Origin of the sequence: Rosenbergiella collisarenosi, assembly GCF_018494085.1 — a bacterium.
Taxonomy (GTDB): Bacteria; Pseudomonadota; Gammaproteobacteria; order Enterobacterales; family Enterobacteriaceae; genus Rosenbergiella; species Rosenbergiella collisarenosi.
In genome coordinates this window covers 396,678-454,348 of record NZ_JABBFP010000002.1, presented here as the reverse complement: position 1 = coordinate 454,348, position 57,671 = coordinate 396,678, and the positions used below count along the sequence as shown (strand labels likewise).

Below are 57,671 nucleotides of genomic sequence, written 5' to 3'. Positions count from 1 at the left end.
CGGTTTAATTTCGAAGGGGATCGTGCAGCCTGAGGCTTGCTCGAACGCCTTAATCATCTCTAAGACCGAATAGCCCTTCCCGGCACCTAAGTTATACGCGCGGTAGCCTTCAGTACCCTTGAGATGGTCTAGCGCTTTCAAATGTCCTTCGGCTAAGTCCATCACATGGATATAGTCACGCTGGCAGGTTCCATCGGGGGTAGGATAATCTCCACCGAACACCCCGAGCTGCGGGAGTTTACCGATGGCAACCTGAGCAATATAAGGTAACAAATTATTCGGTATTCCCGATGGGTCTTCGCCGATCTCACCCGACTCATGCGCCCCTACTGGATTAAAATAACGCAGTGCAATGGTATTAAATTGCGGCTCGGACTTAGCGAAATCTTGTAATACTAATTCAGTCATCAACTTCGACGTGCCGTAGGGACTTGTCGTTCCACCGATCGCCGTCGTTTCGACATAAGGCACTGGCGCATCCGCACCATAAACCGTCGCCGAAGAGCTAAAAATAAAGTTCCAGATCCCAGCGCGACGCATCTCGTCTAACAGTACTAAAGTACCCGAAACATTATTTTCATAGTATTCGAGTGGCATCCGCGTCGACTCACCCACCGCTTTGAGCGCGGCAAAGTGAATAACGTCGGTGATAGTATGGTCTGCAAAGAGTGCACGCAGACAGTCTCTATCGCGAATATCCCCTTCTACAAAAACGGCACGTCGGCCGGCGAGCTTCGCTACACGCTCTAAAGCCTCTTGCGAGGCATTACACAAATTATCTAACACGACGACATCGTCGCCGCGTTCAAGCAGAGCCAGTACCGTATGAGAACCGATATAGCCTGCACCACCTGTTACTAAGATCGCCATAATGCTTTAGCCTACGCTTGTGATGTCAAAAGTTGTTTAATGGAATCTCTAAATGCCTGACCCGTTTGCGGATTGCGTAAGCCATACGCGACGAAGGCTTGCATATAGCCGAGCTTACGTCCGCAGTTATAGCTAATCCCGTGCAGCTCGCTGGCTTCAACGATATCTGTCTTGTTTAAGGCGGCAATCGCATCGGTTAATTGGATACGGCCCCAAGCACCGGGCTGTGTCGACTCTAGATGCGCCCAGACTTTTTCGGATAATACGTAACGGCCAACGGCAGCCAGCTGTGCATCGTCGGGCAGTGTCTCCACTTGATCAGGCTTTTCGATAAAATCGACGATACGGCAGGTATCCCCTGGTGCGGCGAGAGGCTGTTCGGTTGTAATCACCGAATACTCTGCAAGCTCCTCACGAGGGAGCGTCTGGCAAAGTACCTGCGACCGGCCAGTTTCGGCGAAACGAGAGATCATGGCGGCCAGGTTGTAACGTAGTGGATCGGCGCTCTGGTTATCGAGAATCACATCTGGAAGCACGACAACAAAAGGGTTATCGCCAACAAGAGGCTTAGCACAAAGAATAGCGTGGCCTAGGCCGAGAGGTTGCGGTTGGCGCACATTCATGATGGTCACGCCCGGCGGGCAAATGCTTTTCACTTCACTGAGTAGCTGGCGTTTGACACGCTGTTCGAGTAGCGCTTCAAGCTCATAGGTGGTATCGAAGTGGTTTTCGACTGCGTTCTTAGACGCATGAGTGACTAATACGATCTCTTTAATGCCTGCGGTGACACATTCATCAATAATATATTGGATCATCGGCTTATCGACGACCGGCAACATCTCTTTTGGAATTGCCTTTGTGGCGGGTAACATATGCATGCCGAGACCGGCAACAGGAATAACCGCTTTCAAATTTTTCATCTATTTTCCACTCGTTAGGTTGCATGCAAAACAGTATCGGCGAGCCTCTGTGCATAGAGCATAGGGCGAGTCTGAAACTCGCCCTTCACCGCGTCACGGGGTATGTTTACTCTTATCGTTATCCTTCAGCCACTGCTGTAATCGGCTCTTAAGGTTACTTCTTAATAATTTATCGACGGATAGCGAATATTGCAGATGATCCCAAGGCCCATAGAAGCGCAGCGGGATAGGTTGATTCGCCAGGAGCGCCAGCATCTCAGGGTCGCCTTTCCATCCTCGAGTGAGTAGATTGAAGGTAATATCAAGACCCCGCTGCGCGAAGTTAATATTACCTAATGCATTCAGAGAAACCTGCGCATTCTCGCCCTGTAACCGCGTAAGCTGTAAGGCCCCGTTAGCCAAGGTAAATTCACCGCGCATATCAGGGATAACCGGATGCAGCTTAGGATCAGAATTGACGCGGTTGCTCGCCCGGGTGACGGCATCGATAACCATTTGTTGAACGTTCATCCGTGGGATATCCAAGCTGAGTAATTCGACCTGAGATTGCCCTTGCCACTGCGTCAGTATCTCTTTGCCCTGTAAGCCTCGCCCTGAAAACTGCCCCAAGAGTGAAATATCGCCATGGAGAACGGGCGGAATTTGTAATAGAGGCTGGACAATCTGCAAGGGGATACGTTGCAAGTCAGTATGGATCTGAACGTCGGCGAGTTCTGGGCGGAAATCGACACTACCGTTTAGAGCAAAATGCCCGTTACCGACCTGTCCTGATAACGTTTTTAACGCCATCATTCCCTGTGAATTTTGTGCAGATAACGCCAACTTGCTGACCGTGACACCGTGCCAAGTGGCTTGATCCGCGGTCAACTCACTCGATATCTCGCTATGGTTCAACCAGTCGATAAATCCGCGATTATTTTCTTCTACCACCACCGGCGAGCGGCGATGCGCCGATGTCACGGTATTGTCTGTCGAAGTCGAGTCATCAGCGTTTGTTTGCTGAGTCACTGAGTGCCGCGTTAACAGCAACTGATCAAAGTTGGCCTTTTTGGCGTGTAACGTTAGGGCTAACTGCAGCGAGGGCGCTAACCGCCCGCGGGCCTCCCCACTGAAATCACTGTCGTTGGCCTGTAAGGTAAAATTAGTCAGATCAAACGCATTGTTACGTGGCGACCATTGGGCAGTAAAAGAGGTCTGGCCCTTTACCCCTTGCTCTGGCAGTGAGACGCCCTGCAGCTGATAGTCGCCTCGGTCAACCGAGAAGGCCAGCTTAAAAGGATAATGGCGCGCATCCATCTGCCCCTCGACATCTAGGGAAAAAGTTTGCTGATTACGCGTCAACGCGGTACTTAAACGATAGTGCCCTACACGGCTCTCATCTTGATGAAGGTCGAGATTTAATTCACGGAAATTCAGCTGTTCGCCCTGCGGATCTTGCCAGATAAGCAAGCTATTCACGATGGAAACGTGGGCGATATCCAGCGACCAGTGGCCGAGGGAGGGTGAAAAAGAAGAGGGTTCATCGGGGGCAATCGGGCCAGTATCGGTGCTTTTCGCCGCCGCATCGGGGAGAGCTTGCAGTACGGCGCGCGTGACCAACACCTTACTCACGCGCAACTGATGAGAAAGCAGCGGCAGTAATTCCACATCCAAGCGCATATTATCGGCGGTAACTGCAGGCTGGGAAGCTCCTGGCGCCGTCAACGATATGGGACCGCTCAAAATGCTGAGTTTAGGCCAAACATGCCAGCGCAAATCCCCTTTCAGCATCAATTGATAACCACTGCGTTTCTCGACTTGCTGCACCATATAGTGCTTAAAGTCATTGGGATTCACTAACAATACTAACGTGCACATTCCTGCGACGAGTACCGCAATGAGAATGGCGAAGGTGGTTATCAGCTTTCTCATGCCATCTCCCTTTGAGCGAAATTAGTCTTTATCGATTCGGCTAGCTACGGCACTTTGCTGATCGCGATATTTAGCATCTAGGCGGCTGTTATAAGGCCGCGCGGCAGGTCCCGATAAGGGTTCGAAACTCAACGCCCCGATTAACATGCCTGGACGTAGCGCTAACGGGAGTTTCCCAGAGTTAAAGAATTCTAACACGATCCGTCCTTTCCAACCTGGGTCGATGCGGTGTGCAGTGACGTGTACCATTAGCCCTAGGCGCGCTAGCGACGAGCGACCATCGAGCCAGCCTACCAAATCATTAGGTAACGTGACCGACTCATAGGTTACGGCGAGTGCCAACTCACCGGGATGCAAGAAAAAGGCTTCGTCCTCTTTAAGTACAATCTCTTCGCTCATCACTCGTTCTAAGGAGGCACTCACCTCGTCCTTAGGGCCACTCAGATCGATAAACGCCGCGGTATGCCCGCGGAAAGTACGAAAGCCATTCCCTAAGCGTACGTCAACCGTGGCACCATTTATCCGCTCGACGGGCGGGCGAGGCTCGATACCGAGTTTACCTTCGTCCATCCAAGCCTCAATGTCTCGGTCGCATAATCTCATAGTGGTTCCCTAATAAAATACTGCCAGTAAAATTTACTCAAAGAATTGATTAATCTTAGCTTTTAAAATATCGATCGCAATGCGATTTTTTCCGCCGCGAGGGACAATAATGTCAGCATACTGTTTTGAGGGTTCGATAAACTGTAAGAACATCGGACGGACGGTTTTCTGATACTGAGTCATCACCGAGTCCATTGAGCGACCACGCTCGTTGACATCGCGTTTCATTCTGCGCATCAGGCAAATGTCTAATGGGGTATCTACAAAGATCGAGAAGTTTAGTTCGTTACGCAGGCGAGCGTCGGTAAGGAGTAAGATCCCTTCCAAAATAATGACTTTCTTAGGCTTAAGCGTCTGCGTTTTTGCCATGCGGGTGTGTTCGGAATAACTGTACATCGGCAATTCAATCGACTGACCTGACTTAATTGCTTGCAGCTGGTTGAGTAATAAATCGTGATCCATCGCATTGGGATGGTCATAGTTCGTCTTGATTCGCTCTTCCATCGTGAGGTGGCTCTGGTCACGATAATAGCAATCTTCAGGGATAACACCGATATGTTCATCACCCACTTGGTCACGAATTTCACGATAAAGCGTACTAGCAATTAAACTTTTTCCGGATGCGGACGCGCCCGCAATTCCGATAATCACACACTGATGGGACTGGTCAGTCATTATTTTACAACCTGAAACTGAAGCCGAAACACCTACGATATTAAGCAAGTACTCAAGCTAAATGGGAGGATAAACGCCGATGATTATAAGGGTTTCATACCTGTGATGCTAGCGAAAAGCACTAGCATTTAAGAGTTTAGCGCTGTTTTTTTACCACCGGTTCGCTACACTAGCGCGCGGTATTGGCTGACGGACGGCCAATCATTCAAGACTTTTGGGGATTTATGCACTGGCAAACCTTGACCTTTTTTGGCGACAGCATGCTGCTGCTGCCCAGCGCAGTAGTCATGGCTTTCGCGCTGTTCTACAACACGTCGCGCTTCGCCACCGTCATCGCTTGGTTAGGCAGCTTCGGGGTCGCAGGCTTAGTCGTGAGTATTTCTAAGGTCTTATTTCTTGGATTTTTGATTGGTAGCGCGCGCTATAACTTTACCGGTTTTAGTGGCCATACCACGATGTCGACCACCTTCTGGCCGATCTTCTTTTGGTTTATCGCCCGCGGCTTTGCCCTTAAGCGTCCGCTTACGCTGGTATTTATCGGCTACCTTTTCGCTTTGGCAATTGCCTACTCTCGTCTGGTACTCCATGCACACTCGCCAAGCGAAGTTATTAGCGGCTTTCTCCTCGGTGCGTGTTGTAGCCTAGCCTTTCTGGCCTTACAACGAAAGGTTGCGTTCAAGCCGATCAATGCGGTTGAGTTAATCATTATCATCGCCCTTCCGCTCACGCTATTCTTACAGGGAAAGCCTGCGACCACCCAACATTTTTTAGGCACGCTCGCCGCAAAAATCGCCGGAATGGAACATCCTCATACGCGTCAACAGCTCTTATCTTTAGACCAGTAATAGTTAGCGATTGACTTTACTTGGTAACCCGTTAAAGTGCGCCCCTTTTATTAAGGGGGGTATAACATGGTAATTGGTTTCGATTATGGGACAGCAAACTGCTCAGTTGCGATAGAACGCGAAGGTCAGTTTCGACAACTGCCTCTAGCAGGTAGCGACAAATTACTCCCCTCGATGATCAGCGCGCCGATCCGTTCGGTCGTCAGCGAATGGCTCTACCGCCAACACGGCGTTAGCTATCAAACCGCCGCCGAAACGGCTCTATTACAGCAGGCACTACGTACCAACCGTGATGAAGACCTGCCGGTGGCTGCGCATAGCGTTCAGTTTGGCTTGGATGCCCTCAACCAATATATTGCAGACCCTCAAGACGTGTGGTTTGTGAAATCGCCCAAATCCTTCCTCGGCGCTAAAGGGCTTAAACCTCAACAGATTGCCTTTTTCGACGATGTCGTCTGCGCCATGATGCTGCACATCCGTCAGCAAGCGGAGTTACAGACGCAAAGCCCCATCGAACAAGCGGTGATTGGCCGCCCGGTGAATTTCCAAGGAACGGGGGGAGAGGATGCTAACCAACAGGCTGTCGGTATCCTGCGTCGTGCCGCCCTACGTGCAGGCTTTCGCGATGTCGAGTTTCAATTCGAGCCCGTCGCCGCAGGCTTAGAGTATGAAGCACAACTGACTCGCGAAACGCGAGTACTGGTCGTCGATATTGGCGGCGGAACAACCGACTGCTCATTACTACTAATGGGCCCCCAGTGGCGTGATAAGGCGGAGCGAAACGAGAGTCTTCTCGCCCATAGCGGCTGTCGCGTCGGCGGGAACGACCTCGATATTATGCTGGCCTATAAGCAGTTTATGCCGCTATTGGGGGCAGGTAGCCCTTCTCGCTCGGGTAAAGCCTTGCCGCTGTTACCTTGGTGGAATGCGGTGGCGATTAACGATGTGATGGCGCAAGGCGATTTCTATAGCGCCGCGGGCGGTCAACAGTTACAGCAAATGGTCAAAGATGCCCAGCATCCCGAGTCGGTCGCACGACTGCTCACGCTGTGGCGAGAGAAGCAGAGTTATCAGCTCGTACGTAGCGCGGAGCAAGCGAAAATTGACCTTTCAGCGCAATCGTCGACCACCATTGATCTCGCCTACCTTGAGGCGGGGCTAGACCACGGCTTATCTGCAGACGCGTTACGCGAGGCGATCGATTCTCCTCTACAAAAAATGCTACAACAGGTCGTCGAGGTCATGGAGCAATCGACACTGACCCCCGAGGTCATCTATCTGACGGGGGGTAGCGCGCGCTCTCCTCTCCTGCGCCACGCATTAGAACAGCTGCTACCGAACACCCCTATCATTCAAGGGGATGATTTCGGCTCAGTCACTCTAGGGCTGACCCGCTGGGCGAATACCCTTTTTAGGTAGTCAGATCAAGACATCTGCGGTTAGTCATTGTCGAGCTACCACTCGCCCCCTAGAATCCCCAACTTTTGCAGGGAAATAGACAGCTCTGCTTAAGTTTGGGATAGGACGATGACAACCGAATTACTCTCTCCAGCCGGTTCGCTAAAAAATATGCGCTATGCGTTCGCCTATGGGGCAGATGCCGTCTATGCGGGGCAACCCCGCTATAGCCTGCGCGTAAGAAACAATGAATTTACGTTAGAAAATCTAGCGCTTGGCATTCAAGAAGCGCATCAATTGGGCAAGAAATTTTATGTGGTGAGCAATATTGCGCCGCATAACGCAAAACTTAAGACCTTTATCCGCGATCTAACGCCGGTCGTCGCGATGCAACCCGACGCACTAATTATGTCTGACCCCGGGTTAATCATGCTGGTGCGCGAACACTTCCCCACCCTCCCCATCCATCTGTCAGTACAGGCAAATGCGGTCAATTGGGCCACCGTCGCATTTTGGCAAACTCAGGGCATCAGCCGAGTCATTCTCTCTCGTGAGCTATCGTTAGAAGAAATTGCCGAGATCCGCCAACGCGTCCCCGAGATGGAACTCGAAGTGTTCGTACATGGCGCGCTCTGTATGGCCTACTCCGGCCGTTGTTTACTCTCGGGCTATTTAAATAAACGTGATCCTAACCAAGGGACCTGTACTAACGCCTGTCGCTGGGACTATAAAGTCACCGCAGCCCGTGAAAATGAGTGTGGTGATATCGTAGAGCGCGTCTCGCCAGCCCCAACCCTTGGCATAGGGCCGACCACCCAGCAGGCTCTGCTCTTAACGGATAAAATGCGTCCCGATGAACCGATGAGTGCGACGGAAGATGAGCATGGGACCTATATCATGAATTCGAAAGATTTACGTGCGGTAGAACATGTGCCGCGCCTTAGCGAACTCGGCGTGCACTCTTTGAAAATCGAAGGCCGCACTAAGTCCTTCTACTACTGTGCGCGCACTGCGCAGGTGTATCGTAAAGCTATCGATGATGCGCAAGCCGGCAAGCCTTTTGACCGCTCGCTCCTGACCACATTGGAAGGCTTAGCCCACCGCGGCTATACCGAAGGTTTTTTACGCCGCCATACCCACGATAGCTATCAGAATATTCAACAGGGCTATTCCGTGTCCGACCGCCAGCAATTTGTGGGTGAGTTTAGCCAAGCGCGCGATCAAGGTTTCGCCGAGGTGATCGTTAAAAATAAGTTTCAGTGCGGTGACCAGTTGGAAGTGATGACGCCCAAGGGGAACTTCTCGTTTACCCTTACGACTCTCAGAGATAAAAATCATCGAGATATCATCGTGGCCCCCGGTGATGGTTATCGTGTATGGCTCCCCATCCCTGCCGACACAACACTTGAGTTCGCACTGTTAGTGCGCCATTTGGAAATGGGACAGACAACACAAGCGCCGCATCGTCAAGATATGGTATAAAGAAGCCCATTTGATTAAGCGAAGGTAATGAGCATGGCCCCAGCGTTTCTGATTTTAAACGGCAAAAAAGCCAGTGAGCCCACCATCCGTGACGCGGTCACTCAATTGCGCGATGAGGGGATCAACCTACAAGTCAGAGTGACCTGGGAGTTTGGTGACTGCCATCGCTTCATTAAAGAAGCTATTGCTGCACGCTGTTCAACCCTTATCGTCGGCGGCGGTGATGGTAGCCTAAACGAGGCAGTAAATAGCTTAATGCAATTCTCCGCGGATCAACGTCCCCCCCTCGCCGTACTACCTTTAGGAACGGCGAATGACTTCGCTACCAGTGTGGGGATACCCCAAGAACCTGAGGCGGCGCTGCGGTTAGCCCTGACTGCGACGGCTCATCCCATCGACCTGGCGTGTGTCAACCAACAGCACTACTTTATCAACATGGCAACGGGTGGCTTTGGAACGCGGATCACCACTGAGACGCCAGAGAAGCTAAAATCAGCGTTGGGTGGCGCGTCCTATATCCTGCACGGACTTCTACGGATGGACCGATTGAAGCCCGATAGTTGCACGATTACTAGCGAACAGTGGCAATGGCAAGGCGACGCCTTAGTCATTGCGGTCGGCAATGGCCGTATCGCCGGGGGCGGACAACGATTATGCCCAACCGCCTTGATCAATGATCAGCAGCTGGCCTTAACCATTATCACCGCCCAAGAGGTTCTCCCCTCCCTGCTCCATGCCTTAACGCGTGATGATGAAAATCCGAATATCATCAATCAGCGCGCCAGTGAATTTACCCTCACTAGCGAACATACCATGACTTTTAATCTAGATGGCGAACCCTACAGCGGCACTCGCTTTCACTTCAACGTATTAGGCGAAGCGATCCGCTTTCGTCTACCCAGCCCTTGTACCCTATTGGGGTAGTGTCACCGGCCAATGTTGATAAAAGTGGTGGACGGGGCCATGACCCTGTCCAACATCTAGCTCATCAGCATGTGCAATCGCCCCTTGTAACCAGCGTTTCGCTAGCCACGTCGTCTGCGACCAGTCAGTACAGTGTGGTCGAAGGGCTGCTAGGGCTGCCGATAAGCTGCATCCCGTTCCATGAGTGTTACGCGTGGCGATTCTCGGCTGAGTAAAACGTTGATGTCCGGCTGAGGTAATCAACCAATCAGGACTCTCTACCGCTTGGAGATGCCCTCCTTTCATCAATACCGCCTCACAGCCTAGTGCTAAGAGTCGCTCGCCCTGATCGCGCATCTGCTGTTCACTCTGTGCAGGACGGCAATCGAGTAGCGCCGCGGCTTCTGGAATATTAGGCGTGATGATAGAAACGGTTGGGATCAAGACCTCACACAAGCAACGTATCGCATCAGGATCTAACAGAGGATCGCCACTTTTTGCGAGCATTACCGTATCCACTATGCGCCAAGGGATCATTGAGCCTTGTAAGGCTGTGGCCACCGTTTCAATAATCTCTTGGCGATGCAACATCCCCATCTTCACACTGGTAATATTAACATCGGACAGCACCGAGTCTAATTGCTGACCGACAAACTCTGCCGAAACCGGAAATACCCCCTGTACTCCACAGGTGTTTTGGGCCACCAGCGCCGTAATAACACTTGCGCCATAGCCACCGAGCGCACTAAAGGTTTTCAGATCGGCTTGGATCCCCGCCCCCCCGGACGGGTCTGTGCCGGCAATGCTGAGGAGATTATAAGGGCTCATGGCGCCGCCCTCAGCTGCGCAAATCCGTCGAGTAGATGCATCGCAAATGTCCCAGGGCCAACGGCGTGTTGTGCCGCGTACTCAGCAGCCCGTGACATCATCCAACAGCCACTGGCAACGTTGATCAGGCGATCGCCACCTAGCGTCGCGAAGGCGGCACATAGCGCAGAGAGCGCACAGCCTGCGCCGGTCACGCGGGTCGCCAGCGCGCTACCGCCTGAAACCTTATACGTTCGCTGACCGTCGGTAATGAGATCGTATTCGCCGGTAATCACTACAATGCTCTCGGCATGGGTGGCCAATTGCTGAGCAGCCGCGAGTGCCTGCTCAGTACTCATTTGCGTCTCTGGCCCACGTCCAGTCGCCGCTTCTCCTGCCAATACACTTATCTCCGAGGCATTACCGCGAATAATGCTGGGACGCAACGCAAGTAGCTTACGGCAAAATTCGGTACGCAGTGTTAAACCGCCCACCGCAACCGGATCGAGCACCCAAGGCTTCGCGAATCGGTGAGCATTTTCCGCCGCATGGTAGTAGGTAGGACAATGTTCATGATGCAAGGTACCGACGTTCAGCAGTAGTCCGTCGGCGACCGCTGCGAACTCTTGGCATTCGCTCGGGTCGATAATCATCGCGGGAATCGCCCCGGCGGCAAGCAGCATATTGGCGGTAAAATTCTGTACGACAGTGTTGGTGATGCAGTGAATGAGTGGCGAACGAACGGCGAGCTGAGCGATCGCCTGTTCGGCAGTCAGGCTCTCAAGCTCTAGTATGGCAGTATCTGTGGGCATGGTGTCTCCCACCGGCGGCAGAAAGACAGCCCCTGTTGAGGCGAGTGACTTTCCTACGCTGGCATTATCCAGTTCAGGTAGTACGGGTATTTCTCAGCCTTAACATCAGGCACCCCGAGTCATGTAGAGTAAATCTCTAAACTTTTTTCAGCTTAAGGGAAGTTGCTCGCTGAAGCAAGCTCGCCTACCCTATACTCACTCTAGACTATTACCGGTGCAATTATCACCTTAAATGCCACCCGCCTCATGTCATCGCCGTGTACGGGATCTCTACACACCCTTCATTATACTTAACCACACACTTACGTTTGAGTGAACCAGCGCCGATCGCCCCTTATTCTTTAGGATAAGAAAATTCAGCAATAACTAAATGCGGCGCTGACTGATTCGATTGGACACCATAAGCGACGTTATAGCGCTCACCAAAAATAAACCTAAAACCGAACACAGGCAGGCACTCACCCTTTGGAACATAAATAGGCTTGTCATCGAAAATCTTGTGAAGAGAGTCGTTCGTATCAGTGTTGATTTGAATAGCCGTGATCCGTTGCTGTGGCTTTAGTGGTGAAATCACACAAACTTGCTTATCATTGATAGATACGGTTGTAGATTCACGATCTATCATTCGATCACCCGGTCCAGGACATCCGGTTAGGAGAAAAATGATGGGCAGCCATATCCTATTTTTCATGATTAATATCCTTTCCCGGTTACGATTTTTTGGTAGAGCGTGGAGACATCCTGCAACGTATCAACACCCCTATATCTCCCCATTTTTCCAGGCTTCTGGTAGTAAGACCATGTCTCGGTCCCATAAACTAGCAGTAACCAATAATCAGCTAGAATCGAGGCTTGCTGTTCAAGTGAATAATCAGTGAGTTTTACTTTATCCAGTCTATAACTATATTCAGCAGCCCAACTGAATGCCCCCCGCATTCTTACCCATTGACCATGTTGGTATTGCCAGACATGAGCTAGCTCATGAATGAAAACATATCTATCTTCGATAAAAACCGAGTTTGCGGAAAAATCATCCCTATACATCGACTTCCTATACCATAACTCCCCGTTAGGAGTCATCGCGTAGCGCTGATGTTGCAGTCCGAAAGGTAGATAACTGTCACAATGAATCCAGACTCGGCTATAAACTATCGACTCACCGAACACCATTCGAGCCATTACTATCTCGCCCAACGTCATCCGGCGTACTATTCCTTCCACAGCCTGAGCGCTCATAACCCACTCTCCTTGTAAGGTTTATTTCAGAGTACAGCAAAATATATAACTAATAGATTATGCACGGTAAAGCCTTACTGCTCATCAATGATCCCTTGCAGATTATCCACCGGTCACCTAAGAAACTGATGTAGAGTTTGAGATGCTTATCGATAAGGCCAATCGCCACCTCACCGTGATCTAGGCGAGTAAAAGTTGTAGCCCGAGTTCTCGATGACTGATGGTACTGGGCGTTAAACAGCGTTAACAATCGAATATTTCTCAACCATCAATACAAAAACCTGTAAACACTTGAGGACTATTCAGAGTGTCACCCATCCTATTTTTGTGGAATAAAAATCAGTTTTGCGTGCTGAGTCTATCTCTTCAGGCTTAGCTGAACAGCGATCACTTGTCAGTCGGTCTATGACCGCAGTATTCTGGCTAGCGCTTCACCATGACTCGTCATCCTGTCACCTACCGCTATTTTTGTAATAAGTGAATAAGATTATGACTGCTAAATTTGCTCAGCTGCATAGATTGGAAATCGTACAACAACTCGCTGCCCAGACTCCTGTGCTGTGGAATAATCCGCAACAACTGCCTGTTTCCGAAGGATTAATACAGGTAGGGTTAACGTTAGAAGACGTCCAAGAGGCCGCGGCGCGCTTACAACGATTTGCCCCATTGATCGCTGAAGCCTTCCCAGAGAGTCGCTCACGAGGAGGGATCATTGAATCGGAGGTGGTGGCACTCCCTGCTATGCAACAGGCGCTCATGCAACAAGGGCCTTTGGCGGGGAAACTCTGGTTGAAGAAAGATAGCCATCTGCCGATTTCAGGCTCGATCAAAGCGCGTGGTGGGATCTACGAAGTGCTGGTTCTGGCGGAAAAACTCGCCCTCGATGCGGGGTTAATCCGCGAACAGGACGATTACCGCCGCCTCTTAGCCCCCCAGTGCCGTGAATTTTTCGGGCGCTATAAAATTGCGGTAGGATCGACCGGCAACCTTGGGTTATCGATTGGGATTATGGGGGCAACATTAGGCTTCCAAGTTATCGTTCATATGTCAGCGGATGCCCGGGAGTGGAAAAAACAGCGGCTGAGAGACCACCAGGTTACCGTGGTCGAGCACGAAGATGACTACAGCGTTGCCGTCGAGCAAGGCCGACAAACAGCGGCTGACGACCCCTACTGTTTCTTTATCGATGACGAACACTCGCACACACTATTCCTAGGCTATGCCGTCGCTGGCTTACGCCTCCCGGAGCAATTAGCAGCATTAGGCATTAACGTTGATCGCGAACATCCGCTTTATGTCTACTTACCCTGTGGTGTAGGTGGTGGACCGGGGGGCGTGGCGTTTGGACTCAAGCTTGCCTTTGGCGATGCCGTACACTGCTTCTTCGCCGAACCGACACACTCCCCCTGTATGCTACTTGGCATGAGCACGGGTTATCACGACGCCATCTCTGTTCAAGATATTGGCCTAGATAATCAAACCATCGCCGATGGCTTAGCCGTGGGTCGTGCCTCAGGATTCGTAGGACGTGCCATGCAATCGCTGATCGACGGCTGTTACACCCTAAGCGACCAACGACTTGCGGACTTACAGCTTTTACTCCATCGCACGGAAAATATTCAACTGGAGCCTTCGGCATTGGCCGGTATGCAAGGTCCATTGTGGGTATGCAGCGAACCGACGTTGCAGCTTGAGAAGGCCACGCATCTGGTCTGGGCAACCGGTGGCAGTATGGTGCCAGAAGAGGAAATGCAACGTTATCTTGCGATGGGTAAACCTCAATAGTCGTCTTGCGCCGTGCTATCGCGAGGAAGAAAGCGAGCCTAGCGCACGCTTTGCGTATCATCGATTTGTAAAATAGAAAAACAGTGATATAGATCACATTAACAGCAGCGCTAATTTCGCTAAATAAGCCTCGATTGATTTTACTTGATGATGAATAAGGAAAACTTGCATGAGCCAACTCTTCTCACTGGCAACTAAACGCGCGCTCATTACCGGATCAGGACGGGGAATTGGGTTTCTGATGGCGAAGGGATTAGCCGAGGCAGGGGCTGAAGTTATTATCAACGCCACGCAACAGGCCGGTGCACAGAGCGCTGCCGAGAAGCTTCGCGCACTGGGTCATAACGCCCATGCGGTCGCTTTCGATGTGACTGATTCTCATCAGGTAAATCAAGCTATCGATGATATCGAGGCGAAAATAGGTCCTATCGATATCCTGATCAATAACGCAGGTATACAGCGCCGCCGTCCGTTTCTTGAGTTTGCAGAGCAAGATTGGAACGACGTCATCGCCGTAAACCAAACGGCTGTATTCCTCGTATCGCAAACCGTCGCGCGCCATATGGCTAAACGTCAGGCGGGTAAGATAATTAATATTGGCTCGATGCAGAGCGAGTTAGGTCGTGACACGATTACGCCTTATGCTGCCTCAAAAGGCGCAGTCACCATGCTAACCCGTGGGATGTGCGTCGAATTAGCACGCTATAATATTCAAGTTAACGGCATTGCCCCCGGCTACTTCGCTACCGAAATGACGCAAGCATTGGTCGACGACCAGGCCTTTACCGATTGGCTAACCAAACGCACACCTGCGGCGCGCTGGGGAAACCCTGAAGAGCTAATCGGCGCCGCCGTCTTCCTATCATCGAAAGCCTCCGACTTCGTTAACGGCCATCTACTGTTTGTCGATGGCGGCATGCGGGTCGCGGTCTAACGCATCATTTTACACTCGCTGGCGAGCGGGCGGAGAGCGATTGGGTATCTTGTGCCTCAGCCTGCTGCGCCAACCGCGGGAAATCGTCGCGTGTCAGGCTTCCCGAAAACGCAGGCAGTGACGAAGAGGAACGAGTGGGCAGTAGCTCCAGCATCGCGACCTTGTCCAACGTCACCCCCGCCACCTCTTGCGGCAAGGCTAATAGATGATCTGCCGAGGGTTCCCCCGGGATCGGCGTGGGTCGACGTGTGCTACCGGTGAAATAATTACGATGTAACACTAACCATTTATTGGGTACTCGCTGCTGGCTATCCCACCATTGACCGTCTAACCTGTCAAATTGTCGCGCAGTCTCTTGCCGAGACACTGCGCCCAGTTGGTCCAGCGCTTGGGTTAAGACTTGCGTCGCCTGCTGGTTATACTGCTTCAGTTCAGCCCCCTCCCCGGTCAACAATAGCGCGGCGGCAAGGCGTACCCCGACCAAGTTGGAATATAGATCCTCGGGAGAGAAAGCCGATACACCCTCTGAGAAACCTGGCACTGATTCAAAGCCATACCACTGGGCAATTTCATGCCACGCGGCAAGGTCGAACGCAACCCGTGCAGCAGTCCACACTGCCACGCTGAACGCTGCTTGCGGGTCGCTAGGTACCCGGTAAGGATGCACAACTATCTCCCGATGAGCGAGTTCATCACCGAGTCTAACCCGCAATGCGCTTCCCGGATGCTGAAGCAATTGACTCGCCACCCAATAGGTCATATCCATACTGTCTCGCACATGCGCGGTATCGATAAACCCACCGTGTTGGGTATACACAATACCGTTTTTCTCGCTACCGCCGCCGACCATACTGGTTAATCCACGCACGAAACTATCGTTATAACGATGCTTACCTAAGTCATGGCTTTCCACGATGTTATTGAGACGATAGAAAGGGACGGGAGCGCCTTTTAACTCCGCCTGCAGATCATGACCAAAAGCACAACAAGGCCGCAGACCTTCCGGTTTTTTTAATTCCGGTAGTGTCGTCACGTGCGAGCCTAATGGGGCGGGCTCTGCCGCCAAATCCGGTATAGCGGCGTTCGACTGACTACTAACAAGAAAGAAAAGGGCTGTAGCCAATGTAAGGGGGGAACTACCACGCCAGATGGGTATCATCATTTTGTCCTAGTAACGAGAATAGGCATAGTTAAGAGGAAAATTCATGATCTGTCATCGTGGACATCTCTTAAAATAGTAGCGCTTGGGTATGAGCAAGGAGGAAAGGAGTGTCCCTACCCCACTACACTCTGCCTTGCACTGCCGGGGGGAGTACGAGAAGGAATATACTTGATATTCTACAGCTTATGTACCACTCGGTGCGTCTACAATACAATTCCTCTCAGAGCGACAGCCCACACTTAGGGTAAGCTCCAGTGTTAATTCAATCAGCACTCCAAATTGTTCACTGATACTAACTTTTACGTGTAACCCACCAACAGAGTACCGATCCAAGACTTACCATCAAAGCCCCTATCCAGAAAGTATAGCCGAGAGACTCGCCTAATAGTAATGCCGCAAATAGGGCCGAAAACACAGGTGTAAAATACGATGCAGTTGCCAAAACAGTCACATTACCGTGCAGAATACCCGTATTCCATGCTGCATACCCCAGCCCCATTGAGCAAGCAACGAGTAACAGGTTTATGATCACAGTAGGAGTAAAATCCATATTAACGTTATCAGACAGACTGAATTTCAACCATAGAACAGCAGCTGTGAGCATAAAAAATAGAGTAATGCCATTGCAGCCTTCAGCTATTTTTTTGGTCAAGACACAGTAGAAACTCCATATGATTGCGCCTGAAAAAGCAAGACCGTAGCTAATAGGATTGGAAGCAAGATTATCGATCATGCCAGGTATTGAAAGTCCGTTTGCACCACCAATAACTTTACCTACGCCAGCAAGGCATACAAACATTCCAATTAGCATGAGAGGACGCAATTTTTTTCCATCAGCTATACATGCCAGCAACAACGTCATGCTTGGCCAGAGATAGTTCACCATGCTCACTTCGATAGCTTGTGAATCGGATTTCGCTAATCCAACAGAAAGAGAAAGACATAATTCGTAAACTACAAAAAGAAGGCCTCCCCAAATAACATACTTACGTGGAAACTTAGAAAGTTTAGGAAAGCCTACGGTCAATAATAGGATCAATGAACTAAGCGTATAGATCATCGCAGCCCCGCCTACAGCGCCGAGTGCTCCGGTAACACTTCTCATAAGACCTACAATGGTGCTCCAAAGTAAAATAGCTACTAAGCCTATGGCTGTCGCCTTATTAAAAGTCATAAAGAGAACATTATCCTTCAAATTTGATTAGAGAAACGGCGTGAATGAGTGGAAGAAAATGTATCGAGCGTCAGAAGCGATTAACCCAGGTCTCACAAACTAACAGATCGATTTTTATGATTAAAGGTATTCCTAGAACCCTAACAAAGCCACTTATCAATTTGGGATTATCTTCCCTTTTATCCGAAACAATCACACTCTTCCCTGGCGAGCCCCACCCAACCGTCAAAGACTCAATTATACCGTTCCATCTCATCTCTCAATGATCTAAAGCCGACGTAGATGCTGGAATTATAAATATGAGCGAATATTGAATAGACAAAAGACATCGCGATCATTTCGTTAAGAAAATCGCTGATGAGTGGGGGGTAAAAACTATTTCGGAGGGGTATAAGAAAATACTTCTGCCGCAACAAGCGTTTCGTTATCTGCGCAGTGATGGGAGTTCGATTTACACAGTGAAAGTATAGTGCCCGATAAGAATAGCAAACGTCGATTTTTTATCGGGCGATTAAATTTTCTATACTACTACGCTGTTAGTGGTTACTCGGTGCGAATCAGGTAATCGAACGCGCTGAGTGCCGCCTTCGCCCCTTCACCACTGGCGATAATAATCTGCTTATAAGGTACGGTGGTGCAGTCGCCCGCAGCAAATATGCCGGGCTGATTAGTTTCGCCACGGCTATCGACGATAATCTCACCCATCTTATTACGTGCGATCTGCTCGCCTAACCAAGTCGTATTCGGCAATAGGCCAATTTGGACGAAAATCCCTGCGAGGGGGAGCGTATGCAGAGTGTCGGTGAGCCTGTCTTTCCAAACCAGGCCGCTCACCTGCTGACCATCGCCCAGCACTTCTTGAGTATGGGCATTCACAATCACCTCAACATTCGGCAGGCTACGTAGCTTCGTTTGCAGCACCTGATCGGCCTTCAACACATCGGCGAACTCCAATAGCGTCACATGCTCGACTAAACCTGCAAGATCGATTGCCGCTTCTACTCCGGAGTTTCCGCCGCCGACGACCGCAACTCGCTTACCTTTAAATAAAGGGCCGTCACAGTGCGGGCAATAGGTCACGCCACGCGTACGGTACTCTTCTTCGCCCGGTACCCCCATATTTCGCCAACGGGCCCCGGTCGCGAGAATAATGCTCTTGGCGCTGAGTATTGCACCACTCGCGGTATGCAGCTGATGTAGCCCTCCTCGCTCCTGCGCAGGCGTAAGCTGCACGGCTTGTTGAGCATCGATCACATCGACCTGATAGTCCTCAACATGCGTCCGAAGCGCTGTGGCTAAGCGGCTACCCTCGGTTTTCGGGACTGAGATATAGTTTTCGATATCTACCGTATCAAGAACCTGACCACCGAAACGCTCTCCGAGTAACCCTGTACGGATCCCTTTACGGGCGGTATAGACTGCCGCCGCTGCGCCCGCCGGGCCACTGCCGATAATTAAGACATCAAACGGCGCTTGTTCACTTAAAGACTGCGCTTGACGAGCCGCCGCACCGCTGTCGACCTTATTAACGATCTCCGCTAAGGTCATTCGCCCGTGGCCGAAGCTCTCTCCGTTTAAGAACACCGCAGGAACACCCATGATATTGCGATCGCTGATCTCTTGTTGGAATTTACCGCCATCGATCGCGGTATGGTGAATACGCGGATTAAGGATGGCTAATAGATTCAGGGCTTGTACCACATCTGGGCAGTTATGGCAGGAGAGCGAATAATAGGTCTCAAAATGTAACTCGTCCGGTAACTGTTTGATCTGCTCTAAAAGCGCTTGGCTCTCTTTAGAAGGATGCCCCCCTGTTTGTAACAAGGCGAGGACCAAAGAGGTAAATTCGTGTCCAAGGGGGGAACCTGCGAAACGCGGTCCGTGCCGCTCGCCTTGTGGCGTAATCAGAAATGAAGGCTGACGGAAATCCGCACGTTTTTCTTCGACAACACTCACCTTATCCGATAATGCCGCGATCTGCCCAAGCAGTTGACGGACCTCATTGGAGGCTGACGAATCGTCAAGATTAGCCACCAGCTCGATAGGTTTGGTGAGCTTCTCTAAATAAGCGCTTAATTGTGTTTGTAATTGAGTGTCTAACATGTTCCCTCCCCGGATATAAAAACGGGCGCCATAGCGCCCGTAATACGATAACGATGCAAACGTCGTTTAGATTTTACCGACTAGGTCGAGAGAAGGAGACAGAGTCGCTTCGCCTTCCTTCCATTTTGCTGGGCAGACTTCGCCAGGATGGCTCGCCACATACTGAGCGGCTTTCACCTTACGCAGCAGGTCTGACGCATCACGGCCAATACCCTCTGCCGTAATTTCGACGGCTTGAATGATCCCTTCTGGATCGACGATAAAGGTACCGCGATCAGCAAGCCCCTGTGCTTCACGCATGATGTCGAAATTACGCGTTAAGGCACCTGTCGGGTCACCGATCATCGCATAATTGATTTTACCGATCGTTTCGGAGCTGCCGTGCCACGCTTTGTGGGTGAAGTGGGTATCGGTTGATACAGAGTAGATATCAACGCCCAGCTTTTGGAATTCGTCGTAATGGTCGGCTACGTCGCCCAGCTCAGTCGGACATACGAAGGTGAAGTCTGCAGGATAGAAGAAGAACACGCTCCATTTACCGAGAACGTCTTTTTCGGTCAGGTCGATAAATTGGCCTGATTTAAAGGCAGTATTCGCAAACGGTTTAATCTTAGTATTGATAATCGCCATGGTGGGCCTCCGTAGTTATGTTGGGGACTACCTTAAAGCACCCACCCCACAGAGGCCAATCACTGCTGCATATCAGTCTAATCAGTCATACCTATCAAAGCGTTCTGATGGCGATATCTTCCGGGATCACCTCGCCTTGCCAGTAAAGCTCGGTGGCGATATTGTCGGCAATTTCGCGATAGAGATCGCTGAATGCTCCACTAGGGTCGCGTACCACCGTCGGGATCCCCGCATCTAAATCTTCGCGCAATTGGATATGCAGGGGTATCTTACCCAACACCGGGATACCATAGTCGGTACTTAGCCCCTGCGCCCCCTCGTGACCGAAGATAGCTTCTTGATGACCACAGTTTTGGCAGATATGAATACTCATATTTTCGACAATTCCCAACACGGGGACATCCACCTTATTGAACATCACCACCCCTTTCCGTGCATCGAGTAGTGCCACATCTTGCGGCGTGGTGACGACGACCGCACCGGTGACGGGGATGTTCTGCGCGAGCGTTAACTGGATGTCACCCGTGCCGGGTGGCATGTCGACCACGAGATAATCGAGATCCGGCCATAGGGTCTCATTGAGTAGCTGCAATAACGCCTTACTGGCCATCGGTCCACGCCAAATCATCGCGTTGTCGTCGGTGACAAGGTAACCAATCGAGTTAGTCGCCAGTCCATAGCTGAGGATCGGCGCCATATGTTTACCATCCGGCGAGGAAGGACGTTGTTCCGCGGTACCCAACATCTGTGGAATCGACGGGCCATAGATGTCCGCATCGAGCACACCCACTTTAACCCCTGGCGTCGCCAAGGCTAACGCTACGTTTAGCGCGGTACTAGACTTGCCGACGCCGCCTTTACCGGAGCTGACCGCGATAATATTTTTCACCCCCCGGCAGCCGGGCAGCTTTTTGACCCGTTGCAACGTCGCGATTGCATAGTCAAAGTGCCAGTCCACCGCCGTCGCGCCTGTCGCCTCACAAAGTTGCGGCGATGCCCAAGCCTTGAGAACCTGCGAACCTTGTGGCCAAGCAAAGGGCAGCGTCAGTTCGATATGCAGGACCTGGTCGAGAAGCACAGCATGGCGTATCGCCCCTAGCTCGACGAGATTTTTACGTAAGGTAGGGTGAGAAAACTCCGCCAGCAGCGGATTAACGATGTTACGCAGATCATGCGAGTGTGAAGGGTCAAAAGACATAGCGTCGCTCCTCGGGGCGTCAATGACGGTTCCATAAATCCCAATAATGGGTGCAATATTAACAGATTCTCCTTGTCCATGCTGTTAGTTGACGTTAACCGTTTACCTTGTCGGGGCCATCAGTTACCATTCATTATTCCTTTTTTTCCTCTACAGAAAGCTACGCTAACTATGACTCAAGCCACAAAAAAACTACTGGTCACCTGCGCCCTGCCTTACGCCAACGGCTCAATTCACCTTGGACATATGCTCGAGCATATCCAAGCTGATATCTGGGTACGGTATCAGCGGATGCGTGGCAATACCGCTTGGTTTATCTGTGCGGACGATGCACACGGTACGCCAATCATGTTGAAAGCCCAGCAATTAGGGGTTACGCCAGAAGCGATGATCGCCGAAATGAGTGCGGAGCATCAGCGTGATTTTGCGGGCTTCAATATTAGCTACGATAACTATCACTCGACGCACTGCGAAGAGAACCGTCAGCTTTCTGCATTGATCTATGGCCGCCTAAAAGCGAACGGGCTGATCAAGAACCGTACTATCTCCCAACTGTACGATCCAGAAAAAGGGATGTTCTTACCCGATCGCTTCGTCAAAGGCACCTGTCCAAAATGTAAGGCCGTCGACCAATATGGCGATAACTGCGAAGTCTGTAGCGCCACATACAGCCCAACCGAACTCATCGAACCGAAGTCCGTCGTCTCCGGTGCGACCCCGGTAATGCGCGACTCGGAGCACTTCTTCTTCGACCTACCGTCTTTCTCTGAAATGCTGAAAGCATGGACGCGCTCTGGTGCGTTGCAAGAACAAGTCGCTAATAAAATGCAGGAGTGGTTTGAAACTGGCTTGCAACAGTGGGATATTTCTCGCGATGCGCCGTACTTCGGTTTCGAAATTCCCGATGCGCCAGGCAAATATTTCTACGTCTGGCTCGATGCCCCTATCGGCTACATGGGCTCGTTCCGTAATCTCTGTAACAAACGCAGCGATATCGATTTCGATGAGTATTGGAAAAAAGACTCGACGACCGAGCTTTACCACTTTATTGGCAAAGATATTGTCTACTTCCACAGCCTATTCTGGCCAGCGATGTTGGAAGGCAGCGACCATCGTAAGCCCACGAATCTATTCGTTCATGGTTATGTCACGGTCAACGGCGCGAAGATGTCTAAATCACGCGGCACCTTTATTAAAGCGAGCACTTGGCTGGAACATCTTGATGCCGATAGCTTACGTTACTACTATGCGGCGAAGCTCTCCTCGCGTATCGACGATATCGATCTCAATCTTGAGGATTACGTACAGCGCGTTAACGCCGATGTGGTCAATAAAGTCGTCAACCTTGCGTCGCGCAATGCTGGGTTTATCACCAAGCGTTTTGACGGGCAGCTAGCGGCAGAATTAGATGATCCTGTCCTGTACCAACGCTTTATCGACGCATCAGCGTCAATTGGCGATGCATGGGAGAGTCGTGAATTCAGCCGCGCTATCCGCGAGATTATGGCCTTAGCCGATGATGCTAACCGCTATGTGGATGAGCAAGCGCCATGGGTTGTCGCGAAACAAGAAGGCAGCGATGCGAAACTACAGGCTATCTGCTCAATGGGTATTCATCTGTTCCGAGTATTGATGACTTGGTTAAAACCTGTGCTGCCTGCGTTAAGCGAACGTGCAGAGGCATTCTTGCAAAGCACGCTAACTTGGGATGCGATCGCTCAACCGCTGCTCAACCATCGTGTGGCGCCGTTCAAAGCGTTGTATCAACGTATCGAGATGGCAAAAGTCGAGGGACTGATCAATGCCTCGAAACAGGATGCCAATGCCGCGGCCCCTGCACCAACGCCTGCTAAAAAAGTAGAGAAGAAAGCGGCGGCTCCCGTTGTCACTGAGGACGCGCCGGCTGGTCCAATCACTATCGACGATTTTGCTAAGGTCGATATGCGTGTTGCGCTAATCGAAGTGGCCGAACTGGTCGAGGGGTCAGATAAATTACTCCGCTTGATGCTGGATGTTGGCGGGGAGAAGCGTCAGATTTTCTCCGGGATCCGTGCCGCTTACCCGGATCCGTCGGTCTTAGTGGGCCGCTTGACAATTATTGTCGCTAACCTCGCTCCTCGTAAAATGCGCTTCGGCGTATCGGAAGGGATGGTGCTTTCTGCCGGTAACGGTGGGGCCGACTTATTCATCTTGTCGGCAGATAGCGGCGCGACACCGGGTATGCCGGTACGATAACCGTTTAACTATTCTGAGCCGGGCATTGCCCGGTTTTTTTTTCCATTGAATAATGAGAAAAGCGCGATGAACGAGAACTTACTCCATGCATTAAATGACTGCCCACCTCGCCTAGCCCAAGCCTTACTCCCTTATCTTAGCGGTGAGCAATTTTCCGCCAGCTTCAGCGCTGAAGAGGTCACCGCCTTACAACAGGCGAGTGGGCTGTCAGCGCCAGAGATGGCCATCGCCTTGCTTCCTATCGCGGCGAGCTACGCGGTAGCACCCCTCTCACACTTTAACGTCGGGGCCATCGCCCACGGCGAGAGCGGTCGCTGGTATCTCGGCGCCAATATGGAGTTTGCCGCCGCACCGCTGCAACAGACAGTCCATGCTGAACAGAGCGCCATCACCCACGCCTGGTTAAGCGACGAGAGCCGCCTGACCGCCGTCACGGTTAACTACACACCTTGCGGGCATTGTCGACAATTTATGAACGAGTTAAATTGCGCCGAGCAGCTGACAATCGCGCTTCCTGGCTGTGCGACACAATCGTTGCATTATTACCTCCCCAATGCCTTCGGTCCTCAAGACTTGGGGGTAACGCAGAAGCTGTTCGACCCGCAGACCCAACGCCTGAGTGAGCATGATGATCCGCTGGTTCAGGCCGCTATCGACGCGGCTAGCCAGAGCTATGCCCCTTATACCAGGGCATATAGCGGCATTGCCTTACAACTTGCTAGCGGGCACTGGATCACCGGACGCTATGCAGAAAATGCGGCATTTAACCCAAGCTTACCCCCTCTGCAAAGTGCACTGATCCTCATGCAGTTACATGGACATCCTGTCAGCGCCCTACGCCGTGCCGTATTGGTTGAAGTCGCGCAGGCCAGCCTGTCTCAGCGTGAAGCCACCGCCGTCACGTTGTCCGCGTTAGGCTACCACCCGTTAGAAACGGTGACCGTTACCGTAAAGTGATATCGTTCGGTTAAATTTGGTAAGAAAGTGACTCAATGCGCGGAAAAGCTCAGCGTAGCGGGCTATAGTTACTCCACATCACGCCCCTCACCTCCCTCATTATGGAGTTAAGCATGGAACTGGAGTACGAAAGCGAACGTCCCCTCTATATCCCTTACGCTGGGCCAATCTTACTGGAGTTTCCGTTATTGAATAAAGGGAGCGCTTTTAGCCAAGAAGAACGCGCTGCCTTTAATCTTAATGGCCTCCTACCGGATACCGTTGAAACGATCGATGAACAAGCCGAGCGTGCGTGGCAACAATTCAATGCGTTTCGTAACGATAATGATAAACATGTCTTCTTACGTAATATCCAAGATACCAACGAAACGCTATTTTACCGCTTAATCGATGACCATCTTGAAGAGATGATGCCGATCATTTATACCCCGACCGTCGGCAGTGCGTGTGAACACTTCTCCGAAATCTATCGCCGTGCGCGCGGGGTTTTCATCTCCTATCCGCAACGCGATCATATTGAAGACATGCTACAGAATGCGACCAAGCAGAATGTCAAAGTCATAGTCGTAACAGATGGCGAGCGGATCTTAGGTCTCGGCGATCTCGGTATCGGCGGGATGGGGATCCCTATCGGTAAGTTAGCGCTGTACACAGCTTGTGGCGGTATCAGCCCGGCCTATACGCTCCCTATCGTCCTCGACGTCGGAACTAATAATCAACAGCTGCTTAATGACCCGCTCTATATGGGATGGCGTCACCCGCGGATCACGGGCGAAGAGTACGATAGCTTCGTTGCCTCCTTTATTAGCGCGGTCAAGCGACGTTGGCCTAACGTACTGTTGCAGTTTGAAGACTTCGCCCAGAAGAATGCCATGCCATTGCTGGAGCGTTACCAAGATGAACTCTGCTGTTTCAATGACGATATTCAAGGAACTGCAGCCGTCGCCGTCGGGACGTTAGTCGCCGCCAGCCGCGCCGCAGGGACTAAGCTCTCCGACCAGCGTGTTGCGTTCTTAGGGGCAGGCTCAGCCGGTTGTGGGATTGCCGAGCAGATCGTTAAAGAGATGCAACATGAGGGGCTATCTGAGAAAGAGGCGCGAGCGCGCGTGTTTATGGTCGACCGCTATGGGTTGTTAACGGATAAATTAACCAATTTACTCGACTTCCAACAGCGCCTAAGCCAGTCTTCCTCCTCGCTCAGCGATTGGCAGAGCGATAACGATGACTACTCATTGTTTGATGTCGTACGTAATGCGCACCCCTCGATTTTAATCGGGGTCTCGGGTCAGCCGGGGCTATTTACCGAAGAGATCATCCGCGAAATGGTAAAACACTGTGATACACCAATTGTAATGCCGCTCTCTAACCCAACGTCTCGCGCCGAAGCCACGCCGACAGATATCCTGAGTTGGACCGAGGGTAAAGCCTTGGTCGCCACAGGAAGCCCGTTTGGCACCGTCACCTGGCAAGGCAACGACTACGCCATCGCACAGTGTAATAACGCCTATATTTTCCCTGGGATTGGCCTTGGCGTCATTGCGAGTGGCGCGCGCCGAGTCACTGAGAATATGTTACTGAGCGCCTGCCGCGCATTAGCCGACTGCTCGCCGCAGGCTACGCAAGGTGAAGGGCCTATTCTGCCGCCTATTACCGATATTCAGTCTGTCTCTAAGCATATCGCCGTGCAAGTCGCGTTGGCAGCACAGCAGGATGGCATCGCAGCTCAGAGTAGTGAAGCGCAGATCAAAAAGGCGGTCAACGCTAATTTCTGGAAACCGCATTATCGTCATTATCGCCGAGCCTCTATCTAATCTCCTCAGAAAAAAGGTAAGTGCCAGCACCGGCTTACCTTGAACTCCTTGCCTGATATCGCTCGCTCAAGTACCCTACCCTTAGTTTCGATGAAAGGATTGTTCACGGTATGATAAAGCGACTGTTCATAGGTCTATTTGCCCTCGTAATGCTGCTTGGTAGCATAGCGATCGGGCTTGATCAGTGGATTAGCTGGAAAACAGCGCCTTATATCTACGATACCGTCTCGCAACTGCCTAAACGACAAGTGGGTGTTGTACTCGGCACGTCAAAATATTATCGTGGCGGCGAGCCGAACGAATATTATCTCTATCGTATTCAAGGCGCGTTGAATGCGTATAACAGCGGTAAGATCTCCTACTTGCTGCTCAGCGGCGATAACGCTATGCAGAGTTATAACGAGCCTCGAACAATGCGTCGGGACTTAATTAAAAATGGCGTGCGTCCGAACGATATTGTTCTCGATTACGCGGGGTTTCGTACCCTCGACTCTATCGTACGAACGCGTAAGGTATTCGATACCAACGACTTTATCATCATCACTCAACGCTTCCATTGCGAGCGAGCCTTATTTATCGCCTTGCAACAAGGGATCCAGGCGCAATGCTTCGCCGTGCCCTCACCCAAGAATATCTTGAGTATTCGCATCCGAGAAGTGGGGGCGAGGCTAGCTGCGCTGGCCGATCTCTATTTATTCGATAGCGAACCCCACTTTTTAGGTCCAATGGTTCCCATCCCCAGTCAATCTACTTTCCCTAAACACGGCCCGACATACCCTGCCGTCACCCCCGAGCAACTGCTTGAGCTGGAAAAGCAGTAACGTTGCTACAGCTCTACTTGTTTAACACATCCTGTAAGGCTGGTTTTAACTCTTGATAACGAAACACATATCCAGCCTCATGAAGTCGTTTGGGCACTGCCCGTTGACCGCCCAAAACTAGGGTTGCTGACTCGCCCATTAGTAGCCGTATGACGCTTGCGGGTACCCGAAATAGCGTTGGGCGATGGAGAACCTCTCCCAGTACTCGACTAAATTGTGCATTACGTACCGGAGTCGGTGCGACCATATTAAATGCGCCCTTAGCGTCAGGGTGGTTCAGTAGAAAAATAATCCCCCTGACCATATCCTCAATATGGATCCACGGCATAAACTGCTGGCCATTACCCAGCGGGCCGCCCAGTCCGACGCGAAAAGGAAACACCATTTTCGCAAGGGCGCCGCCGGTCGAGGAAAGCACCACGCCCGTACGTAGTAAGCAAACACGTGTTGCCTCGCTTGCCGCCGCCAATGCTAAGGCTTCCCATTGCGCGCATAACTGCCAGCTAAATTCTTTATTCGCAGGATGGTCCTCGTCTACCTCCTCTTCTCCCTGATCACCGTAATAGCCAACCGCAGAGCCCGAGATAAATACCGCAGGAGGCTTAAGACTCGTCGTGATCAGTGAAGCGAGTTTCTCTGTTAGCTGCCAGCGGCTATCACAGAGCTTTTTTTTCTGTTCTGGCGTCCAGCGCTTATCAGCAATCGGCTCTCCCGCCAGATTGATCACGCCGTCGAAACCGTCTAAGGAGGTTTGGTCGGCGAGCGTCTCCCATAGCGTGACCTGATCGCCAAAATATTCAGCCGCGCGGCGCGGTGAACGTGTCAAAATAGTCAGCTGATGAGACTGGCTTTGCAGCTCCTCGACCAATCGACGGCCAATTAATCCCGTCGCGCCAGTCATTAAAATATTCATATATAACCCCTCATTGACTCACCTCACTCTTGGCTCAGTACCCTGCTAATCAGCATAGTCTATATTGCTGTATCGAGCCGTTGTGCGAGGCAGCAGATTAATTTCCTCGCTCATCATTGGCTAAGTTGGGGTTTCGACCAAACCGTAAAACTAATCACTTTTTCGAGAAATTCAGCATCCCTATGCTCGGGATGCACAGCCCCCCGTAAAAAGTACTGTATCTCAGGGGGAGGCGGGATATTGACGGATCAATCGGCTAGCGAAAACAGTTAATCTACCCGACCAACCCTGCTCGTCGTTGCCGCGTAGCATGTTCAAGGCACGAATCACCTTTCGTCTTTTTCTCGTAGCACCAGAGTCAGCGAACGAAGTCTTTATTGACCGCTGTAGCAAGCGAGAGAAAGTTTAAAGCGCGGGATCTCCCTGCTAAAACCATCCCTATTTCAGCCGGAGATTCTCGTTACGATAGTGAAGTTTCAAGTCATAGAAAAAAGACAGCGTCAGTCTCAAAATCGAGACTTTAGCCTATATTTTTAAATGGAAATAGGGGCTCAATGGGGTACTATGTAACCCATAAAGAGAAAGCTATATGAGTCACGCTATCGAATTTATTGAGACATCGCTCTTCACTCAGCAAATTCAAACAATTGCCACGGATAGTGAGCTTAAAGATTTACAGAGCGAGCTTATCGAATCACCGGATAAAGGTGACTTAATAACAGGAACCGGTGGCCTGCGAAAAATCAGAATGGCGACCGGTAACCAAGGTAAAAGTGGCAGCGCGAGAGTGGTCTATTTTCTGGCGACAAAGGAAGTTATCTATCTGGTCATGGCTTACCCGAAAAGCGCGAAAGAAAGCCTAACCGAGGCTGAAAAAGCAGAGCTAAAAAAACTGACCAAACGACTCAACGATGAGGTGTAGCATGAGTATTTTTAACGAACTGAAAGCATCCCTTGAAGAAGCCGTCGCTATCAAGAATGGCTCAGTCTTGCCGTCACGCGTTACTCGCTATGATGTAGCAGATGTGAAAGCTATCCGTGAAAAACTGAATGTTTCACAGGCTGAAATGGCCAAAGCATTGGGTACCAGCCTCGATACCATCAAAAGCTGGGAACAAAAACGGCGTAATCCGACCGGGCTGGCGGCAAAGGTGCTGGCGACGATACAGGACGACCCCGAGTTTTTCAACGCACTGGCAGCACACTAGGAATTTAGCGAAAAAGTGACGGGTATACCCGATAGAAACTATTATTTACCTGTGACTTTTACGGCTTTAGAAAAGACAATGTTCCAAATTTATGAATTAATTTGGCGGATTCCCGTGGCAGCGGCCCCTAAATTATCTTCTCAGAAAAACGTAAGCCTCAACAGGCATTACAAAAATAACCCTAATATCCAGACCCGAGCGCGGTAACGAATCCTTCATCTTTCTTCCCCTAAATTACTTGCATCCCGCATCAAATTACCGCTGTCAGGTAACTCTCCCTCAAGAGCGGGTCGTCCATGCGGTGAGCCATCGCCAAGCGCTTTCAAGAGGACCTTGGCGGAAATGGCGCAGCCAAAGAGAGGAAAAAACCAAGTTAACCAGCCAAACCAGGGGCACGACCGCTAAGAGTTGCAGTCGGGTGAGTTGCATAAAATAGCCCATCACTGAGAAAATAACGGTGCAGACCACGGTTTGGAGTAGATAATTGCTAAATGCCATCCGACCGACTTGAGTGAGTGATGCGGTGATCCGCCATGTAGACAGACGCTGCCAATGGGCGTGGAGCAGTGCGATATAGCCGACGGCTAGGAGCGGGCTGGCCAGCTCCCCGGGGATCTGTAGCCAAAAACCACTCCACCGAAAATCCCAACCGGTAAAATATTGCAAAACAGTTCCCAGACCTGTGATGAGCAGTCCAGCGGGGAGTAAAATCTGGTAACAGCGGCGATAATGTTCCGGTGTACGCTGCCCTAGCATCCAGCCTTTACGGGTCAACGCCGCACCAGTAAGCATCAGGCCGGCCAATTCCCAGCCGTATTGCGTGAGTAAGGCCGCTAGTCGCCCATCGAGTTGAGCGAAGCGATCGTCGATCGCGAGCCATCCTCCAGCCAGTTTCACGGTACGTTCCGCCTCGATCTCGGCTGGCTGTGGTAACCAATCGCTGCCAGGCGTATGGCCGGATATTGCGGCATACACGGCGAGTAGCCCCACCCCAAAAAGATAGAAAAGGATACCGGTACGTAACAAGCTTTCATTATCTTGACTCTGCGCAATCACCCGGTGTACCGCAAGCCCGGTCAGTCCCCATGCGAGCAGAATATCGCCCTGCCATAGTAAGATGCCATGGAGTAAACCGAAGAGCACTAGCCACAATAGACGATGCCTGATCCAAGACGGGCCACGAGGCAACTGAAAGACGATCCCCGCACCAAATAAGAGCCCCAATACCGAGAGAAACTTCATCTGAGCAAAGAGATTAAGCGCCGCCCATAGCACTGTTTCCCCCGTGGAGGGCAGCCCATGCCATGCCGGATTTAAATAAGCGGCTGCGGGTAGCCCAAAGCTAACGATATTCAGCAGGAGGATGCCGAGTATGGCCAGCCCGCGAAGGCAATCGATTTGAGGATAACGAGGCATAGCGGTGAGGTCTCAGTAGGCCAGGTCATACCCTGGCCATAGGATCATCAATTATTACGGATAGTCCGTAAAAATTCTTGGCGAGTATTTTGACTAGTCTTAAAAAGTCCACCCAGCGAGGTTGTCGTGGTCGCACTGGTGGCATCCTTCACGCCACGCGCCTTGACACAATAGTGAACCGCATCGATACATACGGCGACATTATTGGTCCCAAGTAAGGTCTGGAGAGCGACGAGTACCTGTTGAGTTAAGCGCTCTTGCACCTGTGGGCGTTGTGCAAAGAACTGCACAATACGATTAAGTTTAGAGAGTCCGATCACCTTATCCTTCGGGATATAGGCGACTGTCGCTTTACCATCGATCGTGACGAAATGGTGTTCACAGGTGCTGGTGAGCGTAATATCACGCACCGTAACCATCTCATCGACATTCATTTTATTCTCAATAACCGTGATCTTCGGGAAATTCGCGTAATCAAGGCCAGAGAAGATCTCATCGACATACATTTTTGCTAGACGATTAGGCGTTTCCATCAAGCTGTCATCGGTAAGATCAAGGTTAAGCAGCAGCATCACCTCACGCATATGTTCGGCGATTTTTTGTTTGCGTTGTTCGCTCTCTAAGCGGTTCACCGGCGTATTAAGAGGGGTCTCAAGCCCGCGAGCCAGCAACGCATCGTGGACCAGTATCGCTTCCTGACTTAATTCGGACATCGTATTCATTCTCCAAACAGGTAGTACACCCGCCATGGGTAGGACAGGTAATCTTTTACCGTATTGTGAAGCACTCTGCATGGTTAATCCAGCCCTTAGCGTATTTGTTCGCATTTACCGACTACTTGAGTCCCAGCGTAACTGCTCCTACACTAGAGGCCTCCCTAAAACGCAAGGCTATTTTCATGGACCTCGTACAGTTAAAAATGTTTTGTGCCGTAGCGGAATGCGGGTCGATAGTGAAAGCGGCGGAGCAACTGCATCGTGTGCCCTCAAACTTAACCACGCGTCTGAAGCAACTGGAAGACGATGTCGCAAGCCCTCTATTTATCCGCGAGAAACAACGCCTACGCTTATCGCCGACCGGTCATGATTTCCTAGTTTATGCGCGAAAGATCTTGCAACTTAGCGAGGAGGCATTACAACTCGGTCAGTCCGCCGAACCCTCGGGAACCTTGACGTTAGGCAGTCTCGAAAGCGTCGCTGCCACTCGCCTACCAGCGCTATTATCAGCCTACCACCAGCGCTACCCTGCCGTTCAGTTGTCCTTAGTGACAGGGACCTCTGGCGAGGTGCTTGAGGGAGTGGTCAAGGGGGAACTTGCCGTTGCGCTTACTGATCAGCCTTTGCCACGCGCCGATATCGTATGCGGCAACCATTATCATGATCGACTCGTCCTTATTACCAACCCGGCACACCCACCGATCACCGCTGCACAGGAGGTCGTAGGTGAAACTTTTTTTGCGTTTCGCCGTAGCTGCTCGTACCGCCATCGCTTAGAGCAGTGGTTTGCGCAGGCAGCCGTTACCCCAGGACCCATCATGGAGATCCAGTCCTACCATGCAATGCTAGCTTGTGTGGCAGGCGGCGCGGGCCTCGCCGTGATACCGCAATCGTTGCTTAGCCAACTGGCTGATCGTGCGCGCGTGGCGGTACATCAGCTTCCTGACTCGATTAGCCAGCTACATACCGGATTGATTTGGCGTCATGAAGGGGAATCACCCAATGTCCGGGCGTTAAGCGCGCTGATGGCGGAGATCTATCCTAACGGAGAGAAGCCAGAGTGACGTTATCACTCTGGCGACTTTACTAACTGTCGACGCGCTTACCTGCTTTAAAACGCGGGAAATGCATGTCTTGATAACGGATGATATGACCGCCGCGTACGACACGGTAACCCAACCAGATCAGTAAGAATAAAGGAATACCGATATAGGTCGCCGCCACTCCGTACCAGTCGATCTTATCTGCGAGAAACGCTTGGTAATTTTGACCGAGTGTAATAATCAAGCACAGGCCGAACGCAAACATCGGCCCGAGCGGGAAGAAGCCCGAACGATACGGAAGGTCGTTGAGGTCATAGCCTTGTGCGATATAGCCTTTACGGAAACGATAGTGACTGATCGCAATCCCTAACCAAGCAATAAACCCGGTCATCCCTGAGGTATTAAGTAACCAGAGATAAACGGTTTGGTTACCAAAACGCGATGATAAGAAACAGAGTCCGGCGATAACAGCCGTGACGATTAACGCGTTACGGGGTACGCCATTTTTAGTCAACTTGGCAAAGATTCTCGGTGCCTTGCCCTCAGTCGCTAAGGTATAGAGCATACGTGTCGAGGCATACATCCCGGAGTTCCCGGCAGAGAGGACCGCGGTTAAAATCACGGCGTTCATCACCGCTGCCGCCGATAATAGCCCTGCATTCTGGAACACCAGCGTAAACGGACTGACGCTGATATCGCCAACGTCGTTACGTAATAAACGAGGGTCGGTATAAGGCAGAATCAGGCTAATCACTAAAATAGCCAAGACGTAAAACAGCAAGATACGCCAAAATACCTGACGTACCGCACGAGGGATGTTTTTCTCCGGCTCTTCCGACTCACCGGCGGCGATACCAATCAGCTCAGTCCCTTGGAAAGAAAAGCCGACGATCATCGCCACGCCAATCATCGCGGGGAAGCCCCCCACAAACGGCGCGTCGCCCATCTGCCAGTTTTTGATACCGCCCTGCTCTGCGCCATGCAAAATGCCCATGATCATCAATACGCCAACCGCGATAAAGATGACGACGGTAATGACTTTGATAAGTGAGAACCAATATTCCGCCTCACCAAAACCTTTCACAGAAATGACGTTGAGCAAGAAGATTACCGCAAGGAAGGAGGCACTCCAAATCCAGCCCGGTACATCAGGGAACCAGTAGCCCATGACGAGCTGCGCGGCAACTAAATCTACCGCAATCGTTACGGCCCAGTTATACCAATAGTTCCAGCCGAGAGCAAAACCGAAGCCCTCTTCAACATACTGCGAACCATAGGTGGAGAAGGAGCCAGAGACTGGCATATAAGCGGCGAGTTCGCCAAGACTAGTCATCAAGAAGTAGACCATTAGACCAATCACTGCATACGACAATAACGCGCCGCCGGGTCCGGCTTGGGAGATGCTGGCGCCTGACGCGACGAAAAGGCCCGTACCAATCGAACCACCGATCGCGATCATTGTCAGGTGACGGGCTTTCAGCGAACGTTTTAAGCCCGTTGCGCCCGTTTTAGAAGAACTTGAACTCATAAAATAACAACTCACCTGGCTAAAAATGAGCGCGATTGTAACAACTCATGTGCGGTAACGTCGCTAAAACTTCACGGTTATAAGTTACCTTCATAACTTCGCCAAGATCATTAGCCAGACTCTATTCGACCACCTGATGGCAGTAAGTTAAGAAGCGCTCAATCGCTCGCGAACGCTGCTTTTGTTGGTGCTGAATTAAATACAGTGCGCGCGTCATGGTTGGCAGCGGCGCGCGCACCTCGCGTAATAAGCCACTATCGAGTAAATCGCTAATCACCCGCCGCGATAGGCAACTCAACCCCATTCCGTAACGTACGGCATGCTTGATCGCCTCTGAATTACCGAGCTCCATGGTGACATGATAGTGGGGAAGCTTACTCAACAATAGGTGGTCAACTAGCTCGCGGGTGCCTGAGCCTTGCTCACGTAGGATCCAGGGTGAAGCGGATAACGTCTCAAGGGTGATCGGCTGTTTAAAAATCGCGGCAGAGGGTGCGGCAAAGATCACAAGCTCGTCTTGTAGCCACGGCTGGCTCGTAATATCGTGCTGATGACAAGGCCCTTCAATTAAACCGATATCGGCCTTAAAATGTGCCACCGCGTCGATCACCTCCTGGCTATTGCCGACGGTCAGCTCCAACCGTGCCTCAGGATAATCACGGCGGTAGTCCGCAATCACCGCAGGGAGAAGATAGTTGCCGATAGTACTGCTCGCCGCTAACGATAACGCGCCATGGCCCTGTTTGAATAACGCTTCGATATCTTTGGCGTGATCGAGTAATGCCATTGCGCGTGGATAGAGTAACCGCCCATGTTCATTGATGATCAAACGCTTACCCGCGCGGTCGAAAAGCTGTACGCCAAGTTGGCCTTCTAAATCGCTTAACGAGGCGCTCACGGCTGATTGAGAGAGTGCCAATGATTGTGCGGCATGGGTAGTGGACCCGCTTTTTAATACTTCAGTAAAGACCGCAAGTTGTCGTAGCGTAATATGCATACGGTAAGTCTCTGCTCCCACTTCAAGGTGAATATTTACAGAACTCGTCAAAGTAAACAGTTTACCAGTTTTACCGATTAATAATAGAATCGTGAACAAGTTAATGATTTACGTAATCACTATTTCGGCCCAACCAGTCAGGGAACAACGATGAAATATATTGGAGCTCATGTCAGCGCTGCAGGCGGTGTATTTAACGCAGTAACGCGGGCACATGAAATTGGCGCAACCGCTTTTGCACTCTTTACTAAAAACCAGCGCCAGTGGAAAGCCGCCCCTCTCCCTCAAGATACGATCGATAAATTCCGTCAAGCCTGCAGCGACTACCAGTTTGGCCCACAGCAAATTCTGCCGCACGACAGTTACCTCATTAACCTCGGTCATCCCGTCGCAGAGGCTTTAGATAAGTCGCGCGAAGCCTTTATCGATGAACTCGAACGCGCGGCGGCATTAGGGATAGGCTTGCTCAACTTTCATCCAGGTAGCCATCTGCAGCAGATTTCGACGTCGGACTGCCTTAAACGGATTGCGGAGTCGATCAATATCGCGTTGGACAAGACATCTGGCGTTACCGCAGTGATTGAGAACACCGCCGGGCAAGGAAGTAACCTCGGGTTTGAATTCGAGCATCTGGCAGAGATTATCCATCATGTTGAGGATAAATCGCGAGTCGGCGTCTGTATCGATACCTGCCATGCCTTCGCTGCGGGCTATGACTTGCGCACGGTAGAAGATTGCGAAAAAACCTTCGCCGCTTTCGAGCGTATCGTCGGCTTCCACTACCTGCGCGGCATGCATCTAAACGATGCCAAAAGCCAATTTAATAGTCGCGTCGATCGCCACGATAGCCTGGGTGAAGGTAATATCGGTCACATTCCCTTTGCGTGGCTCATGCAAGACTCTCGCTTTGATAATATCCCGCTCATTCTTGAAACCATCAACCCGGACATCTGGGCCGAAGAGATCGCGTGGCTTAAAGCGCAGCAATAAGACTCAGTGTTCGCCCCTAAAATAAAAGGCCGCTATCCTCAGGATAACGGCCTTTTTCAATAGAAAGCTTAACGATTACGCAGCAATAGGCTCAGGACGTTTAATAATCGCATAAGCGATACCTGCGACAGCTGCTCCTGCTACGATTGCGCCGATATAACCGAGGACAGGGGTAATCGCGCCGGGGATCAAGAAGACGAAGATACCGCCATGGGGTGCCATCAGCTTCGACCCAATGGCCATAGTGATTGCCCCAGTCAGCGCGCCACCGACGATACAGCAAGGCAGAACACGCAATGGATCCCGCGCGGCAAAGGGTATTGCCCCTTCGGTGATATAACAGAGGCCAAGCACGATAGCCGCCTTGCCGCCTTCTTGTTGCGCTTTAGCAAATTTACGACGCGCAACTAAGGTAGCTAGACCCATTGCGAGCGGAGGCACCATACCGGCCGCCATAATCGCAGCCATCGGGCCATAGGTCGCCGAACTCAGCAGACCCACCCCAAAGGCATAAGCCACTTTATTGATTGGCCCACCCATATCGCTACATTGCATAGCACCTAATACAGCACCAAGCAGTACGGCGTTCGCGGTGCCCATGGTGCCCAACCAGTGAGTCAAGGACTCCATAATAAAAGCAACCGGCTTGCCCACGACATAAATCATTAATAAGCCGGTGACTAAGCTGGCGAATAAAGGAATGATTAAGATAGGTTTAAGCGCTTCCATACTTTGCGGTAGCTTCAATTTACCGCTAATCAGTTTCGCAGCATACCCTGCGATAAAGCCAGCAATGATGCCGCCCAAGAAGCCAGCACTGAGCGTGGAGGCGAGCATCCCGCCAATTAATCCTGGCGTTAAACCTGGGCGATCGGCAATTGAAAACGCGATATACCCGGCTAATACGGGTACCATTAATGCAAACGCGGTAGTCCCACCAATTTGCATCAGTGCGGCGGCTAAGGTGCCTTGTTCTTTGAAAGCGTTGATACCGAAAGCAAACGAGAGCGCGATACATAAACCGCCCGCGACCACCATCGGTAACATATATGACACGCCGGTTAGCAAGTGACGATAAGCGCCCGATTTTTCTTTCTTCTCTCCGTTATTACCCGAGGTCTGATTAGCGCTGCTCGCTGATTGATAAGGCTTAGCTTCTGTTAACGCTTTATCAAACTCCTGCGCCGTTTTTTTCAAGGCCAACCCTGTCGAGGTTCGGTACATCGGTTTACCCGCAAACTTCGCTAAATCCACCTCGATGTCCGCGGCGATAAAAACGATATCCGCCTCTGCGACTTCTTCAGCGGTAATCGGATTGCCCGCGCCTACTGACCCACGGGTTTCAACACGTACCGGCCAGCCGCGTTTTTTTGCCTCGGCTTCGATGGCTTCTGCAGCCATAAATGTATGAGCAACCCCCGTTGGACAGGCGGTCACTGCGACAATTTTTTTCACTGAAGATGAAGCAGTTGGCGCACTCGTCGTCGCCGTAACCGGAGTTTGCCAAGGACTCGCCGCTGTTATCGCGTGCTCGATCGCTGACTTGGCATCCGTCAGAATAGCTTGGCTGGCAACGAGGGCTACCTGCTTTCCGACCAGTTGACCGGCGACCAGCATTGGTTCACCCGCCACCACTACTGTTTCGGCCTCGCTAACCGAGGACAGCGTGTAGTCAGGCTGTTCTGCAACGGCTTTATCAAACGCTTGCTTGACTAACTGTGCCGATGCTAAACCCAAAGAGGCATCGGTAATTAATGCTATTTTCATTTTACTTTCCTCTACTGCTGTTCGGTAACGGGGTGTAATTCAACACGAGTCATCATCGCCGCTAGGGCCGAACGGTCTGTAACGCCGACATTGCTTTGACTGACCGCCAGGGCCGCAACAGCGGTCGCGAGCCGAAGGGTGTGTTCGCTGGTTTCTCCCATCAGTAAGCCATAAATGAGGCCACCAACCATCGAATCACCCGCTCCCACCGTACTGACAATTTCACATGCTGGAGGTTTTGCTATCCAAGACCCGGAGGCATTAGTCCACAGCGCGCCTTCTGCTCCCAGCGACACCACGACGTGGCTTACCCCCTGTTCGCGTAATTGCTGTGCCGCGGCGATAATGTCGCGTAATTCCGGCAACGCTCGTCCGGCCCACATCTCTAGTTCGCGACGATTCGGTTTCACTAACCATGGTGCAGCAAGTAGTCCTGCCTCAAGCGCCGCGCGGCTGCTGTCGAAGACTAAACATGGACATTGCTGACATACCGCTTTCATCCAGTCAGTGAACTCCGCGAGCGCGATGCCCTGCGGTAAGCTGCCACTGACGCAAACCATATCAAACTGTCCCAGCCAGCTGAGGGAGTCTTGTTTGAATTGCTGCCAGTTTTCCTCGCTAACCGTAAACCCCGAGAAGTTTAAATCGGTAACGTCGCCGCCTGACTCGGTGACTTTAATGTTAATACGAGTACGGCCTTCGATAACTTGGAAACGGTTGTCGAGTCCCAGTTCGGTAAAGAGTTGTTCAAACCCGTCTTTATTTTCATGGCCGAGCAACCCGCCCACCGTGACATCGACGCCGAGGTTTTTTAAGACTTTAGCGACATTAATGCCTTTACCCGCGGCATGCAGCCCCGTGGTCTCGACGAGGTTAACCTCACCGCGCTCTATTTCCGGGGTAAACCCCACCAGATCATAAGCCGGATTTAGACTAATAGTGGCGACACGGCGGCTCATTCTGCGCCCTCCCCCAGCCCACTGGCGATGGCTTCGCCAATCGCTTGCATCGCCTCAGCGGCCTGCGGCCCTGAAGTCGTGAAGCGTAGGCGGTGGCCTTTTTTCACGCCCAATGCGACGACTTTCATTAAGCTGCGGCCATTAGCCGGCTTACCGCTACCATCCAAGTTCACCACACTCACATCACAGTCAAACTGTTTAATGACGGTGACCAATGCAGTCCCTGGCCGCGCATGCAGACCATGCTCATTTTTAATTACGAACTCTTCCGTTAGCGTATCGTCCCCGAGACTGACTTCGCTAGTCAGTAACGCGACCACACCCGCCGCATCAGCACTTGATAACGCAGAGACCTGCTGTTGAGCAATAAGGTGATTCAGATAGTTAACGACCGTCAGGGGTTGTGTGTCTGCCGTTGAGCAGGTGATCAACAACGCCACTTGCTCGCCTGAGTCAAGGGTAAATGGGCTGATCGGGCGACTCACTGCTACCGCACTGAACAGATTGCCTTCTGCCTGATCTTGCAGCCAAATACCTTGTCCCACATGTAACGGTGGCTGAGCCAGAGTCTGTGCGACAAAGTGAGAGGATACGGCATGAATAGCATGTAAACGCCCTGCGTTTAGCGCTTGTAACGTAACGAGATCACGGGCCTGTACGTCGAGAGTGACCAAGGAAGTGTCAAAGCGAAATTCTGCGGGCTGCTTTTCCCCCATCAAGATGGCGCGTAGATCCTCTGCCGAGGCCGTTTTGATCGTCTCAGCAATGCTATCGTCACTGAGTACGTGAGTTAATTGACGCAGTAATGCTAAATGCTCATCAGATTTTGCCGCAATACCAATAACGACATACGCAACTTGATCCGCGCCCCATTCAATCCCCTGCGGAAATTGAAAGACTTGTACGCCAGTGTTTAACACGAGATCGCGGGTATCGGTGGTGCCATGAGGGATAGCAATACCGTTACCAAGATAGGTCGATGTCTGCTGCTCGCGCGCTAACATTCCGTTTACATAGCCCTCGCCGACGTTGCCAGCGGTCGTAAGCGCTGCGGCAACCTGACGAATAGCCTCTTCTTTATGAGTGGCCGAGGCACCGGTATGAATTGCCTGAACTTCGAGCTGGAACATAATTATCCTCGCAATAGGTTGAATCGTTTCAGCAACTAAATTAGGGCATTTTATATCAAAAAATTAAATTAATATTTTTGAGTTACTGCACAGTTTTAAAATTTAAATACGGTGTTTTCTGAATTCGCTTAGCGAGTTAGTGCGGGGCCGTCGCGGCTTCTAGGTCTAACAGGTAAATCAGCGCTGCCTCTCTTGAGTCCATACACATTTCGCGATGAGGCTGCAAACCGCCGCACACAGCAGGCCGTAGGGGAGAAGTAAAAATCAGACAGTGGTTATCGTTACCTAATTGTACACAGCGCACCCCTGCTGGTTTGCCCTGTGGCATCCCTGGGATTGGAGAGGAAATCGACGGAGCGATACAACAGGCACCACAGTGGCTACGGCATTCCATAAACGCTTCTTATCTTGGTGAGAGTGAGAAATTGAGTGTAACAGAACACCTTTCCTCTTATATAAGATAAATTTTACCTCAACAACCCTGCATAAATTGATTCAAACATTGAATGATTCATTATTTTGCTTGTGTGTAAGGAAAGGGGCGAGTATTTTTCCCGCATTCCTAACGCTCTTTAATTTTTTGAGGTCTTCAATGCCAAAGGCAAATGAAATCAAACGTGGTATGGCGGTAAGTTGGAACGGAAAGTTACTGCTAGTCAAAGATATTGATGTCCAAAGTCCCAGCGCTCGTGGCGCCGCTACACTTTATAAAATGCGCTTTACCGATATTCGTACCGGCTTAAAAGTCGAAGAGCGTTTTAAAGGTGATGACATCATCGACAGTATCCAGCTTGCCCGTCGAGCGGTAAGCTTTTCTTATACTGATGGTAATGAATATGTATTCATGGATGATGAAGACTTTACCCCGTATAGCTTCAACCACGAGCAAATAGAAGAAGAGCTGCTTTTTATTCCTGAACATGGCCTACCGGGTATGCAAGTTCTCCTCATGGACGATCAAGTCCTCGCTCTGGAATTACCACAAACCGTCGACCTCACTATTGTCGATACTGTACCCGGTATCAAAGGCGCCTCCGCCAGCGCCCGTACGAAAGCCGCTACGCTAACAACAGGACTTACGGTCCAAGTCCCTGAATATTTGAGTAACGGCGATAAAATTCGTGTGCATATTCCCGAACGCCGTTATATGAGTCGAGCCGATTAATTCACCCCGGAGATGACTTATGCGTCAATCTAACTTCCCAGCCATCATCGTCTTAAATCTCCTGGGGATTTGTTTATTTTTTTCATGGTTTCTGACTCTGCACCACGGCTTTTGGTTTTCACTAGATAAATCTATTTTCTACAGTTTTAATAATGAAATGGTGAAATCACAGGCTTTTGCAGTGTTTGTTGCGATAACTAATTATCGGGGCTTCGACGTTGTCTCCTTTTTAGTGATGGCCGCCTACTTCTATTCTTTCTGGCAGCAGAAAGATCGTGATGGGCGCAGATGGATGCTGGCATTAGGTCTCACTATGCTGATAACAGCAGTCGTTCTCAATCAGCTTGGGCACCTCATCCCTGTCAGCCATCAAAGTCCGTCCCTGTACTTTACTGATGCGCACCGTGCCGGCCAACTTACCGGTATCAAAACTAAAGACGCCTCCGCAGACAGCTTCCCTGGCGATCATGGAATGATGCTAATGATTTATGCCTGCTTCATGGGCCGATATTTCGGTCGTAAAGCCTTTATCGTTGGACTGGTTATTATCGGTGTTTTCGCCCTACCCCGCGTCATGGCTGGCGCACATTGGTTCACCGATATCTCAGTAGGATCACTCTCTGTCGTATTAGTTGGCCTTAGCTGGTGTTTGTTAACACCACTGACCGATACTATTATCGCGTGGATTTATCGTAAACTCCCAGGTCGCCATTAATTCACGCCGCTATTTCTTGCCTTTTCCGGGGGCCACACCCCCGGTTATTCGTTAACAAACTTACTAAAAATAAGCGTAATAGGTTGTTTTTTTATTAAGATCAAAAAAATCCTTAAAAACTCTCGCTAGTTAACATTTTCTACGGTAATCTCAAAAAACGCTTAGCCCTTGTCATAACCGGCTCTAGCCTTAGAGAGTGTCAAAGTCATTTACATCTAGATATAATTCATAAATTGTCTTCTTGGTAAACTTTGATAATCTTCTATACTGTTCACTGGCGAACGACATTGTTGTCGTAAGGACATCGAAGGAAACTACTTAATATGGTCAAGTCTCAACCATTTGTGAGATATTTGTGGCGGGCTGTTCCAGCAATTGCCTTAGCAACATTGCTAAGTGCATGTAGTAGCCACCCAACTACCACAGCCAATTTAGAGAAACATGACGTTAACAACCGGAATGGTTTTTTACTTCAAGCGTCTCAGGATCAATTTGAAGAACTGGTTCATAATGTCGATATTAAATCGAAAATTATGACTCAATATGCAAGCTGGAAGGGTGTTCGTTACCGTATGGGTGGTGAATCACGCCGTGGTATAGATTGTTCTGCATTTGTACAACGTACTTTCCGTGAACAGTTCGGCTTATCGCTGCCTCGTTCAACGGCTGATCAACAAGATACCGGACGTTACATTAATAAAAGTAAACTTCGTCCCGGTGACCTCGTCTTGTTCCGATCGGGATCGACAGGACGACACGTAGGCATCTATCTCGGTAATAATGATTTTGTTCATGCTTCAACAAGCAGTGGAGTTATGATCTCAAACCTTAATGACAATTATTGGAAGGCTCGCTACCGCGAAGCACGCAGAGTTCTTAGTAACTCGCACAGTTAATTTTCATAAGGTCTGAAAAACGTTCGCTAAAAAAAAACGCTGTCCTTCGCAGCGTTTTTTTATATCTATTATTTAAGATAAAGGCTTTTGTAATTCGGGCGGTAGGTTAATACTTAATATTTCCGCTTCCGTTAATGGCCGATATTCCCCTGGCTCTAGCGCCTCATCTAACGCAATGTCCCCTACGCTTTCACGATGCAACGCCACGACGTGATTTCCGCACGCAGCAAACATTCTTTTTACTTGGTGATAGCGGCCTTCGCTTAACGTAACGCGCGCCTGTTTATCGTCAAGTATTTCTAAAACTGCGGCCTTAGTGAGTTCGCTTTCGCCCTGCAGCATAATGCCGTCTGCAAAGCGCGTGACCAGCTCAGGCTCGACCGTCTCCGCGAGGGTTACGCGGTAGGTTTTCTCACAATGATGACGGGGGGAGGTGATGCGGTGCGACCATTGACCGTCATCGGTAAGCAAGACTAAACCCGTCGTGTCAATGTCGAGACGTCCTGCTGCATGAAGTTTCCATGCCATCGGCTCCTCAATAAAGTAGAGAATAGTCGGGTTAATCTCATCCTCTGTCGCACAGACATAGCCCTCAGGCTTATTTAACATGAAATAACGCGGGCCGTTCTGTTGAAGCAGGACGTTACCGTCATGCGCAACCTCGTGTTCTGGCAAAACTTTGAATGCCGCTTCGCGCACAACTTCTCCATCAACGGTTACGTTACGTGCTCTAATTTCGCGGCCAGCGATGGCGCGGCTGATTTCGAGTTGTTGGGAGATAAATTTATCGAGTCGCATGGATCTGTAAGCCTATTCGGAGTTTATACATCAAGTTGTGCTAGTATACCTCGAAGCGACACCCACTGTCAGTGTGTAACCCTGCGTCTATTCGAGTTCATTAGCGATGAGTTTTACCCTACGCCCCTATCAACAGGAAGCCGTCGAGGCGGCGGTACACTATTTTCGTCAAGAGCAGCGCCCTGGCGTCATCGTCCTGCCAACAGGTGCCGGGAAAAGCTTAGTTATCGCAGAACTTGCCCGTATCGCGCGCGGCCGTGTGTTAGTCTTAGCGCATGTTAAAGAATTAGTCCGTCAGAATCATGCCAAGTACCGCGCACTGGGCCTAGAGGCAGATATATTTTCAGCCGGCCTGGCGCAAAAAGAGAGTCAAAAAAAAGTCGTCTTCGGTAGTGTACAATCAGTCGCTCGCCACCTTGATAAATTCGACGCGGCCTTCTCATTAGTTATCGTCGATGAGTGTCACCGCATAGGGGATAACGACCAGAGTCAATACCAGCAAATTCTCGACTACTTAACGCAGCGCAACCCGCAGTTACGGCTCTTGGGCTTAACGGCTACCCCCTTTCGGCTTGGCAAAGGATGGATTTATCATCACCATTACCACGGTATGGTGCGGGGCAATGAAGACGCCCTATTTCATCAATGTATTTATGAGCTACCACTACGCTATATGATTAAACATGGCTATTTAGTGGAGCCGCAGCGTCTTGATATGCCGATAGTCCGTTACGACTTCTCATCGCTGATCGCCACTCAACAGGGGCTTTTTCCTGAAAAGGCGCTCAATCTTAGCTTGTCACAGCAAAAACGGGTCACCCCCTCTATCGTCGCAGAAATCATTCGCCACGCCGAGCACTGCCGAGGCGTAATGATTTTTGCGGCGACGGTACGTCATGCTGAAGAGATCTTGAGCTATCTTCCTCACGATAGCGCATTAGTCTCTGGTGCAACGCCCGGGGCACAGCGCGATGATATCTTGCAGCGTTTCACCTCCCAGCAGCTTAAATTTTTAGTCAATGTCGCGGTGCTGACGACGGGCTTTGATGCCCCCCACGTCGATCTTATTGCCATTTTACGCCCGACAGAATCAGTAAGTCTTTATCAGCAGATTATCGGTCGCGGCTTGCGCCTCTATCCGGGGAAAACGGCTTGTCTTATCCTGGATTATGCAGGTAATAATTATGATCTCTATCTACCAGAAATCGGCAGCCCGCAGGGAGATAGCGATAACCAACCCGTACAGGTGTTCTGTCCACAGTGTCAGTTCGCCAATCTATTTTGGGGAAAGACACTGGCCGATGGGACCGTCATCGAGCATTTCGGACGACGCTGCCAAGGGCTTGTCGAGGTGTCAGGGCGAACCGAGCAGTGTGATTTTCGTTTTCGATTTAAGTCTTGTCCGCAGTGTAACGCCGAAAACGATATCGCCGCCAAAGTCTGTCAGCAGTGCGATACGGTATTAGTGGATCCTGACGACATGTTAAAGGCAGCCCTTAAGCTGCGTGATGCGAAAGTATTGCGCTGTTCAGGCATGGTACTGGAGCACGGGCGCGATCAAAAAGGAGAGTGGCTGCGCATTACCTATGTCGACGAAGATGGTGCCGAGATCCCCGAAACGTTTCGCCTAAGCTCCCCTGCGCAGCGTCATATCTTTACGACACAATTTCTTCACTTACACAGCCGAGCACCCGGTATCCCGCTCGTATGGCAATCGGCAGAAGATATCGTCGCTCAGCAATCACGGTTACGCCACCCTGATTTTGTGGTGGCACACCATCAAAAACACTTTTGGAAGATCCGCCATAAAGTCTTTGATTATCAGGGACGCTACAGGCGCGCGGACGCGGCAGGTTAGATCATTTGCCCTACCTACGTTTAACCGCTATAATGCCGCGCGCTTTATTGTAATGAAGCGCCATCGAATAAACCTTCTGTTGCTGGGTCGCCTGTAGCGGAATTACTCTAAGAGAAAAATTATGTTTACTATCGAAGCACAAGTACGTACAGAGCAGGGTAAGGGTGCGAGCCGCCGTCTGCGTTTAGCTAACAAATTCCCAGCCATCGTTTATGGCGGAAATGAAGCTGCAGTATCAGTAGTTTTAGACCACGATTTCGTTAACAACCTGCAAACTAAGCCAGAATTCTATACAGACGTTCTGACTCTAGTCATCGACGGTAAAGAAACTAAAGTCAAGGTTCAGGCTGTTCAACGTCACCCGTTCAAGCCAAAACTGCACCACATCGACTTCGTTCGCGCATAATTGCCGAAAACGATCGATAAGAAACGCCGCTCTCGCGGCGTTTTTTTATTGTTCTTTTAAGCGACGTTGTAGCTGGTCACGTAGATTCGGCGGAGTGCCTTTGATCGTCAACGTGTCAGTAGCGGGATCCCAGAAGATACGCTCGTTGAGCAGTAATGCATCAAAATTCATCGTAAGACCGCCCCCGCTTCCCGAAAACTTAGTTAATTGACGTAAGGTTGAGCGATCGGCTGGGAAACTCTCTTCAAACTCATAGCCCTGTTGCTCAGTAAAGCCCGCGAAACTTTGATCATTTACGTCTGGCAGTTGCTGTGATAGCGCGTTTATCGTAATTTCATCACCAGACTTTAATTGCTCACTACAATATTGATGGACCTGCTGACGATAATCTTGGCGCGACTGCTTATCGAGACTCGCCTCCTCACAGTAATCGTCCACCGCTTGCAGTAGTGTTCTATTTTGCGCTTTGGTATCCAGGCCTTGGCTCGCCCCGAGAAAATCCATAAAGAAGTCAGCGACTTTACGTCCTACGCGTCCGCGTAAAAATGTTAGATAACGGGTAGAATCGGGCTGCGTTTCCCACTCGGTAAGGTCGATACGCGCGACGATATCGGCGTGATTAATATCGAGATAATGTGTGGTACTAATCTCTAGGGCTTCGTTTACCCGCATACTCGCTTGGCTGTTTAATACAGAGATTAATAAGTATTCGACCGCAAGATAGCGATACTGAGCAAAGAGTACGATTCCGCCTTCTGCAAACGGATATTTACCTAGCTCATCACGAAGCCGCCCGGTGGCCGCACGAGTGAACGCGAGAAAATCTTGCTGCCCCTGACGACATTCACGCAGGGCGACCTGTAATTCGCTCTCTTCATTGAACAGCCCATAGGCTTTATTTTTCGCGCTGTAGACACGATGCAGCTCTTCCAACATCGTTGCCACTTCGTGGCTAGGGGCGAGTAAAGAATCACGTAGAATAAGCGATAGATCTTCTTCATCACGTTTAACCAACTGATGAACCACAATCTGGTCAATATCCAGACTCATAGATAACTCCCTAAGCAAATGAGACGCTATTGAATCATGCAGTCTCTAGGCTGACAATGAGATTTGCTAAGGTTAGCAGCATAGGCTTATCACTTCTAATGAGTGAAAGACGATGATTCGACATTACTTTCAGCATTTACTGAGCAAATCTCGATGAAAAATTGCAGATATGAAGCATGTTTTACAGTAGAATAGCTACTTTTTACAACGACACTAGTTGATACTATGCCACAGTTATCCCGTTACAGTGATTCACGCGTCGAGAAGCTTCTCGACGAACTTTCAAAAGTCCTTGAAACGGACAAGGCTCCTACCGATCTTTCCTTGATGGTGCTCGGTAATATGGTAACAAACTTGATTAATTCCAGTGTTTCACCTGCTCAGCGCCATGCGTTGGCTCGCTCCTTCGCTGCGGCTCTCGAAGCCTCAGTCAGCGAAGATTCAGCTCACTAATCACTAAAACGACGCTTATGGCCACTCACCAACAAAATTACCGTGAAAAAGTTTCCAGTATGATTAGCTGGGGGCATTGGTTTGCTCTGTTTAATATTTTGTTGGCATTGGTGTTAGGCAGCCGCTATTTATTGATTAACGATTGGCCAGCCTCGCTTGCTGGCCGTATCTACGCCTATTGCAGCTGGATAGGTCACTTCAGCTTTATTGTGTTCGCACTGTACTTACTGATCCTCTTTCCCATTACTTTTTTTATTCGTTCGCAGCGATTATTGCGCGTCATTGCCTCGATCCTTGCAACCTGTGGACTCACACTCCTCCTTATTGATGGTGCAGTCTTTCAACGTTTTCACCTCCACCTAAACCCTATCGTCTGGCAGTTGGTAGTGAATCCTGAGCAGAGCGAGTTGACTCGCGATTGGCAGTTGATGTTTATCGCGGCGCCAGTCATCTTCTTGATAGAATTGTTGTTTGCAACCTGGAGTTGGCAGAAGCTACGCAGCCTTAATCGCGGCCACTATGCTCGGCCGTTTATCGCGCTGTTCATTGCGACCTTTTTTACAAGCCATATCATGTATATCTGGGCGGATGCGAATTTCTATCGCCCTATCACGATGCAAAAAAGTAACCTTCCCCTCTCTTATCCGATGACGGCTCGCCGCTTCCTAGAGAAACATGGTTTACTCGATTCAGAAGATTACCAGCGTCGGCTCATTCAGCAGGGGGAGCCGGATGCGTTATCTCTCGCCTATCCTCTAAACGATATAACTCTCGCACCTCAAGCCGCGGGTTATAATTTACTGGTGATTACTGTCGATAATCTACGACAAAGTGGATTGAGCAAAAGTTATCCTACGCTTACAGCGTTTGCGCAGCAAAATATCAATTTTACCCAGCACTACAGTTCCGGTCCGAGTAGCGACAACGGCCTATTCGGTCTGTTTTATGGTATTTCACCGACTTATCTTGAGGGGATACTGGCTTCTCGAACGCCATCGACCCTCTTAACGACCCTTGCAAATCGTCATTATCAATTTGGGTTATTTTCGAGCGACGGGTTCAAGCAGCCCTTCTACCGTCAGGCACTATTAACGGACTACACCATTCCGTTACAGCATCGTCAATCCGACTCTCAGACTGTCAGTCAATGGCGTAAATGGTATGCCCAACAGCCGCCTACTGGCCAGGCTTGGTTTTCATGGGTCTCTTTACAGGGTGCGACAACTAATAGTGCTAACGAGGCGCAACGCAGTCAGGATTACCTGCAGACTTCGCTCGCGACTGACAAACAAATTAGCGAGATCCTTGACGAACTCAATCGCTCTCAAGCATTGAACAATACCGTTGTGGTGATTACCGGCACTCACGGTTTCTCACTCTCGCCGCGCGAGCAGTCAGAGAGTCAGCGTGCTGCACTGCATGTCCCATTAGTGGTCCACTGGCCGAATACGCCTGCGCAGTCGATTAATTACCTCACCGACCACCAGGACGTAATGGCAACCTTGATGCAACGCTTATTAAGCGTCACCACGCCGAGCTACGATTATACCCAAGGGCGTGACCTGTTCTCAGCTCAGGGCCGTAATAACTGGGTCACGAGTAAAGAGGATAATCATTTGATTATCACTACGCCTACACGCTCTATCGTGTTAAATACCAACGGCCGTTACAGTTCTTATGATGTTAACGGCAGAAGGTTGCACGATGAAACTCCAGAGCTCGGGTTATTATTGCAGGTGTTGACTGAAGAGAAGCGTTTTATCGCGAATTGATTATTAATCAGCCAGTTAGACCAGACATATATTGATTTTCTAGAAAAGTACGTTACTATTATTTCAAGTCGTCGGCACGTAGCGCAGCCTGGTAGCGCACTGTCATGGGGTGTCAGGGGTCGGAGGTTCAAATCCTCTCGTGCCGACCAAAAATCCCAAAGAAAAGCAGCCACTTACGGCTGCTTTTTTTATGGCTGTGATTTACCAATGGTAAAAAGATGGTAAAAGTCCGGTAAAAGTACAGCTTCAATCGAGACTTTTAACCATAAAAGTCACCACCCCTAACACTCTGGCATCATCAAGAGCATCACCATCGATAATGCCATCGTTAGTTTTGAAAGCTCCATCCCCTACTTCGGCAAACATCATCTTACCGTTTACGTCCAGAAGCACAGTTGAGCCCTTCTTAACTTTATGTCCCGGTTCGGCCACAGCATATCCCTCATTAGTCGGAATGATGATTGATGATTGAGTGACGTGCATAAGCGAGTTTGGTGAGAGTCGTTGCTCAACGTAGTCTATTGCGGGGGATGGGAAGGCCATTCGTTACCTCTTGAAGTAAAAACTATTAACAGTTTACGTTTACTTAACTATACAATGTCAGTAATTACATAAAACATACAAAGATATTATCTAGATATGAAAACGGTTTCATTAAGAACTCATGACAGCAACTGCTTTGATATACTCAGGCACTTAGCAGCTTTTCTAGTGATTATAAGTCACCATTTTGCGTTTAATGGTCTCCAAGAGCCTTTGGTAAACCCTAGTACTAAATTGGGATCTCTATCGGTACTAGTCTTTTTCTCAATATCAGGTTTTCTGATTACACAAAGCAAAGTTCGTAGTAAAGATAACTGGACCTTCATCAAAAAAAGATTTTTAAGGATAATGCCCGGTCTTATATGCTGTGCTTTTTTTACAACATACATTATTTGTGGTTTTTTTGGTAAGCAAGGATTTGCTGGTTGGACTTTGTCGGCGCAAGCATTAAAAACATTCATTTACTATACGTTTCTTGGGTCACACGCCACAGATGTGATGACTAATTTCTTTTCCGCAGATTTCGTATTCCCAAGCTCAGTAAATAGCAGTTTGTGGACATTACTATTTGAAGTCATTGATTATGCTATGGTATTGATATTTTTCTCTATCTTCCGTAACAAAACCTTAGGCTCATTGATTTTTTTGTCTGTTTCACTGGTCGCCTACACTATCCAAGTAAGAACTGGGGTATCAGCTTACTATCTCGCTAGATTTTCATCTCTAAGTATAACCTTTTCGCTCGGAGCTTTATTATTGAGCACTCTTGAGCTGTGGAAGTTGAATTATTGGAAAGTGATTATCCTTCTTGCGGGCGTTGTTTTATACCTTATCTCCTTATTCCATAAATCCAATGCAGAATGGGACATTTTTACTCTGATATGTGTACCATTAATTGTGATCCCACTCGGGCTTTCTTTCAAAGATAGAATAATTCATGGTCGGTTCGACATTTCCTATGGTGTTTATGTTTATGCTTTCCCAATTCAGCAATTGTATTCAAACATTGCAAGCTTAGGGTTTATCTCCTCTCTGGCGTTATCTATTTTAACCGTTTTTATTTTAGCAACATCTTCTTGGATGTTAGTTGAGAAGAATTTTCTTAAACGGAAGAAAACCCCAGAAATGAAAACTGCTGAAGTATAAAAATTGGGGCAACACGCCCCAAGTAATTATTCTGCTTTCCAGCAATACAATCCGCCATGATCGTAAGTGGCCGCCCCATTCCCTAACCCTTCATATAAGTCAGAGCGGTCGAAGGAGAGTAAATACATCGCTGTTTCGTCGCCGTTTGTATAGGGGACTAAAGTGCACCAAGGACCAACTGTGGTCGGGTCAAGATAGATATCTTGAGACAGTTCCCCAAGATAGGTTAATCCTGACTCATATTTCCTCAAGTGCAGCTTGTTGGCTGAACCTCCACTTGTCAGATATTTGACACCCCCTATTGTGACGAATTGGTTCCCAGTATCGCGGACACCTGACGGCACACTGCTTGTGCTGAACTCCTGAGTGATACCATCGTACAGTGTTGGGCTCCTAAAGGTTTTACATCCTGAAGAAACCGTATTTCCGGTTAACACCCAAGTCTTGGTGGTAGCATCATAATAGAAGTCGATATCTTCAACATAGTTGCTGCCTACACCAAAACTACTCCCATCTGAATTCAATAATTGCTTAGAGTTTTTGATGAGGACTACTCCACCTTGAAAGAGGTCTTGTTTGGTTTCGAAGTAAAGTTTAGGCCGTAGGTTATCGCTTGATAAAGTCCCCGCATAATCCATACCGCAGCTAATGCCTTTCCATGTCTTGCTATTCCGGTCATAAACAACCTTGATGGAATCATCTGCAATGGCAATACCAGAATCTGTACCATCAGTCCTGACCTGGATAATCATTCCTATCATTTGGACTTCGCCAGAATCGAAATTAATACGGACAATTTGAGTAAACAAGTCTGCGATAGTTGTTCCGGTTCCTTCCACGAGGTAATACATCCACTTACCGCGCTGGATAAAGGTTCCATCTTCGTAGGTAAGAAAGCGGATAGAAACAGAGTTAGAGCCTGATGCAATGCGGCTGCTAAATCCTGTGAAGGCTGCTATATCTGCGGCGGTATAGGTATCGGTTTGAGCGAAAACAAAGGTCTTCCACGCTTCCAAGAAGGTCAGCTTACGAGCATCCAGTAAAGAAGAATAAGAATATCTTCCTACCCAAGACCATGTCCCGTTAGCATTGACTTGCTTGATGAGTAGCGCGAGTCCAGTATTTTGTACTTGCAGCACCGTTCCCGCAAAGCTGCTTGCGCTGTAGGTTGTTGTGCCTGCAAGGGTGCCTGATACGTAGACCTCGCAAATAACTGCGCCTGCAGCATTAACTCTCACAGCTACGTAGTTAGAAAGAGCGGTGTCCCCGTACATTATGCCTAGGGTCGCATTACCCTTGATGCTACCTATCGCAATCTCACTGGTCGCGAATGGATTGTACTTATCCGCGAACATTACTGCCTTACCGTTCGCAGTTGGTGCGCTAAAACTAACAGTTCCTGCATTCCAAGATGCTGTAAATACGCCACCAGCCATAATGTTGTAAATATTGCTTTGGCTATTCCAAGGGTTGTTATCCAAAGACATATACGACAGCATATATGAGTCTGCTGCGTTGTAAAAATCACGCCTCGCCCATTGCTTCCTGAAAGTGTAATTCAGCGGTGAGCTAAACCCTGAAAAGTCAGGATTAGCCTCAGGTAAATTCGACAAGTCTTTATGCCAAGGTGCATTGAATACTTTAGCAACCGATGCAGAGGAGGCCGTTGATGTCGCCATCGAACGAATATCAGATAAGCGAGCCAAACGGTCGATAAAGCTCAGTCTAACTAGATTGGTGATACCACTGACAATACGTGCACGAACAGCAACGTAACCATCTTGTGTCGCCACACCAGTCAACGTGGTTGTCGATTGTTTGCCAGACCCTAGCGATGTGAAAGTATTTAAGTCAGACACCCACTGCTTATTCGCATCCAGCTGCATTATATAGGCGATTTTCTCACCCGCAGTATTTGAACCAACTTGCCCATAAGAAGAAACAATATCCCCCGCCTTGCATGGCAGGTAGTACATGCGCCATAGACTACTAGCAGGAACCGTTACAACTGAACCACCCGAGTACATAACCTGATTATCAACGTAGTTAGCCGTCACAGCGGTATAATCTGTCACTGACCACTTGGATAAAATATTTTTATTTGGAGCGAATCTAGGGCGATTGATTGTCAGTGTGCCAGCCGGTGAAGTGACGCGAAATCGCACATAGATGATCCCATCTTGGGTGGAGGTTCCCGATATTGACGAGATGGAGCTAGTACCTGTCGATGTGAAATTCGCCAGTGATGAGACAAAGTTCCTTTTAGAATCTAATTGTGCTACATAACAAAGGACTTCACCCGATGTTAACGACCCAATTTCTCCATCGTAGGTAACCGTAGTGCCCTTAGGTGCAACAACATAGCATGCCTGCCACGCATTACCTGCTGCATTGTTCACTGTGCCATCGGAGTTAATTACTACACCAGTTTCATAACTGGTACCCGCATCATTGGCACTGTCTGTAGATAAAACATTGTTAAGGTACTCAGCTTCGGTCACAAGCGTTTTTCTAGTCCGGCTGATAGATATTGAACTAAGCACCGAAGCACGCACCCTGACATAAATATAACCGTCTTGGGTCGCCGTACCGGATAGAGTCTTAACAACCGTGATGTCTCCTGTTGAGGTAACATTTGTCAGAGACGCCACAAAGGCTTTTGCACTATCGCATTGGATCAGATAACCCATTTTCTCATTGTTGGTTGCGCTTCCTGTCGGTCCGAAATACGTAACGACATCTCCGAACTTAACAGGTACAAAATATGCTAACCATGCCGAATCAGAAGTTGTTGTCCCATCGTAGTAAATAACCAACCCAGAGGTAACAGAGGCAATATCTTTGCCGTTAGCTTGTTGCACTCCGCTCTCTAATACCGCGGTACCTGGTGTTCTAGCTACTTCCGTGGCGGTACCATTATTGTTCAAGTAATAAATGAATGACGACTCAGCACCAACACCTTGAGGCACCCGGAAATAAGTCCCGTTCTGTGTAGCAGTAATACCTGTTGAAATGTCTGCATAAGTATCGCCAAGGTTTAAACCGCCTAAGATATTCTGCAGATACTTAATTGTTCTAAGGCTAATACCTAAGCGACTTTGTATTTCTAAAGCATCACTATTGATGAGCTGGTCAAGAATTTGGACGTTATCAACGAAATCCAAAACACTCGTGGAAGGTACCGCATTGCCGGTATTGTTCATTCAATGCCTCATATGTGAAAAAACCCGCCGAAGCGGGTTGATGGAATTTTTTAGCTGACGTTACCGGGATAGGCATCATCATCGTGTTGGTAGAATTTCGGGTCATAGCTTAATGCAGTGACTTGGCAGGTACCGTCTGCGTCCGGTGATATTTCAGAGATTAGCGTATCGTACCCCGCGCTTTCTGAGCTACAAAAAATCACCCGCGGTGGTTCGATTGAACCTGAATCCATTTCCCATAGTTCAGGGGATAGCTCAGTGCTATTTGGTACCGTAAAGGTGAAGTCATCAACACGAGTTGGTGTGAGTAGCCCTACCGCGCTGCCATCTTGTAGCCGGAACAACACCCGCGGGTTAGAGAATGTCCAGTCAAGTCGCTCCGATGTCTCAATCGTCACTAGTGAATCGGTGTATTGCATACCGACCACTAAGCAACTAATCGTATTACTGCCGGGGATATCGTCGGTCATTACTACCCTGTCGCCGTAGCGATAACACAGCGCATCCAGCTCAGTAGAGGTCGAGTAGGTACAGCGCTGATAGATGTATTTCATCAAGCGGCGCATCCCGATACGATAAGCACGGTCCGCCGTTACCACTCCATCAAGTTTGTAACTCTCAACCTTATTAGGAGTTGGGTTATCCGAAGTCCGGCACTGCACCGTTTCCTCAGCCCACGTTGTCGAGTTGGTGTAAGTCACATCAACGCCGTCATAGTCGTCCGATGTAGGCGCCTTGGCTGCGGTCGTCAGTTCCTCAGTAGTTTCCTGTGGTGTAATCACTCCGCTCCAATTCTTAACCCCTTCTCGCCCTACCGTTGCCAGACCATCGCTAAGATGAAAGTATCCCATTCCGGCGGTCGCAATCTTCTGCAAAATGTCGAGCATTGATGTGCTGTCACTGTCGGCCGAGTAGTCAAAAGTCTCGTTGCGCGGTGTCCAGTAATTAGCCTCGAGCGCATTGATCGCAGTGGTATCAATCTGCGCATCTGTCGTAGAGAGTAAATGGTTAAGCGCCCCACTGATACTTCTGGATGGGTAGCCATCATAAAGTCTTGTAGCGACTACATTAATTCGTCGATCAGACTGCGCAGCCAAGCGGTTACCGGTCCTCACCGTGACGGCCATGGTAGTGACATCCGCATAGCGATTAGGCCGATTACTCAATTTTGCGCGCATAGCTTGCCACTGAACAGAATCCCGATCGCTACCTCCAGCTGGCGTTGTAGTACGACGTACACGGAATTCATATTGGGATTGATTAGGCAAACTGAATGATTCAGTGAACCCGACTTCATCAACAGTGCCCTGAGAGTAGGTCTTTAATACTTCCACCCAATCCCCACCCGTCTGCCGGTACTGGATAGCTAACGTCACACTAGTGCTTTTGATATGACCTTTTTTATTGATGTGAGCAAGACCTGATGGGAATACGAAATTCATCTCAACTAGCGAGGTTATTTCACCGTCGGGACAGCACTCGAAAGGCCCCATCCAATCATATTCATCATTAGTCCCCGTTACGCTGGCGTCGAGTAAAGTACGCGCCGTGAAGCCAGGCCAAGAATTATCGATTGATGTTGATCCGTCATCCGACTCAATGAGTCGTTTTACATTGATCGTTAGACCATCAATGTCGGTAATTTGGTACTTGTTACCTTGAGGGCCGATTGAGATCCTCTGAGTTCCTGTGGGTAGGCCATAAAAAACTGGCCCCTTTGCACTGTCATAAGCAAGGCTCAGTGAAGGAAGCACCTCTGGGCTACCGCCGCTAGAGGCAACTCCTTGGACCACGGTGGGAGAATTGCCGAATATAGCTGAGGGAAGAACGGTATACCCGATCGAATTGCCGCTGTAAGGGCTGTTTTTCTCTTTGATTGAAAGTAGAATATTTTCACCGGTAGCGATTAAGCCAGAGCCAGTGAGCTGATCGGTGATCTCATCAACTAAACCCTGCATCGTCACATAGTTTGCTGTCAAAGAGATAACATAGCTAGCACCCGCCCACGTCAATGTAAAAGACAAGGCGGTAGCGCTAAAATCGTAAGTTGTCGGTGCGGCATTAGCAGTAATACTTGCAGCATTTCCGCCTTGCCCGGGAATGGCCGGAGATCCTTTACTAACGATCGCTATAAATAGGTCATAGCTGTAATCGTTCCACACAGCTGTAACAGGCATCCCGACGACGGGAACAAGCTCAGTAAAGTCACCATAAATAACCGTTTTTCCCGATTCTGAGGCTACAGTGTAACTATCCGGAGCCTCGACCGTGATAATACTCCCCTCTTTCCAGCTGTCGGGGATCACCGAGTCGTCTTTATCATCCTCATTACTCGACGTTTCGCCGATGAGCGTAATGCTGTTACCGGACAATGCTATAGCGCTGGCATTCACGTTAACGCTACTTGGCCCCGTCGAGGCTAAATCCAGACCTGCTGTCCCTGATGTCGTGCCGCCGACTTCCGTCGAGTTGTACCAATTATCAGCTCTCCTATCGCCACTAAGGTCGGCCCCAGGCTGATAAATAGTGACCGTGGCATCATCACCGAAACTCGATATTGGCGTGGACCCGATGCGGATCCCTGATTGGTTGATGTTAAAGCGCCCCACACCCAAACAGAGCAGCATTTCAGTGCGATAAATTTTAGGGTCGCTTTTATCAAACCGACTAACCGGCTGAACAAGGTAATCTGGATACACTTTGTATTGACCAAATATTTCGCGAATTGGATCACCAAGTTTTGCTGAGTTGGCCTTAGCCGGATTTAGGTCGAGTTGGTCGCCACTGGACGTATCACCTATGCCGCCCATTTTTTGCATCATGTAAATTGAATACGCTGCCGATGCGATCGCAATTACCACAGCCGTCCATACCAACCAAGCAGGTGCGGCGGGACCATATTGCTTGGGATAAATAGACACGTTACAGTCACTGGCGATGACAGACGTTTCCCATTCGTCCGTGGTGATCTCTTTTCCTTCAAGGAAAATCGCTATCGGGTGCTCTGAGTCAATCGACCAACCTTCAATATTTGATGCCAACCAATCGGCTATGGTTATGCAGCTATGCTCGTGAACCTCAATGGGCTCGCTTTGCATAAGAGATGGGTAAATTCTAATTGTCATTTGAAATACCTCACCTGATTACGGTAGCGTCGCTCGAATCGTTGGACTGTCATTATGGTAACGTTGGTTCCTTTTTGGCTTTCCATCACCATTAGCTGCCCATCGATATTGACGACTATTGCAAGGTGCACCACTAATTGATGATTAAAACAAGCAGCGACAGCGCCCTCTTGCGATTGGCATTCTGAAACCTTGCTACGAAATAATTGAGCTTCTCTATTCATGCCCCCATCATCACTGACTACCCCGTTAAAATCAGGCCAAGTTTCAAGTCCTAAATCTTTTCGAACCTCATGGACTAAGCCGTAGCAGTCAAGGATCGGGTACACTCGAGCCCCCATCTGCCATTTGACAGTCAGGTACTTATCAGGATTAAACATGGATTGCCTTTATGAGATGTAACGAAGACCAGGATGATTGGGTAATGTATAGCGGTAGCGCGGCCAAGCAGTATCGAGCCAGTTCATATACCCCGCCGTTATTTGCACCTGCAACGACGTCCATTGACCCGACTTAATCGCCATCGTGTAAGGCGATGTCGAAGGTGAATCAAGCTGAGTAGAGATGTACTGCCTATAGGTTACCGTTGCTCTGCTCAGCGA

General features: G+C 49.8%; 52 protein-coding genes, 1 tRNA gene and 1 riboswitch (2 of these 54 cut by a window edge). Of the genes, 23 read left to right on the top strand and 30 right to left on the bottom strand.

The window, feature by feature from the left end; all coding sequences use genetic code 11:
• The 5 genes from galE to udk all read right to left on the bottom strand — a co-directional run.
• Positions 1-870, bottom strand: partial view of a UDP-glucose 4-epimerase GalE gene (gene galE / locus HGT70_RS05075; protein ID WP_071430668.1) — the 5' portion only. 147 nt of this gene lie to the left of the window's left edge; only the first 870 of its 1,017 coding nucleotides appear in the window; its start codon is at positions 868-870; its stop codon lies beyond the left edge, outside the window.
• A gap of 11 nt (positions 871-881) precedes the next feature.
• The gene (galF, locus tag HGT70_RS05070) at positions 882-1,790 is read right to left on the bottom strand and encodes a UTP--glucose-1-phosphate uridylyltransferase GalF (protein WP_214195101.1); all 909 of its coding nucleotides are present in this window, start codon (positions 1,788-1,790) and stop codon (positions 882-884) included.
• A 93-nt stretch (positions 1,791-1,883) separates the two neighbouring features.
• Positions 1,884-3,701 carry an outer membrane assembly protein AsmA gene (gene asmA, locus HGT70_RS05065; RefSeq protein ID WP_214195100.1) on the bottom strand — a complete coding sequence of 606 codons (1,818 nt, stop codon included), beginning with the start codon at positions 3,699-3,701 and terminating at the stop codon, positions 1,884-1,886.
• Between the two features lie 21 nt (positions 3,702-3,722).
• Positions 3,723-4,304, bottom strand: coding sequence for a dCTP deaminase (dcd, locus tag HGT70_RS05060; protein ID WP_071430673.1), 582 nt, complete (start codon positions 4,302-4,304; stop codon positions 3,723-3,725).
• Between the two features lie 33 nt (positions 4,305-4,337).
• Positions 4,338-4,979 (bottom strand): uridine kinase, encoded by a 642-nt coding sequence (gene udk / locus HGT70_RS05055; protein WP_071430675.1) that lies wholly within the window; start codon positions 4,977-4,979, stop codon positions 4,338-4,340.
• A gap of 224 nt (positions 4,980-5,203) precedes the next feature.
• Between udk and HGT70_RS05050 the strand changes: the two genes are divergently transcribed.
• The 4 genes from HGT70_RS05050 to yegS all read left to right on the top strand — a co-directional run bounded on the left by HGT70_RS05050 (position 5,204) and on the right by yegS (position 9,628).
• Positions 5,204-5,824 carry a phosphatase PAP2 family protein gene (locus tag HGT70_RS05050; RefSeq protein ID WP_071430677.1) on the top strand — a complete coding sequence of 207 codons (621 nt, stop codon included), beginning with the start codon at positions 5,204-5,206 and terminating at the stop codon, positions 5,822-5,824.
• 66 nt (positions 5,825-5,890) lie between these two features.
• On the top strand, positions 5,891-7,243 hold the full coding sequence (gene yegD, locus HGT70_RS05045; protein WP_214195099.1) for a molecular chaperone: 1,353 nt from the start codon (positions 5,891-5,893) through the stop codon (positions 7,241-7,243).
• A 108-nt stretch (positions 7,244-7,351) separates the two neighbouring features.
• Positions 7,352-8,704 carry a prephenate-dependent tRNA uridine(34) hydroxylase TrhP gene (trhP, locus tag HGT70_RS05040; RefSeq protein WP_214195098.1) on the top strand — a complete coding sequence of 451 codons (1,353 nt, stop codon included), beginning with the start codon at positions 7,352-7,354 and terminating at the stop codon, positions 8,702-8,704.
• Positions 8,705-8,731: 27 nt separating this feature from the next.
• A complete protein-coding gene (gene yegS / locus HGT70_RS05035) occupies positions 8,732-9,628 on the top strand; it encodes a lipid kinase YegS (RefSeq protein ID WP_071430682.1) in 897 nt (298 codons plus the stop codon).
• On the opposite strand, the gene thiD is transcribed toward yegS, so the two are convergent.
• From thiD to HGT70_RS05015, 4 genes are all read right to left on the bottom strand, one after another.
• Positions 9,617-10,435: a bifunctional hydroxymethylpyrimidine kinase/phosphomethylpyrimidine kinase gene (gene thiD / locus HGT70_RS05030; RefSeq protein WP_214195097.1), complete on the bottom strand. Its 819-nt coding sequence runs from the start codon at positions 10,433-10,435 to the stop codon at positions 9,617-9,619. The genes yegS and thiD overlap by 12 nt on opposite strands.
• On the bottom strand, positions 10,432-11,226 hold the full coding sequence (gene thiM, locus HGT70_RS05025; protein ID WP_214195096.1) for a hydroxyethylthiazole kinase: 795 nt from the start codon (positions 11,224-11,226) through the stop codon (positions 10,432-10,434). The genes thiD and thiM overlap by 4 nt, the downstream gene beginning before the upstream one ends.
• Before the next feature lie 33 nt (positions 11,227-11,259).
• A riboswitch (TPP riboswitch) is annotated at positions 11,260-11,353 on the bottom strand.
• Between the two features lie 207 nt (positions 11,354-11,560).
• Positions 11,561-11,917 (bottom strand): putative T6SS immunity periplasmic lipoprotein, encoded by a 357-nt coding sequence (locus HGT70_RS05020; RefSeq protein WP_071430688.1) that lies wholly within the window; start codon positions 11,915-11,917, stop codon positions 11,561-11,563.
• 2 nt (positions 11,918-11,919) lie between these two features.
• Positions 11,920-12,462, bottom strand: coding sequence for a type IV secretion protein Rhs (locus HGT70_RS05015; protein ID WP_214195095.1), 543 nt, complete (start codon positions 12,460-12,462; stop codon positions 11,920-11,922).
• A 489-nt stretch (positions 12,463-12,951) separates the two neighbouring features.
• On the opposite strand from HGT70_RS05015, the gene HGT70_RS05010 reads away from it, so the two are divergent.
• Both HGT70_RS05010 and idnO read left to right on the top strand, forming a co-directional pair.
• Complete coding sequence (locus HGT70_RS05010; RefSeq protein ID WP_214195094.1) at positions 12,952-14,247, top strand: D-serine ammonia-lyase; 1,296 nt, start codon at positions 12,952-12,954, stop codon at positions 14,245-14,247.
• A 169-nt stretch (positions 14,248-14,416) separates the two neighbouring features.
• A complete protein-coding gene (idnO, locus tag HGT70_RS05005) occupies positions 14,417-15,181 on the top strand; it encodes a gluconate 5-dehydrogenase (RefSeq protein ID WP_071430694.1) in 765 nt (254 codons plus the stop codon).
• 4 nt (positions 15,182-15,185) lie between these two features.
• On the opposite strand, the gene HGT70_RS05000 is transcribed toward idnO, so the two are convergent.
• From HGT70_RS05000 to apbC, 5 genes are all read right to left on the bottom strand, one after another.
• Complete coding sequence (locus HGT70_RS05000) at positions 15,186-16,343, bottom strand: DUF4056 domain-containing protein (protein WP_241569246.1); 1,158 nt, start codon at positions 16,341-16,343, stop codon at positions 15,186-15,188.
• Between the two features lie 292 nt (positions 16,344-16,635).
• Positions 16,636-17,517, bottom strand: a complete 882-nt coding sequence (yddG, locus tag HGT70_RS04995; RefSeq protein WP_214195093.1) for an aromatic amino acid DMT transporter YddG — start codon at positions 17,515-17,517, stop codon at positions 16,636-16,638.
• A 543-nt stretch (positions 17,518-18,060) separates the two neighbouring features.
• Complete coding sequence (gene ahpF, locus HGT70_RS04990; RefSeq protein WP_071430699.1) at positions 18,061-19,620, bottom strand: alkyl hydroperoxide reductase subunit F; 1,560 nt, start codon at positions 19,618-19,620, stop codon at positions 18,061-18,063.
• 66 nt (positions 19,621-19,686) lie between these two features.
• Complete coding sequence (ahpC, locus tag HGT70_RS04985) at positions 19,687-20,250, bottom strand: alkyl hydroperoxide reductase subunit C (protein WP_071430701.1); 564 nt, start codon at positions 20,248-20,250, stop codon at positions 19,687-19,689.
• A gap of 94 nt (positions 20,251-20,344) precedes the next feature.
• Complete coding sequence (apbC, locus tag HGT70_RS04980) at positions 20,345-21,448, bottom strand: iron-sulfur cluster carrier protein ApbC (protein WP_214195092.1); 1,104 nt, start codon at positions 21,446-21,448, stop codon at positions 20,345-20,347.
• 171 nt (positions 21,449-21,619) lie between these two features.
• Here apbC and metG point away from each other — a divergent pair, with 171 nt between their 5' ends.
• The 4 genes from metG to sanA all read left to right on the top strand — a co-directional run bounded on the left by metG (position 21,620) and on the right by sanA (position 27,272).
• A complete protein-coding gene (gene metG, locus HGT70_RS04975) occupies positions 21,620-23,683 on the top strand; it encodes a methionine--tRNA ligase (protein WP_214195091.1) in 2,064 nt (687 codons plus the stop codon).
• A 66-nt stretch (positions 23,684-23,749) separates the two neighbouring features.
• Positions 23,750-24,640: a cytidine deaminase gene (gene cdd / locus HGT70_RS04970; RefSeq protein ID WP_214195090.1), complete on the top strand. Its 891-nt coding sequence runs from the start codon at positions 23,750-23,752 to the stop codon at positions 24,638-24,640.
• Positions 24,641-24,753: 113 nt separating this feature from the next.
• Positions 24,754-26,451, top strand: a complete 1,698-nt coding sequence (locus tag HGT70_RS04965) for an NAD-dependent malic enzyme (RefSeq protein ID WP_214195089.1) — start codon at positions 24,754-24,756, stop codon at positions 26,449-26,451.
• Positions 26,452-26,561: 110 nt separating this feature from the next.
• Positions 26,562-27,272 (top strand): outer membrane permeability protein SanA, encoded by a 711-nt coding sequence (gene sanA / locus HGT70_RS04960; protein WP_214195088.1) that lies wholly within the window; start codon positions 26,562-26,564, stop codon positions 27,270-27,272.
• Between the two features lie 13 nt (positions 27,273-27,285).
• Here the strand turns inward: sanA and HGT70_RS04955 are convergent, their stop codons facing one another.
• Positions 27,286-28,185, bottom strand: a complete 900-nt coding sequence (locus HGT70_RS04955) for a TIGR01777 family oxidoreductase (protein WP_071430712.1) — start codon at positions 28,183-28,185, stop codon at positions 27,286-27,288.
• 589 nt (positions 28,186-28,774) lie between these two features.
• On the opposite strand from HGT70_RS04955, the gene HGT70_RS04950 reads away from it, so the two are divergent.
• Both HGT70_RS04950 and nadS read left to right on the top strand, forming a co-directional pair.
• Positions 28,775-29,107, top strand: coding sequence for a type II toxin-antitoxin system RelE/ParE family toxin (locus tag HGT70_RS04950; protein WP_214195087.1), 333 nt, complete (start codon positions 28,775-28,777; stop codon positions 29,105-29,107).
• Position 29,108: 1 nt separating this feature from the next.
• A complete protein-coding gene (gene nadS, locus HGT70_RS04945; protein WP_071435013.1) occupies positions 29,109-29,393 on the top strand; it encodes a NadS family protein in 285 nt (94 codons plus the stop codon).
• A gap of 279 nt (positions 29,394-29,672) precedes the next feature.
• On the opposite strand, the gene yeiB is transcribed toward nadS, so the two are convergent.
• Positions 29,673-30,809 carry a DUF418 domain-containing protein YeiB gene (yeiB, locus tag HGT70_RS04940; RefSeq protein WP_214195086.1) on the bottom strand — a complete coding sequence of 379 codons (1,137 nt, stop codon included), beginning with the start codon at positions 30,807-30,809 and terminating at the stop codon, positions 29,673-29,675.
• Positions 30,810-30,856: 47 nt separating this feature from the next.
• Positions 30,857-31,522: a GTP cyclohydrolase I FolE gene (gene folE, locus HGT70_RS04935; RefSeq protein WP_071430716.1), complete on the bottom strand. Its 666-nt coding sequence runs from the start codon at positions 31,520-31,522 to the stop codon at positions 30,857-30,859.
• Between the two features lie 185 nt (positions 31,523-31,707).
• On the opposite strand from folE, the gene ptrR reads away from it, so the two are divergent.
• Positions 31,708-32,589, top strand: coding sequence for a putrescine utilization regulator PtrR (gene ptrR, locus HGT70_RS04930; RefSeq protein WP_214195085.1), 882 nt, complete (start codon positions 31,708-31,710; stop codon positions 32,587-32,589).
• Positions 32,590-32,611: 22 nt separating this feature from the next.
• Here ptrR and HGT70_RS04925 read toward each other — a convergent pair whose 3' ends face one another.
• Positions 32,612-34,096 carry an amino acid permease gene (locus HGT70_RS04925; protein WP_071430720.1) on the bottom strand — a complete coding sequence of 495 codons (1,485 nt, stop codon included), beginning with the start codon at positions 34,094-34,096 and terminating at the stop codon, positions 32,612-32,614.
• A gap of 121 nt (positions 34,097-34,217) precedes the next feature.
• Entirely contained in the window at positions 34,218-35,093 is an 876-nt protein-coding gene (gene yieE / locus HGT70_RS04920) for a DNA-binding transcriptional regulator YeiE (RefSeq protein WP_071435015.1), read from the bottom strand.
• 150 nt (positions 35,094-35,243) lie between these two features.
• On the opposite strand from yieE, the gene nfo reads away from it, so the two are divergent.
• Entirely contained in the window at positions 35,244-36,083 is an 840-nt protein-coding gene (gene nfo / locus HGT70_RS04915; RefSeq protein ID WP_071430722.1) for a deoxyribonuclease IV, read from the top strand.
• Positions 36,084-36,158: 75 nt separating this feature from the next.
• On the opposite strand, the gene fruA is transcribed toward nfo, so the two are convergent.
• The 4 genes from fruA to HGT70_RS04895 form a co-directional block, all read right to left on the bottom strand.
• Positions 36,159-37,850 (bottom strand): PTS fructose transporter subunit IIBC, encoded by a 1,692-nt coding sequence (gene fruA, locus HGT70_RS04910; protein ID WP_214195084.1) that lies wholly within the window; start codon positions 37,848-37,850, stop codon positions 36,159-36,161.
• A gap of 11 nt (positions 37,851-37,861) precedes the next feature.
• On the bottom strand, positions 37,862-38,809 hold the full coding sequence (gene fruK, locus HGT70_RS04905; RefSeq protein WP_214195083.1) for a 1-phosphofructokinase: 948 nt from the start codon (positions 38,807-38,809) through the stop codon (positions 37,862-37,864).
• Complete coding sequence (gene fruB / locus HGT70_RS04900) at positions 38,806-39,939, bottom strand: fused PTS fructose transporter subunit IIA/HPr protein (RefSeq protein WP_214195082.1); 1,134 nt, start codon at positions 39,937-39,939, stop codon at positions 38,806-38,808. Before fruB ends, fruK begins: the two co-directional genes overlap by 4 nt.
• Positions 39,940-40,075: 136 nt before the next feature.
• A complete protein-coding gene (locus tag HGT70_RS04895; protein WP_157725324.1) occupies positions 40,076-40,333 on the bottom strand; it encodes a YkgJ family cysteine cluster protein in 258 nt (85 codons plus the stop codon).
• Between the two features lie 198 nt (positions 40,334-40,531).
• On the opposite strand from HGT70_RS04895, the gene yeiP reads away from it, so the two are divergent.
• The 3 genes from yeiP to mepS all read left to right on the top strand — a co-directional run bounded on the left by yeiP (position 40,532) and on the right by mepS (position 42,715).
• Positions 40,532-41,104 (top strand): elongation factor P-like protein YeiP, encoded by a 573-nt coding sequence (yeiP, locus tag HGT70_RS04890; RefSeq protein ID WP_071430730.1) that lies wholly within the window; start codon positions 40,532-40,534, stop codon positions 41,102-41,104.
• 19 nt (positions 41,105-41,123) lie between these two features.
• Positions 41,124-41,819, top strand: a complete 696-nt coding sequence (locus HGT70_RS04885) for a phosphatase PAP2 family protein (protein WP_071430732.1) — start codon at positions 41,124-41,126, stop codon at positions 41,817-41,819.
• 323 nt (positions 41,820-42,142) lie between these two features.
• The gene (gene mepS, locus HGT70_RS04880; RefSeq protein WP_071430734.1) at positions 42,143-42,715 is read left to right on the top strand and encodes a bifunctional murein DD-endopeptidase/murein LD-carboxypeptidase; all 573 of its coding nucleotides are present in this window, start codon (positions 42,143-42,145) and stop codon (positions 42,713-42,715) included.
• A gap of 72 nt (positions 42,716-42,787) precedes the next feature.
• Here mepS and rsuA read toward each other — a convergent pair whose 3' ends face one another.
• Complete coding sequence (rsuA, locus tag HGT70_RS04875; RefSeq protein ID WP_071430736.1) at positions 42,788-43,513, bottom strand: 16S rRNA pseudouridine(516) synthase RsuA; 726 nt, start codon at positions 43,511-43,513, stop codon at positions 42,788-42,790.
• A gap of 106 nt (positions 43,514-43,619) precedes the next feature.
• Here rsuA and radD point away from each other — a divergent pair, with 106 nt between their 5' ends.
• The gene (gene radD / locus HGT70_RS04870) at positions 43,620-45,371 is read left to right on the top strand and encodes a DNA repair helicase RadD (RefSeq protein WP_071430739.1); all 1,752 of its coding nucleotides are present in this window, start codon (positions 43,620-43,622) and stop codon (positions 45,369-45,371) included.
• A 121-nt stretch (positions 45,372-45,492) separates the two neighbouring features.
• Positions 45,493-45,777, top strand: a complete 285-nt coding sequence (gene rplY / locus HGT70_RS04865) for a 50S ribosomal protein L25 (RefSeq protein WP_071430741.1) — start codon at positions 45,493-45,495, stop codon at positions 45,775-45,777.
• Between the two features lie 45 nt (positions 45,778-45,822).
• Here the strand turns inward: rplY and yejK are convergent, their stop codons facing one another.
• The gene (gene yejK, locus HGT70_RS04860) at positions 45,823-46,827 is read right to left on the bottom strand and encodes a nucleoid-associated protein YejK (RefSeq protein WP_071430743.1); all 1,005 of its coding nucleotides are present in this window, start codon (positions 46,825-46,827) and stop codon (positions 45,823-45,825) included.
• 225 nt (positions 46,828-47,052) lie between these two features.
• Between yejK and HGT70_RS04855 the strand changes: the two genes are divergently transcribed.
• The 3 genes from HGT70_RS04855 (at position 47,053) to HGT70_RS04845 (ending at position 49,201) form a co-directional block, all read left to right on the top strand.
• Positions 47,053-47,280 (top strand): YejL family protein, encoded by a 228-nt coding sequence (locus HGT70_RS04855; RefSeq protein WP_071430745.1) that lies wholly within the window; start codon positions 47,053-47,055, stop codon positions 47,278-47,280.
• 17 nt (positions 47,281-47,297) lie between these two features.
• Positions 47,298-49,052 carry an LPS biosynthesis-modulating metalloenzyme YejM gene (gene yejM, locus HGT70_RS04850; RefSeq protein ID WP_071430747.1) on the top strand — a complete coding sequence of 585 codons (1,755 nt, stop codon included), beginning with the start codon at positions 47,298-47,300 and terminating at the stop codon, positions 49,050-49,052.
• Between the two features lie 72 nt (positions 49,053-49,124).
• Positions 49,125-49,201 (top strand) — tRNA-Pro (locus tag HGT70_RS04845).
• Positions 49,202-49,298: 97 nt separating this feature from the next.
• Here the strand turns inward: HGT70_RS04845 and HGT70_RS04840 are convergent.
• Positions 49,299-49,595 (bottom strand): S24/S26 family peptidase, encoded by a 297-nt coding sequence (locus tag HGT70_RS04840; RefSeq protein WP_214195081.1) that lies wholly within the window; start codon positions 49,593-49,595, stop codon positions 49,299-49,301.
• Positions 49,596-49,691: 96 nt separating this feature from the next.
• Between HGT70_RS04840 and HGT70_RS04835 the strand changes: the two genes are divergently transcribed.
• Positions 49,692-50,741, top strand: coding sequence for an acyltransferase family protein (locus HGT70_RS04835; protein WP_214195080.1), 1,050 nt, complete (start codon positions 49,692-49,694; stop codon positions 50,739-50,741).
• A 26-nt stretch (positions 50,742-50,767) separates the two neighbouring features.
• Here the strand turns inward: HGT70_RS04835 and HGT70_RS04830 are convergent, their stop codons facing one another.
• The 4 genes in view from HGT70_RS04830 to HGT70_RS04815 are tightly spaced (at most 50 nt apart) and all read right to left on the bottom strand, a layout consistent with a single transcriptional unit that may run on beyond the window.
• Entirely contained in the window at positions 50,768-53,944 is a 3,177-nt protein-coding gene (locus HGT70_RS04830) for a hypothetical protein (RefSeq protein ID WP_214195079.1), read from the bottom strand.
• Positions 53,945-53,994: 50 nt separating this feature from the next.
• Positions 53,995-57,069 carry a host specificity factor TipJ family phage tail protein gene (locus HGT70_RS04825; RefSeq protein ID WP_214195078.1) on the bottom strand — a complete coding sequence of 1,025 codons (3,075 nt, stop codon included), beginning with the start codon at positions 57,067-57,069 and terminating at the stop codon, positions 53,995-53,997.
• Positions 57,066-57,449: a nitrite transporter gene (locus HGT70_RS04820; RefSeq protein ID WP_214195077.1), complete on the bottom strand. Its 384-nt coding sequence runs from the start codon at positions 57,447-57,449 to the stop codon at positions 57,066-57,068. The genes HGT70_RS04825 and HGT70_RS04820 overlap by 4 nt, the downstream gene beginning before the upstream one ends.
• 9 nt (positions 57,450-57,458) lie before the next feature.
• Positions 57,459-57,671: the end of a DUF1833 family protein gene (locus HGT70_RS04815; RefSeq protein ID WP_214195076.1), read on the bottom strand. 270 nt of this gene lie beyond the right edge of the window; 213 of the gene's 483 nt are visible here — the last part of the coding sequence; its start codon lies off the right edge, out of view — the gene reads right to left on this strand; the stop codon is at positions 57,459-57,461.

Bases quoted from the DNA above. Each gene is read 5' to 3' on its own strand.
- HGT70_RS04830 (WP_214195079.1), bottom strand. From the start codon at position 53,944: ATGAACAATACCGGCAATGCGGTACCTTCCACGAGTGTTTTGGATTTC.
- udk (WP_071430675.1), bottom strand. From the start codon at position 4,979: ATGACTGACCAGTCCCATCAGTGTGTGATTATCGGAATTGCGGGCGCG.
- dcd (WP_071430673.1), bottom strand. From the start codon at position 4,304: ATGAGATTATGCGACCGAGACATTGAGGCTTGGATGGACGAAGGTAAA.
- yddG (WP_214195093.1), bottom strand. From the start codon at position 17,517: ATGACTTTTAATAAGGCGACAGCCATAGGCTTAGTAGCTATTTTACTT.
- nfo (WP_071430722.1), top strand. From the start codon at position 35,244: ATGAAATATATTGGAGCTCATGTCAGCGCTGCAGGCGGTGTATTTAAC.
- folE (WP_071430716.1), bottom strand. From the start codon at position 31,522: ATGTCCGAATTAAGTCAGGAAGCGATACTGGTCCACGATGCGTTGCTG.
- HGT70_RS05015 (WP_214195095.1), bottom strand. From the start codon at position 12,462: ATGAGCGCTCAGGCTGTGGAAGGAATAGTACGCCGGATGACGTTGGGC.
- ahpF (WP_071430699.1), bottom strand. From the start codon at position 19,620: ATGTTAGACACTCAATTACAAACACAATTAAGCGCTTATTTAGAGAAG.
- metG (WP_214195091.1), top strand. From the start codon at position 21,620: ATGACTCAAGCCACAAAAAAACTACTGGTCACCTGCGCCCTGCCTTAC.
- radD (WP_071430739.1), top strand. From the start codon at position 43,620: ATGAGTTTTACCCTACGCCCCTATCAACAGGAAGCCGTCGAGGCGGCG.
- idnO (WP_071430694.1), top strand. From the start codon at position 14,417: ATGAGCCAACTCTTCTCACTGGCAACTAAACGCGCGCTCATTACCGGA.
- rplY (WP_071430741.1), top strand. From the start codon at position 45,493: ATGTTTACTATCGAAGCACAAGTACGTACAGAGCAGGGTAAGGGTGCG.
- HGT70_RS04950 (WP_214195087.1), top strand. From the start codon at position 28,775: ATGAGTCACGCTATCGAATTTATTGAGACATCGCTCTTCACTCAGCAA.
- HGT70_RS04955 (WP_071430712.1), bottom strand. From the start codon at position 28,185: ATGAATATTTTAATGACTGGCGCGACGGGATTAATTGGCCGTCGATTG.
- fruA (WP_214195084.1), bottom strand. From the start codon at position 37,850: ATGAAAATAGCATTAATTACCGATGCCTCTTTGGGTTTAGCATCGGCA.
- ahpC (WP_071430701.1), bottom strand. From the start codon at position 20,250: ATGGCGATTATCAATACTAAGATTAAACCGTTTGCGAATACTGCCTTT.
- thiD (WP_214195097.1), bottom strand. From the start codon at position 10,435: ATGAGCCCTTATAATCTCCTCAGCATTGCCGGCACAGACCCGTCCGGG.
- cdd (WP_214195090.1), top strand. From the start codon at position 23,750: ATGAACGAGAACTTACTCCATGCATTAAATGACTGCCCACCTCGCCTA.
- mepS (WP_071430734.1), top strand. From the start codon at position 42,143: ATGGTCAAGTCTCAACCATTTGTGAGATATTTGTGGCGGGCTGTTCCA.
- HGT70_RS04895 (WP_157725324.1), bottom strand. From the start codon at position 40,333: ATGGAATGCCGTAGCCACTGTGGTGCCTGTTGTATCGCTCCGTCGATT.
- fruK (WP_214195083.1), bottom strand. From the start codon at position 38,809: ATGAGCCGCCGTGTCGCCACTATTAGTCTAAATCCGGCTTATGATCTG.
- HGT70_RS04820 (WP_214195077.1), bottom strand. From the start codon at position 57,449: ATGTTTAATCCTGATAAGTACCTGACTGTCAAATGGCAGATGGGGGCT.
- HGT70_RS04835 (WP_214195080.1), top strand. From the start codon at position 49,692: ATGAAAACGGTTTCATTAAGAACTCATGACAGCAACTGCTTTGATATA.
- HGT70_RS04825 (WP_214195078.1), bottom strand. From the start codon at position 57,069: ATGACAATTAGAATTTACCCATCTCTTATGCAAAGCGAGCCCATTGAG.
- HGT70_RS04885 (WP_071430732.1), top strand. From the start codon at position 41,124: ATGCGTCAATCTAACTTCCCAGCCATCATCGTCTTAAATCTCCTGGGG.
- HGT70_RS05000 (WP_241569246.1), bottom strand. From the start codon at position 16,343: ATGATGATACCCATCTGGCGTGGTAGTTCCCCCCTTACATTGGCTACA.
- HGT70_RS04840 (WP_214195081.1), bottom strand. From the start codon at position 49,595: ATGGCCTTCCCATCCCCCGCAATAGACTACGTTGAGCAACGACTCTCA.
- HGT70_RS04855 (WP_071430745.1), top strand. From the start codon at position 47,053: ATGCCACAGTTATCCCGTTACAGTGATTCACGCGTCGAGAAGCTTCTC.
- yeiB (WP_214195086.1), bottom strand. From the start codon at position 30,809: ATGCCTCGTTATCCTCAAATCGATTGCCTTCGCGGGCTGGCCATACTC.
- sanA (WP_214195088.1), top strand. From the start codon at position 26,562: ATGATAAAGCGACTGTTCATAGGTCTATTTGCCCTCGTAATGCTGCTT.
- trhP (WP_214195098.1), top strand. From the start codon at position 7,352: ATGACAACCGAATTACTCTCTCCAGCCGGTTCGCTAAAAAATATGCGC.
- yegD (WP_214195099.1), top strand. From the start codon at position 5,891: ATGGTAATTGGTTTCGATTATGGGACAGCAAACTGCTCAGTTGCGATA.
- fruB (WP_214195082.1), bottom strand. From the start codon at position 39,939: ATGTTCCAGCTCGAAGTTCAGGCAATTCATACCGGTGCCTCGGCCACT.
- yejM (WP_071430747.1), top strand. From the start codon at position 47,298: ATGGCCACTCACCAACAAAATTACCGTGAAAAAGTTTCCAGTATGATT.
- galF (WP_214195101.1), bottom strand. From the start codon at position 1,790: ATGAAAAATTTGAAAGCGGTTATTCCTGTTGCCGGTCTCGGCATGCAT.
- ptrR (WP_214195085.1), top strand. From the start codon at position 31,708: ATGGACCTCGTACAGTTAAAAATGTTTTGTGCCGTAGCGGAATGCGGG.
- rsuA (WP_071430736.1), bottom strand. From the start codon at position 43,513: ATGCGACTCGATAAATTTATCTCCCAACAACTCGAAATCAGCCGCGCC.
- thiM (WP_214195096.1), bottom strand. From the start codon at position 11,226: ATGCCCACAGATACTGCCATACTAGAGCTTGAGAGCCTGACTGCCGAA.
- yejK (WP_071430743.1), bottom strand. From the start codon at position 46,827: ATGAGTCTGGATATTGACCAGATTGTGGTTCATCAGTTGGTTAAACGT.
- HGT70_RS05050 (WP_071430677.1), top strand. From the start codon at position 5,204: ATGCACTGGCAAACCTTGACCTTTTTTGGCGACAGCATGCTGCTGCTG.
- HGT70_RS04925 (WP_071430720.1), bottom strand. From the start codon at position 34,096: ATGAGTTCAAGTTCTTCTAAAACGGGCGCAACGGGCTTAAAACGTTCG.
- apbC (WP_214195092.1), bottom strand. From the start codon at position 21,448: ATGTCTTTTGACCCTTCACACTCGCATGATCTGCGTAACATCGTTAAT.
- yeiP (WP_071430730.1), top strand. From the start codon at position 40,532: ATGCCAAAGGCAAATGAAATCAAACGTGGTATGGCGGTAAGTTGGAAC.
- yegS (WP_071430682.1), top strand. From the start codon at position 8,732: ATGAGCATGGCCCCAGCGTTTCTGATTTTAAACGGCAAAAAAGCCAGT.
- asmA (WP_214195100.1), bottom strand. From the start codon at position 3,701: ATGAGAAAGCTGATAACCACCTTCGCCATTCTCATTGCGGTACTCGTC.
- nadS (WP_071435013.1), top strand. From the start codon at position 29,109: ATGAGTATTTTTAACGAACTGAAAGCATCCCTTGAAGAAGCCGTCGCT.
- HGT70_RS05020 (WP_071430688.1), bottom strand. From the start codon at position 11,917: ATGAAAAATAGGATATGGCTGCCCATCATTTTTCTCCTAACCGGATGT.
- HGT70_RS04965 (WP_214195089.1), top strand. From the start codon at position 24,754: ATGGAACTGGAGTACGAAAGCGAACGTCCCCTCTATATCCCTTACGCT.
- HGT70_RS05010 (WP_214195094.1), top strand. From the start codon at position 12,952: ATGACTGCTAAATTTGCTCAGCTGCATAGATTGGAAATCGTACAACAA.
- yieE (WP_071435015.1), bottom strand. From the start codon at position 35,093: ATGCATATTACGCTACGACAACTTGCGGTCTTTACTGAAGTATTAAAA.